Source organism: Streptomyces sp. SudanB25_2051 (genome assembly GCF_964272635.1).
Lineage (GTDB): Bacteria > Actinomycetota > Actinomycetes > Streptomycetales > Streptomycetaceae > Streptomyces.
In genome coordinates this window covers 4363357-4421027 of record NZ_OZ186787.1, presented here as the reverse complement: position 1 = coordinate 4421027, position 57671 = coordinate 4363357, and the positions used below count along the sequence as shown (strand labels likewise).

General features: G+C 74.8%; 48 protein-coding genes (2 of these 48 only partly in view). 21 read left to right on the top strand and 27 right to left on the bottom strand.

Annotation, left to right across the window (positions count from 1 at the left end; all coding sequences use genetic code 11):
- A protein-coding gene (locus ACSUPT_RS20005) for an ATP-dependent DNA helicase UvrD2 (RefSeq protein ID WP_436945155.1) crosses the window boundary here: on the bottom strand, positions 1-657 show its 5' end (the start). Its footprint begins 1524 nt before the window's first position; the window shows 657 of its 2181 coding nt (coding positions 1-657); it begins with the start codon at positions 655-657; the stop codon falls past the left edge of the window.
- Between the two features lie 164 nt (positions 658-821).
- Here ACSUPT_RS20005 and ACSUPT_RS20000 point away from each other — a divergent pair, with 164 nt between their 5' ends.
- Positions 822-1079 (top strand): mycoredoxin, encoded by a 258-nt coding sequence (locus tag ACSUPT_RS20000; protein WP_351965727.1) that lies wholly within the window; start codon positions 822-824, stop codon positions 1077-1079.
- A gap of 194 nt (positions 1080-1273) precedes the next feature.
- On the opposite strand, the gene nudC is transcribed toward ACSUPT_RS20000, so the two are convergent.
- From nudC to ACSUPT_RS19975, 5 genes are all read right to left on the bottom strand, one after another.
- On the bottom strand, positions 1274-2221 hold the full coding sequence (gene nudC, locus ACSUPT_RS19995; protein WP_436945153.1) for an NAD(+) diphosphatase: 948 nt from the start codon (positions 2219-2221) through the stop codon (positions 1274-1276).
- 49 nt (positions 2222-2270) lie between these two features.
- Positions 2271-3677: a dipeptidase gene (locus ACSUPT_RS19990; RefSeq protein WP_361656699.1), complete on the bottom strand. Its 1407-nt coding sequence runs from the start codon at positions 3675-3677 to the stop codon at positions 2271-2273.
- Positions 3678-3687: 10 nt separating this feature from the next.
- Positions 3688-7374: a UvrD-helicase domain-containing protein gene (locus ACSUPT_RS19985; protein WP_436945152.1), complete on the bottom strand. Its 3687-nt coding sequence runs from the start codon at positions 7372-7374 to the stop codon at positions 3688-3690.
- Positions 7375-7530: 156 nt separating this feature from the next.
- Complete coding sequence (locus ACSUPT_RS19980; protein ID WP_436945150.1) at positions 7531-11058, bottom strand: ATP-dependent helicase; 3528 nt, start codon at positions 11056-11058, stop codon at positions 7531-7533.
- Positions 11059-11140: 82 nt separating this feature from the next.
- Positions 11141-11542, bottom strand: coding sequence for an MGMT family protein (locus ACSUPT_RS19975; RefSeq protein WP_351965722.1), 402 nt, complete (start codon positions 11540-11542; stop codon positions 11141-11143).
- 143 nt (positions 11543-11685) lie between these two features.
- Between ACSUPT_RS19975 and ACSUPT_RS19970 the strand changes: the two genes are divergently transcribed.
- Complete coding sequence (locus ACSUPT_RS19970) at positions 11686-14523, top strand: lysylphosphatidylglycerol synthase domain-containing protein (RefSeq protein WP_436945148.1); 2838 nt, start codon at positions 11686-11688, stop codon at positions 14521-14523.
- 51 nt (positions 14524-14574) lie between these two features.
- Here ACSUPT_RS19970 and ACSUPT_RS19965 read toward each other — a convergent pair whose 3' ends face one another.
- The 3 genes from ACSUPT_RS19965 to ACSUPT_RS19955 all read right to left on the bottom strand — a co-directional run bounded on the left by ACSUPT_RS19965 (position 14575) and on the right by ACSUPT_RS19955 (position 17126).
- Positions 14575-14871, bottom strand: coding sequence for a hypothetical protein (locus ACSUPT_RS19965; RefSeq protein ID WP_436945147.1), 297 nt, complete (start codon positions 14869-14871; stop codon positions 14575-14577).
- A gap of 474 nt (positions 14872-15345) precedes the next feature.
- Positions 15346-16041: an ABC transporter ATP-binding protein gene (locus tag ACSUPT_RS19960; protein ID WP_436945146.1), complete on the bottom strand. Its 696-nt coding sequence runs from the start codon at positions 16039-16041 to the stop codon at positions 15346-15348.
- On the bottom strand, positions 16038-17126 hold the full coding sequence (locus tag ACSUPT_RS19955) for an ABC transporter permease (RefSeq protein ID WP_436946242.1): 1089 nt from the start codon (positions 17124-17126) through the stop codon (positions 16038-16040). The genes ACSUPT_RS19960 and ACSUPT_RS19955 overlap by 4 nt, the downstream gene beginning before the upstream one ends.
- 282 nt (positions 17127-17408) lie before the next feature.
- Between ACSUPT_RS19955 and ACSUPT_RS19950 the strand changes: the two genes are divergently transcribed.
- From ACSUPT_RS19950 to ACSUPT_RS19920, 7 genes are all read left to right on the top strand, one after another.
- Positions 17409-18575 (top strand): sensor histidine kinase, encoded by a 1167-nt coding sequence (locus ACSUPT_RS19950; RefSeq protein WP_436946241.1) that lies wholly within the window; start codon positions 17409-17411, stop codon positions 18573-18575.
- Positions 18572-19207: a response regulator transcription factor gene (locus tag ACSUPT_RS19945; RefSeq protein ID WP_351965718.1), complete on the top strand. Its 636-nt coding sequence runs from the start codon at positions 18572-18574 to the stop codon at positions 19205-19207. The genes ACSUPT_RS19950 and ACSUPT_RS19945 overlap by 4 nt, the downstream gene beginning before the upstream one ends.
- Positions 19208-19346: 139 nt before the next feature.
- Positions 19347-19742, top strand: a complete 396-nt coding sequence (locus ACSUPT_RS19940) for a TOBE domain-containing protein (RefSeq protein ID WP_351965717.1) — start codon at positions 19347-19349, stop codon at positions 19740-19742.
- 145 nt (positions 19743-19887) lie between these two features.
- The gene (gene modA / locus ACSUPT_RS19935; protein WP_436945144.1) at positions 19888-20694 is read left to right on the top strand and encodes a molybdate ABC transporter substrate-binding protein; all 807 of its coding nucleotides are present in this window, start codon (positions 19888-19890) and stop codon (positions 20692-20694) included.
- Complete coding sequence (locus tag ACSUPT_RS19930; protein WP_436945143.1) at positions 20691-22679, top strand: ABC transporter permease; 1989 nt, start codon at positions 20691-20693, stop codon at positions 22677-22679. Before modA ends, ACSUPT_RS19930 begins: the two co-directional genes overlap by 4 nt.
- Positions 22680-22838: 159 nt before the next feature.
- Positions 22839-24440 carry an alpha/beta hydrolase gene (locus ACSUPT_RS19925; protein WP_361656722.1) on the top strand — a complete coding sequence of 534 codons (1602 nt, stop codon included), beginning with the start codon at positions 22839-22841 and terminating at the stop codon, positions 24438-24440.
- A gap of 151 nt (positions 24441-24591) precedes the next feature.
- The gene (locus ACSUPT_RS19920) at positions 24592-26157 is read left to right on the top strand and encodes an alpha/beta hydrolase (RefSeq protein WP_436945142.1); all 1566 of its coding nucleotides are present in this window, start codon (positions 24592-24594) and stop codon (positions 26155-26157) included.
- 181 nt (positions 26158-26338) lie between these two features.
- Here ACSUPT_RS19920 and moeZ read toward each other — a convergent pair whose 3' ends face one another.
- The 7 genes from moeZ to ACSUPT_RS19885 all read right to left on the bottom strand — a co-directional run bounded on the left by moeZ (position 26339) and on the right by ACSUPT_RS19885 (position 35801).
- Entirely contained in the window at positions 26339-27517 is a 1179-nt protein-coding gene (gene moeZ / locus ACSUPT_RS19915; protein WP_365728731.1) for an adenylyltransferase/sulfurtransferase MoeZ, read from the bottom strand.
- A gap of 85 nt (positions 27518-27602) precedes the next feature.
- Positions 27603-28355, bottom strand: coding sequence for a spherulation-specific family 4 protein (locus ACSUPT_RS19910; protein WP_399216876.1), 753 nt, complete (start codon positions 28353-28355; stop codon positions 27603-27605).
- Entirely contained in the window at positions 28343-29305 is a 963-nt protein-coding gene (locus ACSUPT_RS19905) for an NAD-dependent epimerase/dehydratase family protein (protein ID WP_365728733.1), read from the bottom strand. The genes ACSUPT_RS19910 and ACSUPT_RS19905 overlap by 13 nt, the downstream gene beginning before the upstream one ends.
- Before the next feature lie 318 nt (positions 29306-29623).
- The gene (locus tag ACSUPT_RS19900) at positions 29624-30790 is read right to left on the bottom strand and encodes a hypothetical protein (protein ID WP_399216878.1); all 1167 of its coding nucleotides are present in this window, start codon (positions 30788-30790) and stop codon (positions 29624-29626) included.
- Positions 30783-32762: a DUF3492 domain-containing protein gene (locus ACSUPT_RS19895; protein ID WP_436945140.1), complete on the bottom strand. Its 1980-nt coding sequence runs from the start codon at positions 32760-32762 to the stop codon at positions 30783-30785. Before ACSUPT_RS19895 ends, ACSUPT_RS19900 begins: the two co-directional genes overlap by 8 nt.
- A 253-nt stretch (positions 32763-33015) precedes the next feature.
- The gene (locus ACSUPT_RS19890) at positions 33016-34335 is read right to left on the bottom strand and encodes a DUF3152 domain-containing protein (RefSeq protein ID WP_436946240.1); all 1320 of its coding nucleotides are present in this window, start codon (positions 34333-34335) and stop codon (positions 33016-33018) included.
- 479 nt (positions 34336-34814) lie between these two features.
- Positions 34815-35801, bottom strand: coding sequence for an alpha/beta fold hydrolase (locus ACSUPT_RS19885; RefSeq protein ID WP_351965705.1), 987 nt, complete (start codon positions 35799-35801; stop codon positions 34815-34817).
- Positions 35802-35927: 126 nt separating this feature from the next.
- Between ACSUPT_RS19885 and ACSUPT_RS19880 the strand changes: the two genes are divergently transcribed.
- From ACSUPT_RS19880 to ACSUPT_RS19865, 4 genes are all read left to right on the top strand, one after another.
- Positions 35928-36170, top strand: a complete 243-nt coding sequence (locus ACSUPT_RS19880) for a hypothetical protein (protein ID WP_351965704.1) — start codon at positions 35928-35930, stop codon at positions 36168-36170.
- A 397-nt stretch (positions 36171-36567) separates the two neighbouring features.
- Complete coding sequence (locus ACSUPT_RS19875; RefSeq protein ID WP_351965703.1) at positions 36568-37209, top strand: TetR/AcrR family transcriptional regulator; 642 nt, start codon at positions 36568-36570, stop codon at positions 37207-37209.
- A gap of 199 nt (positions 37210-37408) precedes the next feature.
- Entirely contained in the window at positions 37409-37636 is a 228-nt protein-coding gene (locus tag ACSUPT_RS19870; RefSeq protein WP_351965702.1) for a DUF3107 domain-containing protein, read from the top strand.
- Between the two features lie 208 nt (positions 37637-37844).
- Positions 37845-38114, top strand: coding sequence for a hypothetical protein (locus ACSUPT_RS19865; RefSeq protein WP_351965701.1), 270 nt, complete (start codon positions 37845-37847; stop codon positions 38112-38114).
- A 195-nt stretch (positions 38115-38309) separates the two neighbouring features.
- On the opposite strand, the gene ACSUPT_RS19860 is transcribed toward ACSUPT_RS19865, so the two are convergent.
- A complete protein-coding gene (locus tag ACSUPT_RS19860; RefSeq protein WP_351965700.1) occupies positions 38310-39044 on the bottom strand; it encodes a ferritin-like fold-containing protein in 735 nt (244 codons plus the stop codon).
- Between the two features lie 487 nt (positions 39045-39531).
- Between ACSUPT_RS19860 and ACSUPT_RS19855 the strand changes: the two genes are divergently transcribed.
- Both ACSUPT_RS19855 and ACSUPT_RS19850 read left to right on the top strand, forming a co-directional pair.
- Positions 39532-41568: a DEAD/DEAH box helicase gene (locus tag ACSUPT_RS19855; protein WP_436945138.1), complete on the top strand. Its 2037-nt coding sequence runs from the start codon at positions 39532-39534 to the stop codon at positions 41566-41568.
- A 117-nt stretch (positions 41569-41685) separates the two neighbouring features.
- Positions 41686-42576 (top strand): alpha/beta fold hydrolase, encoded by an 891-nt coding sequence (locus tag ACSUPT_RS19850; RefSeq protein ID WP_351965698.1) that lies wholly within the window; start codon positions 41686-41688, stop codon positions 42574-42576.
- A 5-nt stretch (positions 42577-42581) separates the two neighbouring features.
- Here the strand turns inward: ACSUPT_RS19850 and ACSUPT_RS19845 are convergent, their stop codons facing one another.
- Positions 42582-43472: an NYN domain-containing protein gene (locus tag ACSUPT_RS19845; RefSeq protein ID WP_351965697.1), complete on the bottom strand. Its 891-nt coding sequence runs from the start codon at positions 43470-43472 to the stop codon at positions 42582-42584.
- A 179-nt stretch (positions 43473-43651) separates the two neighbouring features.
- On the opposite strand from ACSUPT_RS19845, the gene ACSUPT_RS19840 reads away from it, so the two are divergent.
- Positions 43652-43789, top strand: a complete 138-nt coding sequence (locus ACSUPT_RS19840; RefSeq protein WP_351965757.1) for a hypothetical protein — start codon at positions 43652-43654, stop codon at positions 43787-43789.
- Between the two features lie 69 nt (positions 43790-43858).
- Here ACSUPT_RS19840 and ACSUPT_RS19835 read toward each other — a convergent pair whose 3' ends face one another.
- The 4 genes from ACSUPT_RS19835 to ACSUPT_RS19820 all read right to left on the bottom strand — a co-directional run bounded on the left by ACSUPT_RS19835 (position 43859) and on the right by ACSUPT_RS19820 (position 47080).
- Positions 43859-44464: a MarC family protein gene (locus tag ACSUPT_RS19835; RefSeq protein ID WP_351965696.1), complete on the bottom strand. Its 606-nt coding sequence runs from the start codon at positions 44462-44464 to the stop codon at positions 43859-43861.
- A gap of 141 nt (positions 44465-44605) precedes the next feature.
- Positions 44606-45466 carry a PHP domain-containing protein gene (locus ACSUPT_RS19830; protein WP_436946239.1) on the bottom strand — a complete coding sequence of 287 codons (861 nt, stop codon included), beginning with the start codon at positions 45464-45466 and terminating at the stop codon, positions 44606-44608.
- A 123-nt stretch (positions 45467-45589) separates the two neighbouring features.
- On the bottom strand, positions 45590-46228 hold the full coding sequence (locus ACSUPT_RS19825) for a DUF6758 family protein (protein WP_351965695.1): 639 nt from the start codon (positions 46226-46228) through the stop codon (positions 45590-45592).
- 249 nt (positions 46229-46477) lie between these two features.
- Complete coding sequence (locus ACSUPT_RS19820; RefSeq protein ID WP_351965694.1) at positions 46478-47080, bottom strand: suppressor of fused domain protein; 603 nt, start codon at positions 47078-47080, stop codon at positions 46478-46480.
- Between the two features lie 504 nt (positions 47081-47584).
- Here ACSUPT_RS19820 and ACSUPT_RS19815 point away from each other — a divergent pair.
- Positions 47585-48709 (top strand): magnesium and cobalt transport protein CorA, encoded by a 1125-nt coding sequence (locus ACSUPT_RS19815; protein WP_351965693.1) that lies wholly within the window; start codon positions 47585-47587, stop codon positions 48707-48709.
- A gap of 33 nt (positions 48710-48742) precedes the next feature.
- The gene (locus tag ACSUPT_RS19810) at positions 48743-49258 is read left to right on the top strand and encodes a hypothetical protein (RefSeq protein ID WP_404144487.1); all 516 of its coding nucleotides are present in this window, start codon (positions 48743-48745) and stop codon (positions 49256-49258) included.
- 1 nt (position 49259) lies between these two features.
- On the opposite strand, the gene ACSUPT_RS19805 is transcribed toward ACSUPT_RS19810, so the two are convergent.
- Positions 49260-50111, bottom strand: a complete 852-nt coding sequence (locus tag ACSUPT_RS19805) for a hypothetical protein (protein WP_436945134.1) — start codon at positions 50109-50111, stop codon at positions 49260-49262.
- A gap of 192 nt (positions 50112-50303) precedes the next feature.
- Here ACSUPT_RS19805 and ACSUPT_RS19800 point away from each other — a divergent pair, with 192 nt between their 5' ends.
- The 3 genes from ACSUPT_RS19800 to ACSUPT_RS19790 are packed head-to-tail and all read left to right on the top strand — an operon-like array spanning position 50304 to position 53377.
- Positions 50304-51584, top strand: coding sequence for a magnesium transporter MgtE N-terminal domain-containing protein (locus ACSUPT_RS19800; RefSeq protein WP_351965690.1), 1281 nt, complete (start codon positions 50304-50306; stop codon positions 51582-51584).
- Positions 51574-52200: a DUF1003 domain-containing protein gene (locus tag ACSUPT_RS19795; protein ID WP_351965689.1), complete on the top strand. Its 627-nt coding sequence runs from the start codon at positions 51574-51576 to the stop codon at positions 52198-52200. Before ACSUPT_RS19800 ends, ACSUPT_RS19795 begins: the two co-directional genes overlap by 11 nt.
- Before the next feature lie 43 nt (positions 52201-52243).
- Entirely contained in the window at positions 52244-53377 is a 1134-nt protein-coding gene (locus tag ACSUPT_RS19790; protein WP_351965688.1) for an Mrp/NBP35 family ATP-binding protein, read from the top strand.
- A gap of 83 nt (positions 53378-53460) precedes the next feature.
- Here the strand turns inward: ACSUPT_RS19790 and ACSUPT_RS19785 are convergent, their stop codons facing one another.
- From ACSUPT_RS19785 to ACSUPT_RS19770, 4 genes are all read right to left on the bottom strand, one after another.
- Entirely contained in the window at positions 53461-54129 is a 669-nt protein-coding gene (locus ACSUPT_RS19785; RefSeq protein WP_351965687.1) for a hypothetical protein, read from the bottom strand.
- A 137-nt stretch (positions 54130-54266) separates the two neighbouring features.
- The gene (locus ACSUPT_RS19780; protein ID WP_351965686.1) at positions 54267-54719 is read right to left on the bottom strand and encodes a sec-independent translocase; all 453 of its coding nucleotides are present in this window, start codon (positions 54717-54719) and stop codon (positions 54267-54269) included.
- Positions 54720-54833: 114 nt separating this feature from the next.
- Entirely contained in the window at positions 54834-56732 is a 1899-nt protein-coding gene (locus tag ACSUPT_RS19775) for a S1C family serine protease (RefSeq protein ID WP_436946238.1), read from the bottom strand.
- Positions 56733-56810: 78 nt separating this feature from the next.
- On the bottom strand, positions 56811-57671 hold the 3' portion of the coding sequence (locus tag ACSUPT_RS19770) for a zf-HC2 domain-containing protein (RefSeq protein WP_399216889.1). It continues 18 nt past the right edge of the window; 861 of the gene's 879 nt are visible here — the last part of the coding sequence; the start codon falls outside the window, past its right edge; it ends in the stop codon at positions 56811-56813.

The following is a 57671-nucleotide window of genomic DNA, read 5'->3' as shown; positions in this document are numbered from 1 at the left end:
GCGGTCCTGGAGGATGCCGACGGTGAGCAGCAGGACGTCCTCGAAGTCGAGGACGTCGCGCTCGCGCTTGAGCTGCTCGTACATGGCGTAGATCTGGCTGGTTTCCGCCGGGTCGCGGGGGGCGTCGCGCTGGGCCTTGGCGACGGCGGCGGGATAGTCGGCGGGGACGGTCTGGGTGACCTTGGCCCACTCGATCTCGGCCGTGACGTCGCGCAGCTCGGCGCGGTCGAGGCGGATGCGGCAGCGGGTGGCCGCGTCGGCGACGAGCTGGGCCTTGCGGTCGATCAGGCGGGGCAGGTCGCCACCGACGGCTTTCGGCCAGAAGTACTGGAGCTGCCGGAGGGCCGCCGAGTGGAAGGTGCGGGCCTGGACGCCGCCCGCGCCGAGCTGGCGGAGGCGGCCGCGCATCTCGCCGGCGGCGCGGTTGGTGAACGTCACGGCGAGGACGCTGGCGGGCTGGAGGATGCCGGCGCGGACCCCGTAGGCGATGCGGTGGGTGATGGCCCTGGTCTTGCCGGTGCCGGCACCGGCGAGGACGCACACGGGGCCGTGCAGGGACGTCGCCACCTCGCGCTGCTCCGGGTCGAGCCCGTCGAGCACCGCGTCCGCCGAGTCGGGGACCTGCGGGAAGAGGGTGGAGTGCGTCGCTGGTGTCACCCTGCCATGCTGCCAGGTCGGCGGCGGGGCCCGCGTCGGTTGTCCACAGGGGTGCGGCGCCGGTCATACCGGGGTGGGGAATGCCGGCGGGGTCGGCGTACGTTCTCACGGGTGCGATCAGGCACTCCAGCCACACTCCAGTCATCCGAGGAGCGGAAGAGACGATGCAGGGAACTGTGACGATGTACAGCACGACCTGGTGCGGATACTGCCGGCGGCTGAAGAGCATGCTGGACCGCGAGGGCATCGCGTACACCGAGATCAACATCGAGCAGGACCCGGAGTCCGCCGCTTTCGTCGAGAAGGTCAACAACGGCAACCAGACCGTTCCGACCGTCCTCGTCACGCCGCACGGCGGCGGCGAGAACGTCGTGATGACCAACCCGAGCCTGAAGCAGGTGCAGCAGGCGCTCGCTAGCTGAACCGCTGAGCGCGAGGATGCCGCCGCCCGGCGCACGGGCGGCGGCATCGGTGTGAGCACGCCCCCGCCGGTCACCGGCGGGGGCGTTCTCCTGCGTGCGGGCGGCCGCGTGCGGGGCAGCCGGCCCTGTTTGGGCCTGCGCCACCGGGGCGGTCGGCGGCGGGCGGCCCTCGGTCTCGCGCGGTGCCGGGGTGGTCAGCCGATGCCGCCGGGCTTGGGCAGCGGCCTGCCGTACCACATCTCGATCAGGTGGGTGGCGATCGAGATGCCGTACGGCGGGAGGACCTCGCCGGAGTCGAACGCCGCGGCCAGCTCGTCGCGGGAGAACCAGCGGGCCTCCTCGATCTCGTCCCCGTCGACCTCGATGTCGGAGCAGGTCGCGCGCGCCATGAAGCCCAGCATCAGGCTCGACGGGAACGGCCACGGCTGGCTGGCGATGTACCGCACCTCACCGACCGTGACGCCGGCCTCCTCGTACACCTCGCGGACCACGGCCTGCTCGATGGACTCGCCCGGCTCGACGAACCCGGCGAGGGTCGAGAAGCGGCCCTCGGGCCAGTGCACCTGCCGGCCGAGCAGGGCGCGGTCCTGCTCGTCGGTGACCAGCATGATCACCGCCGGGTCGGTGCGCGGGTAGTGCTCGGCGCCGCAGGCGGGGCAGCGGCGGATGTGGCCGGCGGCGGCGATGACGGTGCGCTCGCCGCAGCGCGAGCAGAAGCGGTGGAGGCGCTGCCAGTTCTCCAGGGCGACGGCGTGGACCATCAGGGCGGCGTCGCGGTGGCCGAGCAGCAGCCCCGCCTCGCGGAGCCCGGCGGGGCGCGCGGACTGGTCCATGCGGCCGGGCAGCGAGTCCTTCTGGAGGGCGAAGTAGCTGACGCCTTCGCCGTCGGTGCCGAGGAAGTAGCGGTGGGTCTCGGTCGGCGGCGCCTCGAAGGCGGGCGTCATGACCAGTTCGGTGCGCCCGTCGGGGGTGTCGTCGACGAGCACCTGGCCCCCGGACACGACGAAGACGCGCGTGGTCGGGTGGCTCCACGCCGCCGCGAGCCACGCCTCGTCGAGGCGGTGGTGGGCGGCGCGGTCGATACCGCTCGGGGCGGTGAAGCCGATCGGGCGGGGACCGGCTTCGTTGCTGATGGTGCTCACTGGTGCTTCCAACTCCCCCGGAGGTCTGGGTGTCTGTTCGGCGTCGTGTTCAGCGGAGCGCTGCGGCAAGCTCGCCCCACAGGTGGGCGGTGGCCTCCACGCCCTTGAGCAGCAGGTCCAGCTCGACCTTCTCGTTCGGCGCGTGCCAGCCGTCGGAGGGCACGGAGATGCCGAGGAACAGCACCGGCGCGGCCAGCACGTCCTGGAGGTCGGCGGCGGGTCCCGAGCCGCCCTCGCGGGTGTAGCGGATCTTCGCGCCGTCGAACGCGAGGCTCATCGAGCGGGCGACGGCCCGGAGGGCGGGGTGGTCGAGCGGGGTCAGGCAGGGGCGGGTGGCCGCACCGAACGTGATCTTGTGGCGGATGCCGTCGGGGACGCGGGCGGCGACCCAGTCCCGTACGGACTGCTCGATCCGGTCCGGGTCCTGCCCGGCGACGAGCCGGAAGGAGAGCTTCAGCTGCGCGGCCGACGGGATGATCGTCTTGCCGCCGGGGCCCTGGTAGCCGCCGCCGATGCCGTTGACCTCGGCGGTCGGGCGGGCCCAGACGCGCTCCAGGGTGGAGTAGCCGGCCTCGCCGAGGGTGCCGTGGGAGCGGGCGGTGGCGAGCCAGGCGGCCTCGTCGAACGGCAGCTCGGCGATGAGCTCCCGCTCGGCCTCGGTGAGCTCGGCGACGCCGTCGTAGAAGCCGGGGACGGTGACGCGCTCGTCCTCGTCGTGGAGGGCGGCTACCAGGCGCGCGGCGACGGTGGCCGGGTTGGGCACGGCGCCGCCGAACGAGCCGGAGTGGATGTCCTGGTCGGGGCCGTACAGCTCGATCTCGCAGTCCGCGAGGCCGCGCATGCCGGTGCAGACCGTCGGCGTCGTCTCGGACCACATGCCGGTGTCGGAGACGATCACCACATCGGCGGCGAGGCGGTCGCGGCGCTCCTCGACGAGGGCGCGGAAGTGGGCGGAACCCGACTCCTCCTCGCCCTCCACCAGCAGCTTCAGGGTGACGGCCGGGGTGGTGCGGCCGGTCAGGTCGAGGTGGGCGCGGACGCCGAGGGTGTGGAAGAACACCTGGCCCTTGTCGTCGGCCGCCCCGCGCGCGTAGAGCCGGTTGTCGCGGACGACGGGCTCGAACGGGTCGGTGTGCCAGCCGTCCTCGCGGGCGGCCGGCTGCACGTCGTGGTGGCCGTAGACGAGGACGGTGGGGGCGCCGGGGTCGGCGGAGGGCCACTCCGCGTACACGGCGGGGGCGCCGTCGGTCTCCCAGACCTCCGCGACGGGGAAGCCGGTCCGGGCCAGCTGCGCGGCGAGCCACTCGGCGCTGCGCCGGACGTCCGGGGCGTGTTCGGGCTGGGCCGAGACGGAGGGGATGCGCAGCCATGCGGCGAGGTCGTCGAGGAAGGCGGCGCGGTGCTGCTCTATGTACTTCCGTACGGTCTGGACGGCGCTGTCCGGGGTGTCGCTCATGCTTCCGAGCCTATCCGGCGGACGCGGCCGCGCTGTCGGCCGTCTCACCGAGGAGGACCCGCTCGATGTCCGCGCGGCCCGGCAGCGGGTCGGGGCGCACGACCTCGCCGGTGCGGACGTAGACGAACGCGGCGGTCACGGCGTCCAGGGGCAGGCCGTGCAGCTCCGCCCAGGCGAGCCGGTACACCGCGAGCTGCAGCGGGTCGCCGGTGCGGTGGCGGTTGGTCTTCCAGTCGACGATCTCGTACGTGCCGGACTCCGGGTCGTGGTAGACCGCGTCGATCCTGCCGCGGACGACCCGGCCGGCGAGCGTGATCTGGAAAGGCGCCTCCACGCGGTACGGGGTGCGGTGGGCGTACGGGGTGTTCTCGAACGCCTCCTTGAGGGCGGCCAGGTCCCGCTCGTCGGCGATCTCCGGCTCGTCGGCGTACTCGTCGCCGCCGGGCAGCTCGTCGGGGCCGAGCATGGGCAGCGGCAGCGCCTCGAAGCGGGACTCCACCCAGGCGTGGAAGCGGGTGCCGCGGCGGGCGGCGGGCTGCGGCGGACGCGGCATGGGGCGGGCCAGCTCCGCGGCGAAGCCGTCCGGGTCGGCGGCGAGACGCAGCAGCTGGGACGCCGAGAGGGAGGCCGGCAGGGGCACGTCGCGCGTGGTGGCGCGGGCGCGCAGCAGTTCGCCGGTGAGCGCGTCGAGGTCGCGGTCCCAGGAGGCGACGGTACGGGCCTCCTCGGGGGTGAGCCGGCCGGTCGTCCCCGGCTCCGGGCCGGCGGGCGCGGGGCGCTGGTGCGGCACCGCGTGCGGGGGCAGGGCGGGTCCCGCCGGGTCGGCGGGGCGGCCGGGGACGGTGTCGTGCGGCGCCTGCGGCGGGGCGTCGGCCCCGGTGTGCGGGGGCTCGTCGTGCGGCGCGGAGGCCGGGTCGTGCGGGGGCTCGACGTGCGGGAGGTCGGAGGCCGGGTCGTGCGGGGGGTCGTCGTGCGGGAGGTCGGAGGCCGGGTCGTGCGCGGGGTCGTCGTGCGGGGGCTCGGCGTGCGCGGGGTCGTCGTACGGCGCGGGGTCGGGAGCCTCGTCCGGCACGGGGGCGTCGTGGTCGTCGAAGGCGTGCTCGGGCGGGGCCTCGTCCGGCCAGGGGGCGTCCAGGTCGTCCGGCCACAGCGGGTCCTCGGGGGCCTGCGGCTCCTCGTCGCGGAGGTCGTCCGCCGCGGGGCCGGCGGGCGGCTGCTCCAGGTACGCCATGACGGTCTTCGCGGCGGCGCGGCGGCGCTCCAGCGACTCGGGGTCGAGGGGCAGCGGCCACGCCTGGTCCCGGGCGGCGGCCTGGAGCGCCGGGTTCTCCGCGTCCTCGTCGGGCTCGTCGGCCCATGCCTCGATCTCCCCGTGCCCGGCGGCGCAGTGGTCGTACAGGGCGTGCAGGAAGCCGGAGGGGCCGCGGCGGCGCTTCTGGGTGGGTCCCCACCAGTGGCCTGAGCCGAGCAGCACCGAGCGGGGGCGGGTGAACGTCACATAGCCGAGGCGCAGCTCCTCGGTGTGCTGGTGGTCGCGCATCGCGTCCTTGAACGCCTTGAGCGACGCGGCGTCCCAGGTGCCGATCGCGGGCAGCGTGTCGGCGTCGCCGCGCAGCGCGTGCGGCAGCACCTGCGGCTGCGCCGTCCACGCCTCGCGCGCCCTGCTGCTGGGGAACTGGCCGGTGACCAGGCCGGGGACGGCGACGACGTCCCACTCCAGGCCCTTCGACTTGTGCGCGGTGAGGACCTTCACGGTGTTCTCGCCGCCGGGCAGGGCGTTGTCGAGGCCCTTCTCGTACTGGGCGGCCGTGCGCAGGAAGCCGAGGAACGCCAGGAGGGTGGCCTCGCCGTCGAGGGACGCGAAGCGGGCGGCGATGTCCAGGAAGTTCGACAGGGTCTCGCGGCGGCGGGCGGCCAGGGCGTGCGGGGACGCGGAGAGCTCCACCTCCAGGCCGGTGGTGGCCAGTATCCGGTGCAGGACGTCCATCAGCGGGTCGGCCAGCGAACGCCGCAGGTCGCGCAGTTCCGCGGCGAGACGGGCGAACCGGACGCGGGCCTCCGCCGAGAACGGCAGTCCGTCGTCGTGGCCCCCGCTGTCCAGGAACGTGTCCAGCGCGTCCGCGAGGGAGATCACCTCGGCGGGGTCGACGCCCTCCACGGCGGCCGCCAGGCGCTCGTCGGCGTCGGCGGGCCCGTCCCCGGGGCGGTGCACCAGCAGGCGGGCGCGGCGGCCCAGCAGCGCCAGGTCGCGGGCGCCGATCCGCCAGCGCGGGCCGGTGAGAAGCCGTACCAGCGAGGCGTTGGCGCCGGGGTCCTGGAGGACCTCGCACACGGCGACCAGGTCGGCGACCTCCGGGAGGTGCAGCAGCCCGGACAGCCCGACGACCTCCACGGGCACGTCGCGCGCGACGAGGGCGGCCTGGATCTCCGGGAAGTCCGTCGCCGTACGGCACAGGACGGCTATCTCACCGGGCTCCTTGCCCGTGCGGACCAGGTGGGCGATGGAGTCGGCGAGCCAGGCGATCTCCTCGGCCTGGGTCGGCAGCAGCGCGATCCGGACGACGCCGTCCCGCTCGGCGCCGGGGGCGGGGCGCAGCGCCTCCACGCCCTCGTGCATGGCCCGCAGCGGCTCCGCGAGGCCGTTGGCGAGCTGGAGGAGCCGCCCGCCGCTGCGCCGGTTCTCGCTGAGCGCGTACCGGGAGGCGGGGCGCCCGTCGGCGTACGGGAAGTGCTCGGGGAAGTCGTCCAGATTGGCGACGGAGGCGCCGCGCCAGCCGTAGATGGCCTGGCAGGGGTCGCCGACGGCGGTGACGGGGTGGCCCGTGCCGCCGCCGAACAGCCCGGACAGCAGGCGGCGCTGGGCGACGGAGGTGTCCTGGTACTCGTCGAGGAGGACGACGCGGAACTCGTCGCGCAGCTGCTCCCCGACCTCGGGACGGGTGAGGGCCAGCTCGGCGGAGAGGGCGATCTGGTCACCGAAGTCCAGCAGGTCGCGCTCCCGCTTGGCTGCGCGGTAGCGGACGACCAGGTCGAGCAGCTCGCGGCGTGCGGCGGAGGCTTCGGGGACCTTGCGGAGGTCGGCGTTGCTGAGGCGGGCCGAGGCGAGGGCGGTGAGCAGCGCGGAGTCGTACGCAAGGAGGTCCTCGGGGCGGACGAGGTGCTCCGACAGCTCGGCGTCGAGGGCGAGGAGGTCGCCGACGAGCGTGGGGAACGAGCGGGTGAGCGCCGGATACGGGCCGGGCGCCTCGCGCAGGACGCGGGCGGCGAGCTGGTAGCGCGTGGCGTCGGCGAGGAGGCGGGCCGTCGGCTCCAGGCCGATGCGCAGGCCGTGGTCGGTGAGCAGCTGGCCGGCGAACGCGTGGTACGTCGAGATGCGCGGCTCGCCCGGCGGGTCGTCCGGGTCGATGACGTCGGGGTCGGTGACGCCGGCGCGGACCAGGGCCGTGCGGACCCGCTCGGCGAGCTCGCCCGCCGCCTTGTTGGTGAAGGTCAGCCCGAGGACCTGCTCGGGGGCGACCTGCCCCGTGCCGACCAGCCACACCACGCGGGCCGCCATCACCGTCGTCTTCCCGGAGCCGGCTCCGGCCACGATGACCTGCGGGGCGGGCGGCGCGGTGATGCAGGCCGTCTGCTCCGGGGTGAACGGGATGCCGAGCAGCTCCTTGAGCTGCTCGGGGTCGCTGATGCGTGCGGTCACCCGGAGAAGGCTAGCCGGACGGGCTGACACTCCGGGCAGGCTGTGGAAAACCCCTCATTTCCCCCGGTGCGGGCTCCGGCGGCCCCCGGGGGTCCTGGTCTTCCCCCGGTACGGGCTCAGGACCGGACACCACGACGTGGCGGACTCGGGTCGTGGTCACTCCACGACGTGGCGGCCTTCGGGGAGGGCGCTGCAGGAGGCGCGGAAGGCGCAGGTGGTGCAGTGCTGGCCGGTGCTGGGCGTGAAGCGCTCGTCGAGGACCCGGCCGGCGGCGGTGGCCAGCAGCCCGGTCACCCAGTCCTCGGACGGCGGCTCCTGGGCCTGGACGCGTGGCAGGGCATCGCCGCCCTCCTTCTTGGGGGCGCCCTGGCGCAGGTGGACGAGTTCGGCGCCGCCCGGTTCGGGGCGGCGTCCGTCGAAGACCTCGTCCACGGCGCCCTCGCGGACGGCGATCTGGTAGACGGCGAGCTGCGCGTGGCGGGCGACCTCGTCCTTCGTGGGGGTCTGCTTGCCGGTCTTGAAGTCCACGACGTAGGCGCGTCCCCGCTCGTCCCGTTCGACGCGGTCCATGGAGCCCCGGATGCGCACCTGGTACTCGCCCGCCTCCAGCGTCACGTCGAAGCCGTGCTCGGCGGCGACCGGCGTGCGGCCGCCCCGGTCCATGACGTGCCAGCTCAGGAAGCGCTCCAGCGCCAGGCGCGCCTGCTCCTTCTCCTGCGACGACTTCCAGGGCGCGTCGAACGCCAGGGCGTCCCACACCGAGTCCAGGCGCTCCATGAGGACCGCCAGGTCGGCGGGGGTGCGCCCGGAGGCGACCTCGTCGGCGAGGACGTGCACGACGTTGCCGAAGCCCTGCGCCGCCGTCGCGGGGGCGTCCGCCTTGACCTCGCGGCCCAGGAACCACTGCAGCGAGCAGGTGTTGACCAGCTGGTCCAGGGCGCTGCCGGAGAGCGCCACCGGACGGTCGCGCTCCCGCAGCGGGGCGGGCGCGTGCGTGGGGTCGTCCAGGCCCCACCAGCGGTACGGGTGGGCGGCGTGGACGAGGGGCTGGCCGTCGTCGTCCGTGAGCGCGGCGAGCCGGGCCAGCCGCCGGGCCGCCGCGTCGCGCAGGGCCGGGGACGCGTCCGGGTCGACGGTGGTGGCCCGCAGCTCCGCGACGAGCGCGGCCACGGCGAGGGGGCGGCGCGGGCGGGCGGTGACGTCCCTGGGTTCGACGCCGAGCTCGGTGAGGAACCTGGACGGCTGGTCGCCGTCCTCGGCGGGCGTCTTCACGGCCGTGACGACGAGCCGGTCCCGCGCGCGCGTCGCGGCGACGTAGAAGAGGCGCCGCTCCTCCACGAGGAGGGCACCGGGGGTGAGCGGCTCGGCGAGGCCGTCCCTGCCAATCCGGTCGGCCTCCAGCAGCGAACCGCGCCGCCGCAGGTCGGGCCAGAGGCCCTCCTGGACGCCGGCGACGACGACGAGGCTCCATTCGAGGCCCTTGGAGCGGTGCGCCGTCATCAGCCGTACGGCGTCGTGGCGCGCCTGCCGCTTGGAGAGCGTGTCCGCCGCGATGTCCTGCGCCTCGAGTTCGGCGAGAAAGTTGAGCGCGCCGCGCCCGCCGGTGCGCTCCTCGGCGCGGGCGGCCGTGTCGAACAGCGCGCACACCGCGTCCAGGTCCCGGTCGGCGTTGCGGCCCGCGGGGCCGCCGCGCAGGGCGGCGCGGTGCAGGCGGTTCGGCCAGTTGGTGCCGTTCCACAGGTGCCAGAGAGCCTCTTCGGCGGTGCCGCCCGCGGTGAGCAGGTCACGGGTGTCGCGCAGCAGCTTGCCCAGGTGCTGCGCTCCGCGCGCGTAGGCGGAGTCGTGGACGGTGAGCCGTTCCGGTTCGGCGAGGGCGCGGGCGAGCAGCGTGTCGGAGGGCGGCGGGACCTTGTTGCCCGCCGCCCGCTCCTCGTCGCGCAGGGCACGCCCGAGGCGCCGGAGGTCGGCCGCGTCCATGCCGCCGAGCGGTGAGGTGAGCAGGGTGAGCGCCGTCTCGGTGTCCAGCCAGGGGGCGGAACCCTCGTCGTCCGCTGCGCTGCCGCTCGCGGTGGCGTCGTCGTCCGCTGCGGGGCCGCCTGCGGTGCCGTCGTCGTCCGCTGCCGGCGCTCCGGCGGGCTCGGCCGCTGTAGGGGTGCTTGCCGGGGAGGTCTCTGCTGCGGGGGTTTTGGCGGGTTCGGCCGCTGCGGGGGCAGCCGCTGCCGGGCTGCCGGCGGGTTCGGCCGCCGCGGGGCCGTGCCCTGGCGCCGCCTCCTCGGCGGCCGCCGCCTGTGCCGTCGTTCGCAGGGCCGCCGTCGCCGTCGCGCGGAGCGCCGTCAGCAATGGCGCCACCGCCGGTTCGTGGCGCAGCGCCACGTCGGCGCCGTCCATCTCCAGCGGTACGCCCGCCGAGGTCAGGGCGCGGCGCAGCGAGGGCAGCGAGCGGGCACCGGCGCGCACCAGGACGGCCATGTCGCTCCACGGCACCCCGTCCTCCAGGTGCGCGCGGCGCAGGATGTCCGCGATGTTGTCCAGCTCCGTGGAGGCGGTCGGGAAGGTGTACGTCTCCACACGCCCGCCTTCGCGGACCGGCGTCAGGTCGCGGTGGGCCCGCACCGTGTCGGCGGGCAGCCGCGGCAGCGGCATCCGCGCCGTCAGGAGCCGGCTCGCCGCCAGGACCGCCGCGGCGGAGCGGCGCGCCGTCCGCAGCACGGCGACCGGCGCGGGGCGACCGTCGGGGCGGCGGAACGTGTGCGGGAAGTCCAGGATGCCGTTGACGTCCGCGCCCCGGAACGCGTAGATCGACTGGTCGGGGTCGCCGAACGCGTACAGCGTCCTCCCCCGCCCCGCGAGCGCCTGGAGCAGCCGCACCTGGGCCGGGTCGGTGTCCTGGTACTCGTCGACGAAGACGGCGTCGTACGCGGGCAGCGCGACGCGCTCGGCGAGCAGCACCGCCCGGTGCACCAGCTCGGCGTAGTCGAGGACGCCCTGCATGTCGAGGACGTCCAGGTACTCCGCGAGGAACTGCGCCGCCGCCGACCAGTCGCGGCGTCCCGTGCGCGCGGCGAACGCGTCCAGCGCCCGCGGGCCGAGGCCCAGCTCGCGGGAGCGGGCCAGCACGGCGCGCACCTCGTCGGCGAAGCCGCGCGTGGTGAGGCAGGCCCGCAGTTCGTCGGGCCAGTGGATGCGGGCCAGCCCGTCCCGCTCCAGGTCCAGCTGCCCGGCGAGCAGCTCGCGGACGGCGACGTCCTGCTCGGGGCCGGACAGCAGGCGCAGCGGCTCGGCGAACAGGTCGGCGTCCTGGTGGGCGCGTACGAGGGCGTAGCAGTACGAGTGGAAGGTCGTCGCCTGCGGGGCGCGGGCCCCGGGCAGGCGGGCGGCCATGCGGTCGCGCAGTTCGACGGCGGCCTTGCGGCTGAAGGTGAGGACGAGCAGCCGCTCGGGGTCGGCGCCCCGTTCGATCCGCGCGGCGACCGCCTCGACGAGCGTCGTGGTCTTGCCGGTGCCGGGACCGGCGAGGACGAGGAGCGGCCCGTCGGTGTGATCAACCACCGCCCGCTGCGCTGCGTCCAGGGAAGGAGGGGCCACCCGGGCCGGCGGGGTACGCACCAGCCGGTACGCGCCGGGGGTCCCGGGCCGTGCCGGGTCCTGGTGCGGCACGCGCCGGGTGGTGGAGGAGGAACTCACGTGGATCGCCGGTCCTGGGGGGTGTGCTGAGGGTGAGAGTGCGGTGGAGAAGGGGCGCGGCCCCGCCGGATGGCGGAAGCTGTCAATTGTGAGCCATCGCACGCCCGGTGTCGTCCGCGTCACCGCTGCCGGCGCCGCCGTTCCCGTCCCAGCGGGCCCGCCTCATGTCGAGGCGCGGCACAGGGGCCGCGGCGTCGTGCGCCGGCGCGGTCTCCCGCAGCGGCGTGGCCTCCTCACGGTAATGGGCCAGCGCCCGCCGCTCGTGCCCGGGCAGCAGCCGGCCGTCGGCCCGTACGACACGCCACCACGGCGCGGCGCCGCCGTACAGCGCCATGACCCGTCCCACCTGGCGGGGGCCGCCCTCGCCGAGCCATTCGGCGACGTCCCCGTACGTCATCACCCGGCCGGGCGGGATGAGCTCGGCGACCTCCAGCACGCGCTCCGCGTACTCCGGAAGCCGGTCGGGGTGCTCCTCAGCAGTCATCCGCTCCATCCTGCACCACGGGTACGACAACGCGGGCATTACACCCTGATGCCCTGCCCCGCCTCCCCGCCGTGCCACCATCTTCCGGGCGGTGACTGGTGATACGAGATCAAGAAGAGACAGATAAGGCGAAGGGACAGGACGTGCGGCCTCCCGACGTGGCGAGCGGTCCTGGCGGTGAGCCGCGCCCGAACACCACCCCCCGGAGCGGCGGCCGGCCGCGCGGCGGACCGGCCCGCGGCGACACCGCCGACACCGCCGACGCCGGAGGAGGACGGGCGGCCGCCGACACCGCCGGCAAAGGCCCGGCGGCCGGGCCCGACCGCCCGCCCGGCGCGGACACGGACGCCGGCCTGACGGACGGCTCCGCCGCGTCCGACGGCGCCGGGGAGCAGCACAGCGACGTCTCCGGTGACGAACCGCTGCTCGCCGCGCGGGTGCACCGCCCGTCGGATCTGCTGCGCCTGCTCGTCGGTCTGCTGGCGATCGTCGTCGTCATCGGTATCGCCGCCTTCGCCAGCGGCACCACCTCGGGTCTCGAACAGGACATCAACAAGGGCACCGGCCAGGCGCCCGACGTGTTCGTCAAGGTCGCCGGGCTCGTCTCCAGCATCGCCGTACTGCTGGTGCCGGTGGCGTTCGCGATCGAGCGGCTGATCAAACGGGACGGCCTGCGGATCGCGGACGGCGTGCTCGCCGCCGTGCTGGCCCACGGGGTGACCCTCGCGACGGACCTGTGGGTCGCGCGGGCGGCACCCGCGGCGATCCAGGACGCGCTCACGCAGCCGCAGAGCGGCGGCGGGCTGACGGACCCGGTGCACGGCTATCTGGCACCGGTCATCGCCTACATGTCGGCCGTCGGCATGGCGCGGCGGCCCCGCTGGCGGGTCGTGCTGTGGGTGGTGCTGCTGCTCGACGCGTTCACGATGCTGGTGGCCGGCTACACGACCCCGCTGTCGATCATGCTGACGATCCTGATCGGCTGGACGGTCGCATACGGCACGCTCTACACGGTCGGGTCGCCGAACGTGCGGCCCACGGGCCAGACGCTGCTGGCGGGGCTGCGGCACGTCGGGTTCCGCCCCGTGTCCGCCATGCGCGCGGAGGGCCTGCCGGAGACCGCCGAGCAAGGCGACCGCGGCCGCCGCTACCTGGTCACCCTGGAGGAGGGCTCGCCGCTCGACGTGACCGTGGTGGACCGGGAGCAGCAGGCGCAGGGTTTCTTCTACCGGGTGTGGCGCCGGCTGACGCTGCGCGGCATCACCACCCGCCGCTCCATCCAGTCGCTGCGGCAGGCCCTGGAGCAGGAGGCGCTCCTCGCGTACGCGGCGATCGCCGCCGGGGCGAACGCGCCGAAGCTGATCGCCACCTCCGAGCTGGGGCCGGACGCCGTGATGCTCGTCTACGAGCACCGGGGCGGGCGCTCCCTGGACGCGCTGGCCGACGAGGAGATCACCGACGAGGTGGTGCGCGGCTGCTGGGAGCAGGTACGGGCCCTGCAGTCGCGGCGCATCGCGCACCGCAGGCTGACGGGCGACGCCCTGCTGGTGGATCGTTCCGGCAATGTGGTGATCACCGATCTGCGGGGCGGCGAGATCGCCGCGGGCGACCTGGTGCTGCGGATGGACATCGCCCAGCTGCTGACCACGCTCGGCCTGCGGGTCGGCGCGGAGCGCGCCGTCGCCGCCGCTGTCGCCGTACTCGGCCCGGACAAGGTGGCCGACTGCCTGCCGCTGCTGCAGCCGATCGCGCTGAGCCGGTCCACGCGCGCCACGCTGCGGCGGCTGGCGCGGGAGCGGTCGCAGCGGGAGCGCGAGGCGGTGCTGCAGGCGTCGGAGGCGGCGAAGCAGGCGCGTCTGGAGGCGGCCAGCGAGGCGGGGGAAGCCGGTTCGAAGGCGGAGCGCAAGGCGGTCCGGGCGGAGAAGCAGGCCGAGAAGCGGGCCCTGGAGGACGCGCTGCACGAAGCGCGCGAGGAGGACCTGCTGGCGCAGATCCGCCGCCAGGTGCTGCGGATCAGGCCGCAGGCGCCGGTGGAGCCCGTACGGCTGGAGCGGATCAGGCCGCGCACGCTGATCAGCCTCATCGCGGGTGCCATCGCCGCGTACTTCCTGCTGTCGCAGATCGCCAGCATCCCGCTGTCGACGATCAGCGACGCCGACTGGAGCTGGGTCACCGCGGCCGTCGTGTGCTCGGCGCTCAGCTATGTGGCGGCGGCGATGAGCCTGCTGGGCTTCGTGCCGGAGCGGGTGTCGTTCCTGCGGACGGTGGTCGCGCAGGTCGCCGGTTCCTTCGTGAAGATCGTCGCGCCGGCGGCGGTCGGCGGTGTCGCGCTGAACACGCGGTTCCTGCAGCGGTCCGGTGTGCGGCCCGGCCTGGCGGTGGCGAGCGTCGGCGCCTCGCAGCTGTTCGGGCTCGGGGCGCACATCCTGCTGCTGCTGGCGTTCGGCTATCTGACCGGGACGGAGCGTTCGCAGGACGACTTCACCCCTTCGCGGACGGTCATCGCCGGTCTGCTGACGATCGCGGTGCTGCTGCTGGTCGTCACGGCGGTCCCCGCGCTGCGGAAGTTCGTCTCGACCCGTCTGCGGTCGCTGTTCGCCGGTGTGGTGCCGCGCATGCTGGACGTGCTGCAGCGGCCGGGCAAGCTGCTGACGGGCATCGGCGGCATGCTGCTGCTGACGGCGACGTTCGTGCTGTGCCTGGACGCGTCGATCCGGGCGTTCAACGGCGGCCACCAGCCGCTGTCGTACGCGAGCCTCGCCGTGGTGTTCCTGGCGGGCAACGCGCTCGGTTCGGCGGCGCCCACGCCGGGCGGCGTCGGCGCCGTCGAGGGCGCGCTGCTGGCCGGTCTGGTGCTGGCCGGGGTGCCCAAGGAGGTCGCGGCGCCCGCCGTGCTGCTGTACCGGCTGCTGACGCTGTGGCTGCCGGTGCTGCCGGGCTGGGTGTCGTTCAACCACCTGACGCGCAATGGCGCGCTGTAGGAGGCCGTACGCGCCCCGTACCGGCGCCGGTCCACGTGGCGTCGTACGCGCTCACGGGCGGGCCGGGGCCGCGGCGTTCCGGCGGACCGCGGCCGACTCCGGCGCCTCGCCGCCGCCGACAGGGGCGGGAACGTCCAGCGACACGTCGATGACGTCGACGAGCCGGCGCAGCTTGTGCTGCGCGCGCGGGGCGTCGGACCGCGGCACGCCTACGACGGCGGTGGCCGAGCCCGCCGACGCCGCGGTGTACGCGAGGGCCAGCACGTGGTGGTTGTTCAGCGTGGCGGAGAGGCGCGCGAGCGTGCCGTGGCCGGGCCGGAGCGTGACGGTGAGCCGGGCGAGTTCCATGAGTGGTGGTCCTGTCTGTGCGGGCCGTGGTGGGGCCGGTCTGCGGTGGCCTTGTGGGGCCGGTCCGTGCGGCGGTGGCCGTGGCGGTCCGTGGGGGTTGTCGCCGTGAGGGGGCCGGGAACGAAAAAGACCCCTCGCGAGGCGCGAGAGGTCTGCGTGCGGGCGGTGAGCCGGGAGGGTCACCCCCGCGGGCTCGGTGCCGGCACGCTGCCGCCGATAATCAGCTGCTGCTGCATGGGGGCATGCTGGCAGAACGCGGCGGCCTCCCGGTGAGCCATCTCAAACTGCGGACGAGGGGTCGGGCGGCGTGCCGCCCCGGTGGGCCGGGGCGGCACGCTCCTGCGCCTGCGGGGGCGCCCGGCCGGCGGGCTTCCCGGACCTGCGGGGGCCCGGACGTGTGGGCCCGGACGTGTGGGCCCGGACCTGTGCGCTCCTCTGGGCTCCCGCCTGCGGCCCTCCCCGGGCGTCGCACGGTCAGCGCGCGGCCGCGGCCGCGGCCGCGGGCAGGTGGAGGCGGCCGTCGCGTACCTCGGCGATCCGGTCGACGGCGGTCAGGTGGGTGCGGTCGTGGGTGACCAGGACCGTGGCGGTGGCCTGCCGGCGGGTGAGGCGCTCGATCAGGTCGATGACGGCGGCGCCGCGCTCGTGGTCGAGGGCGCTGGTGGGCTCGTCGACCAGGAGGACGGTCGGGTCGTTCATCAGGGCGCGCGCGATGTTGACGCGCTGGCGCTGGCCGCCGGACAGCTGGTGGGGCCGTCTGTGGGCCTGGTCGGCCAGGCCGACGGCGTCGAGCAGGCCCATGGCCCGGTCGCGGGCGGTGCGGGGCTTGCGGCCGTCGATCCGCGCCATGACCTGGAGCTGTTCGACGGCGGTGAGGGAGGGCAGCAGGTTGGGCTGCTGGAAGACGATGCCGATCTTGCGGCGGCGCAGGTCGGCGAGTTCCGCGCGGGTCATGCCGGTGGTGGACCGGCCGTCGACGGTGACGGTGCCGCTGTCGGGGGTGATGAGGGTGGCCGCGACCGCGAGGAGGCTGGACTTGCCGGATCCGGAGGGGCCGACGACCGCGGTCAGGTTGCCCGCGGGGACGTCGAGGGTGACGTCCCGCAGGGCTGTGAGGCGGTTCTCGCCGTCGGGGTAGGTGAGGGTGATGCCGGTCAGTTCGAGGCTCATCGGGCGCTCCCCAGGGCGGTCAGCGGGTCGACGGAGGTGATGCGGCGGATGGCCAGGGCGGCGCCGAGCGCGCCGAGCGCGATCATCACGGCGGCCGGGACCAGGACGGTCGCGGGAGTGAGGAGGAACGGCACGGCCGATCCGGCCACGAGCGCGCCCAGGGCGGCGGCGATGCCGGTGCCGACGAGGGTGCCGCCGGTCAGCAGGATCACGGCTTGCCCGAGCGCGTCCTTGAGCAGGCTCGCGGTGGAGGCGCCCAGCGCCTTGAGCACGGCGACGTCGCCGCTGCGCTGGATGGTCCACACGGTGAAGAAGGCCCCGATGACCAGCGCGGAGATCGCGAACAGGAAGCCCCGCATGAGCTGCAGGGAGCCGTTCTCGGAGGCGTAGGAGCCGATGGCGGACAGCGAGTCGGCCTTGGTGACCGTCGCGGTGCCCGCCGCCTCGTCGGCGGCGCGGATATCGGTGCCGGCGGCGGCGTCCAGGGCGATGACGGTGGCGGTCGGCCCGTCCGGCCTGCCCGTGGGGGGTGCGGTCCTCCGCCATGTGTCGAGGCTGGTCCAGACGACCGGGGTGTGGCTGAAAGAGGCGTCGCCGCTCACCGCTGCGACGGTCATCCGCTGCCCGGCCAGGGTGAACGTGTCGCCCGCCGTCACGCCGAGGTCGTCGGCGGCGGTGGCCGACAGGACCGCCGACCGGTCGTCGAGCTCCACGCTGCCGGGGGCCAGCGGGGAGCCCGGCCGCACGCCGAAGGCCGACACCCCGGCGCTCCTGGTGCCGGCGCTCGCCTTGGTGGTGGTGATGCCCAGCGGTTCGGCGCTGCCGACCCCGGGCGTCTTCGCCCACTGCCGCCACTGCCGCTCGGTGACGGTGGAGTGGGAGTACGACAGCTCCTCGCCCTCGCCGGGAGCGGCGAAGGCGATCCTGTCCGCGGGCAGGCCGGTGATCGCGGAGATGTTCTGCTGCCCCAGACCGGCGGTCAGCCCGGACAGCAGCCCGACCAGCAGGGTGATCAGCACGATGACGGTTCCCATCAGGGCGAAGCGCCCCTTGGCGAACTTCAGGTCTCTCCAGGCGACGAACACGGCGTGGGCCTGCCCTTTCACGGATGCCGGGTGGTGGAAGCGCTCTGACTCCACCGTCGCCGCCCGGCCCCCGTCCGGGCATCTGGCCCAGGACAGCACGTGGCGCGCCTGAAGATGGCACCCGGCTTGTAACTTTCGGCGGAGGCCGCCCGGGGCGCTTCTCCCTAGGCTGGAGGGACTGTGAACGCCGCCGCCCCCGACCCGAGCACGCCCTCAGCGGAGCCGAGCTCCGCCGCCCCCGCGCTGGGTTCCACCACCCGCGCGCTGGCCTGGTGCCTGCACATGCTGGTCGTCGGCCTGCTCGCGCTGGCCGCCGCCCGTGCCCTGACCGGCCAACGGCCGCAAGCCGGGCTGGTCACCGCCGCCGCCGCGGCGTGCGCCGGGCTCTACGCGGCAGGTCCTCTGCTGGTGCGCCGCTCGCGGCGGGCGGCCGCACTGTGGCTGGCCGCCGTGGGCGCCTGCTGGCTGGTGCTGCTGGCCCTGTCCGCCGACGGGGTGTGGGTGGCGTTCCCGCTGTACTTCCTCCAGCTGCACCTGCTGTCCCGCCGGGCGGGACTGGCGGCGGTGGCGGCGACGGCGCTGGCGGCCACCGCCGGCTTCGCCGCGCACCGGGGTTCGTTCGGCGCGGCCATGGTGATCGGGCCGGCCCTGGGCGCCGCCGTGGCGGTCGCGGTGGTGTGGGGCTACGAGGCGCTGTACCGGGAGAGCGAGCAGCGCAGGCGCCTGATCGAGGAGCTCACCGCCACCCGCGCCGATCTGGCCGCCGCGCAGCACGCCGCCGGGGTACTGGCCGAACGCGAGCGCCTGGCCCGCGAGATCCACGACACGCTCGCGCAGGGCCTGTCCAGCATCCAGCTGCTGCTGCGCGCGGCCGAACGCGCCCTGCCGCGCTCACCGGACAACGCCGCCCGCTACGTCGACCAGGCGCGCCAGGCAGCCGTGGACAACCTCGCGGAGGCCCGCCGCTTCGTCGCCGCCCTCGCACCGCCCGCCCTGGAGGGCACCACCCTCGCCGGCGCCCTGGAGCGCCTGTGCGCCACCACCAGCACCCGCCACCGGATCACCGCGCGCTTCCACCTGACCGGCGAACCCGTGCCGCTGTCGACCGCGCAGGAGGTCGCGCTGCTGCGCGTCGCCCAGTCGGCGCTGGCCAACACGGTCCGCCACGCCGGAGCCGCCACCGCCGACGTCACCCTGAGCTACCTCGGGGACCACGTCGCCGTGGACATCGCCGACGACGGACGCGGTTTCGACCCGGACGCGCTTCCCTCCCCGGACCCGGAGGGCGGCGGGTTCGGACTGGCCGCCATGCGCGCGCGGGTGGACGCCCTCGGCGGCGTCCTCACCGTCGCATCCGGCCCGGGCCGCGGCACCACCTTGGCCGCCCGGCTCCCCCTGGTCCCGTCTCCCGAGAACGCTCCCCGGAACAACCGCGAGGCCCGCCCATGACCGACACCCCCATCCGCCTGCTCCTGGCCGACGACCACCCCGTCGTACGGGCGGGGCTGCGCGCCGTGCTGGAGACCGAGGACGGCATCACCGTGGTCGCCGAGGCCGCGACCGCTGAGGAGGCCGTCACCCGCGCCGCCCGGGGCGACATCGACGTCGTCCTCATGGACCTGCAGTTCGGCAAGGGCATGAACGGCGCGGAGGCCACAGCCGCCATCACCGCGCGCCCGCGGGCACCGCGCGTTCTGATCGTCACCACGTACGACACCGACGCCGACACGCTGCCCGCCATCGAGGCCGGCGCCACCGGCTACCTCCTCAAGGACGCCCCGCCGGAGGATCTGGCCGCCGCGGTCCGCACCGCCGCGGCGGGCCGGACCACGCTCGCGCCCACGGTCGCGGACCGGCTGATGAACCGGCTGCGCATGCCGGGCACCGCCCTCACCCGGCGCGAGACCGAGGTCCTCGCGCTGGTCGCCGACGGGCTGTCCAACCAAGCCGTCGGCGAGCGCCTCCACCTGACCGAGGGCACCGTGAAATCCCACCTGGCCCGCGTCTACGCCAAGCTCGGCGTCGACTCGCGCACCGCCGCCGTCGCCACCGCCACCGACCTCGGCCTCATCCGCCGCTGATCCGTACGCCATACGGCGGGCCACGCGCGCGTAGAGGCGCGCAGGGCGTCGTGGGTTCGCATAGGCGGTATCGCATCTGCCAGGACGATCAGCCGATCTTCCTTGCGCCTGCGCGTTTCCCGTGCCTACATTGCCGCACATGCGGTCCTATACCTCACAGCAGGCGGCGCGTCTTCTCGGCGTGAGCGCCGACACCGTCCGCCGCTGGGCGGATGCCGGGCGGTTGCCCACCCGCCGGGACGAGACCGGGCGGCGGCTGATCGACGGGCCCGACCTGGCGGCGTTCGCCGTGCGGCTGGCCGCGCAGTCCGACGAGGGTGCCGACGTGCCGTACACGAGCGCGCGCAACGCCTTCCCCGGCATCGTCACCGCCGTGAAGCTCGGTGACGTGGCCGCCCAGGTGGAGATCCAGGCGGGCCCGCACCGGCTGGTGTCGCTGCTGACCCGCGAGGCCGTGGAGGAGCTGGGCTTGGAGGTCGGCGTCGAGGCGGTGGCGCGGGTGAAGTCGACCAACGTCCACATCGACCGCGTCTGACCACCCCTACGCCCTCCCCGACGCCCCTCCGCAGCTCAACGGTCGCCGCCCCACGGCCGCCCCTTCACGACCTGCCCCACGGCCCGCACGCCTCACCGCGTGTACGCCTCGTCCGCCGCTCCGCCCGACCCGCCCGGAGGTCCTCGTGCGCCGCCGCCCCGCCCGTCGCCATCTGATCGCGTCCGCGCTCGCCACGGCCCTGCTGCTGCCGCTGGCGGCCTGCGGTTCCGGCCCCGGCTCCGGCGGCTCCGCGTCGCCCGCCGGCGGGTCGGCGGGACCGGGCGGCGGCAAGAGGCTGACCGTGCTGGCCGCCGCGTCCCTGACGGACGTGTTCGAGGACATCGGTGCCGCGTACGAGCAGCAGCACACCGGCACGGACGTGGTGTTCTCCTTCGCCGGTTCGCAGGAGCTGGCCGCGCAGGTGCGCCAGGGCGTCCCCGCCGATGTGCTGGTCACCGCCGACACGCCCACCATGGACCGCCTGGCGGGCGAGACCGGCGAACCCGTCGTCATCGCCCGCAACCGGCTCGCCATCGCCACCGCGAAGGGCAACCCTCAGCGGATCACCGGCCTGAAGGACCTCGCCCGGAAGGACCTGAAGGTTGTGCTCGCGGCCCCGGAGGTGCCCGCCGGCCGCTACAGCCGGCAGATCCTCGACAAGGCCGGTGTGGACGTGCGGCCCGTCTCCGAGGAGCCGAACGTCCGCTCGGTGCTGAGCAAGGTCCAGCTCGGCGAGGCGGACGCCGGGCTCGTGTACGTCACCGACGCGGCCTCCGCCCGCGGCGCCGTGGACACGGTCGCCGTGCCGGACGCCCAGAACGCCGTCGCCTCCTACCCGGCCGCGCCCCTCGACTCCGCACGGGACGGCGAGGCCGCGCGGGGCTTCGTCGACTGGTTGCGGTCGCCGCGCGCGCGTGCGCTGCTGACGGCGGCCGGGTTCGAGGCACCGTGATCCGCGTCCGGCGGGCACCTGTCCCGCTCGCCCTGCCCGCGCTGCTGGCGGTGCTGTTCCTGCTGCTGCCGCTCGCCGGGGTGCTGGCGCACGCCCCGTGGGGCTCGCTCGCGGAGCGGCTGACCACGCCCGCCGTGCGGGAGGCGCTCGGCCTCTCGCTCACCGTGTCCGTGTGGGCCCTCGCCCTCTCGCTGCTGCTCGGCGTGCCGCTGGCGTGGGTGCTGGCCCGCGTCGACTTCCGCGGCAAGGCGCTGGTGCGGGTGGTGGTGATGCTGCCGATGGTGCTGCCGCCCACGGTGGCTGGTGTGGCGCTGCTGCAAGGGTTCGGCCGGCGCGGGCTGCTCGGCGGCGTCCTCGCCGACTGGTTCGGCGTGTCGCTGCCGTTCTCGACCGCCGGAGCGGTGGTGGCGGCGGCGTTCGTGGCGATGCCGTTCCTGGTGATCAGCCTGGAGGGCGCGCTGGCGGGGCTGGACCCGCGCTACGAGGAGACCGCCGCGTCGCTGGGGGCCGGCCCGCTGCGGGCGTTCCTCACGGTGACCGTCCCGATGGTGGGACCCGGGCTGGTCGCCGGGGCGGCGCTGTGCTGGGCGCGGGCGCTGGGCGAGTTCGGCGCGACGATCACCTTCGCGGGGAACCTGCCGGGGACGACGCAGACACTGCCGCTCCAGGTGTACCTGCTGCTCCAGAACGACCCGGACGGCGCCGTGGCCGTGTCGCTGCTGCTGCTCGTCACGGCGGCCGCGGTCCTGGTCGCCCTGCGGGGCCGCTGGCTGGGGCACGCGGCGGTACGGGAGGCCCGCCCGGCCGCCGGCCCCGTCACCGGCGAGGAGCGGGACGGCGCCGCGCGGGACGCCGGTGCGGCGGAGGAGCCGGACGGGGGCGCGGCGAAGCCCGGTACGGCGGACGGGCCGGACGGCGCGTACGCGGCGGAGGCGGCGTGGCCGCTGTCGGCCGAGGTGCGCGGGGCGACCGCCCTCGCCCTGGACGTGCCCGCCGGGACGACGGTCGCCGTCGTCGGGCCGAACGGGGCGGGCAAGAGCACCCTGCTGCGCGCCCTGCTGGGCCTCACGCCGCGCGCCACGGCGACGACCCTGCGGCTGGACGGGCGCGAGCTGGCCGGGCTGCCGCCGCACCGGCGCGGCATCGCGTGGGTGCCGCAGGACGGGGCGCTGTTCCCGCACCTGTCGGCGCTCGCCAACACCGCGTACGGGCTGCGCGCGCAGGGCGTACCGCGGGCCCGCGCGCGCGTGGAGGCCCGCCGGCGGCTGGAGCGGCTCGGCGTGGGCCACCTGGCGCACCGCAAGCCGGGGCAGCTGTCCGGCGGCCAGGCGCAGCGGGTGGCGCTCGCCCGGGCACTCGCCGCGCGGCCCAGGCTGCTGCTGCTCGACGAGCCGCTGGCGGCCCTGGACCAGACGACCCGCGCGCGCGTGCGGCACGCGCTGCGGCAGCACCTGGCCGGGTTCCCCGGCGTGTGCCTGATCGTCACGCACGACCCCGTCGAGGCCGTGTCGCTCGCCGACCGCGTCCTCGTACTGGAAGAGGGGCGCCTCGTGCAGTACGCGGAGCCCGCGGAGGTGGCCCGGCATCCGCGTTCGCCGTGGGTCGCCCGGATGCTGGGCCGCAACGCCTGGCCGGGCACCGTACGGGACGGGGGCCTGGACACGCCGGACGGCGCCCGCCTGGTGACGGCCGCCGAACCGGCGCCCGCCGACGGCACGGCCGCTTTGGCGGTGGTCGCGCCCGAGGCCGTGTCGCTGCACGCCGCCCGGCCGTCGGGCAGCCCGCGGAACGTGTGGCGGGGCACCGTACGGGAGCTCACCGCGCACGGGGCGCGGCTGCGGGTCCTCGTGACGGGCGGCCCGGGCGCGCCTTCTGACGTGGTCGCCGAGGTCACCCCGGCGGCAGCGGCGGAGCTGCGCCTCGCGGAGGGCGCCGGGGTGTGGGTGAGCGTGAAGGCGACCGAGATCACCGTCGTACCGCTGTAGCGGACGCCCGGCCGCCGTGTGAGGCGTCGTACCGCTGTAGCGGGCCGCAAGGCCGCCGTGCGAGGTGTCGTACCGCGGCGGCGGGACGCCCGGCGGGCGGGCCACCCGCATGGGGGACTGTCGCGGGCGCGGAGGCGGGGGCGCGCCGACGATGGACGCATGCCGATCACTCGCCCCTCCCGGTCTGCCCCCCGGCGGAGAACCGCCCGCCGGCGCACCGCCGTGCTCGCCGCCGCCGCCCTCCTCGCCGGCACCGCCGCCGGGTGCGGGGACGACGGGGACAAGGGCGCGCAGTCCGGCCAGGACGCGATGCGGAAGCTGGCGGCGCAGAAGCTGTCGTGGAAGGCGTGCGCGCCGGCGGCAGCGGCGGAGGGCGAGCCGACCCCGCCGAGCCCGCTGCCGGACGGGACCCGCTGGGAGTGCGCGTTCATGGACGCGCCGCTGGACTACGACGAACCCGGCGGCGACACGATCGAACTGGCCCTGATCCGCGCCAAGGCCCGCGACCGGTCGAAGCGGATCGGCTCCCTGGTCTTCAACTTCGGCGGTCCCGGCGGCTCCGGGATCACCGCGCTGCCGTCGTTCGCGCCGGACTACGAGAAGCTGCGCGCCCGCTACGACCTGGTCAGCTTCGACCCGCGCGGAGTCGGCCAGAGCGACGGCGTGGAGTGCCTGGACCGGCGCGGCCTGGACGCGTTCTTCGCGCAGGACGCGACGCCCGACGACGCCGCCGAGGAGAAGAAGTACCAGGAGGAGCTGAAGAAGTACGCGGAGGCGTGCGAGGAGAACTCGGGCAAGGTGCTGCCGCACGTCGGCACCCGGAACGCGGCCCGCGACATGGACCTCATGCGGCAGGTCCTCGGCGACGACAAGCTGCACTACTTCGGCATCTCGTACGGCACGGAGCTCGGCGGTGTGTACGCGCACCTCTTCCCCCGGCGGGTGGGGCGGGCCGTCTTCGACGCGGTGGTCGACCCGAACGGCACCCCCGAGCAGGGCTCGATCGGCCAGGCGAAGGGCTTCCAGCTGGCACTGCGGAACTTCGCCGCCGACTGCGTGCGGCGCGGCGACAAGTGCGCGCTGCCCGGCAGCACCCCCGCGGACATCGAAAGGTTCGTCACCGGCCTGCTGGAGCGGCTCGACAAGCGGCCCATCCGCGGCATCGGCGACCGCGAACTGACGCAGACGCAGGCCGCCAACGGCATCGCGCAGGCGCTGTACTCGAAGGAGTACTGGAAGTACCTGGAGCAGGGCCTCGACGAGGCCGACGGCGGCAACGGGGGATTGCTGCTGGCGCTGTCCGACTCGATGAACGGCCGTGACGAAAACGGCAACTACAGCAACCTGCAGGCGGCCAACGCGGCGATCAACTGCGTCGACGACAAGCAGCGCTTCACCCTGGAGCAGGTGAAGAAGAAGCTGCCGGAGTTCCGCGAGGCGTCGCCGGTCTTCGGTGACTTCCTCGGCTGGGGCATGCTCTGGTGCAGCCACTGGCCGGTCGCGGGCACGACGGACCACCCGGACGTGAGCGCCCCTGGCGCGCCGCCGATCCTGGTGATCGGTACGACGGGTGACCCGGCCACACCGTTCGCGGGCGCCAAGGCCATGGCGTCGGCGCTGGGCAAGGGCGTCGGGGTCGAGGTGACCTACCGGGGCGAGGGGCACGGCGCGTACAACAGCGGTGACGCCTGCGTGCAGCGCGTGGTCAACGCGTACCTGCTCGACGGGCGGGTCCCCAGGTCGGGCACGGTCTGCCCGTGAGCCGGCCGCGGGCGGGCCGGGACCGAACGGTTTCTCCACAGGTCGGGCCGTGAGGTTGTCCACAGGCGTCGGAGGGTCGTGGGCGCCGACGCCTACGATGGCTGTCCAACGGCGGAATGCCGGGTACGTCCGGGGGAGTTCTGGGGGACACATGTCCAAGCGGGTACGGATGCGGGCCGTGGCGGCCACGGCCGCGGCGGCCCTGGTGGCCGGGCTGGCCACGGGTTGCCAAAGTGACGACACGGCCGCCGCGCCGCCGGCCGGGAGCGCCTCGGCGCAGCCGGGCAAGCCGGGGAGCACGGCGGGCATGCCGGCGCTTCCGGCGGCGCTGACCGGCCAGAAGCCGCGGTGGGAGTCGTGCGAGGCGCCGGAAGGCGGTGAGCAGCCCGGCGCGGAGTGGCGGTGCGCGACGGTGAAGGTGCCGCTGGACTACCGGAAGCCGGACGGCGAGACGCTGTCGGTGGCGCTGATCCGCAAGGAGGCCCGCGAGAAGAAGGGCCGTCTCGGCTCCCTGCTGTTCAACTTCGGCGGGCCGGGCGCGTCCGGCGTGGAGATGCTGCCGGGCTTCGCACCGGAGTACGAGGGCCTGAACGCCCGCTACGACCTGGTCTCCTTCGACCCGCGCGGGGTGGGCGGCAGCTCGGCGGTCGTGTGCCGGTCGGACGCGGAGACGGCGAGCACGGAGGCGCGGATCGACCTGACGCCGGACACCCCGGCCGAGGAGGCCGCGTATCTGAAGGACGGCTCCGACTTCGGCGCCGGCTGCGCCCGCCGCTCCGGCAAGCTGATCCCGCATGTCACCACCAGCAACACGGCCCGCGACATGGACGTCATCCGCCATGTCCTGGGCGACGCGAAGCTGAACTACTTCGGCATCTCGTACGGCACGCAGCTCGGCGCGGCGTACGCGCACCTGTTCCCGAAGCACACGGGCCGCACGGTGCTGGACGCGGTGGTCGACCCGACCGCCGACAGCAAGGGGCACGCGCGTCACCAGACGACGGGCTTCCAGCGGGCGCTGAACAACTACTTCGAGTCCACCGGCGAGGGCGCCGAGGCGGGCACGGCGCGGGTCGCGCGGCTGCTGGAGCGGCTCGACGCGCAGCCGCTCCCGACGAGCGGCGGCCGGAAGCTGACGGAGGGCCTGGCGCTCACGGGCATCGTCCTCCCGCTGTACTCGGAGAGCAGCTGGCCGATGCTGACGGAGGCGCTGGAGGACGCGGAGGACGGCCGGGGAGACGCGCTGCTGGAGCTCGCCGACATGTACAACGACCGCGACCCGAGCGGGCACTACGGCACGGACAGCCACTCGCAGCGGGCGATCTCCTGCGCCGACACCGACCAGCGGCCCACGGCGGCCGAGGCGAAGGCGCTGCTGCCGGAGTTCCGGCGGATATCGCCGGTGTTCGGGGAGTTCCTCGCGTGGGACACGGCGGGCTGGTGCGCGAACTGGCCGGTGAAGGGCGAGGCGGCGACGCAGGACGTGTCGGCGCCGGGCGCGAAGCCGATCCTGGTGGTGGGCACGACGGGCGACCCGGCCACGCCGTACGAGGGCGCCGAGAAGATGGCGGACGGCCTGGGCGAGGGCGTCGGCGTGCTGATCACCAACAAGGGCGAGGGCCACGGCGCGTACGGCACCTCGCAGTGCGTCACACGCCTGGTGAACGACTACCTGCTGCGCGGCAAGGTCCCGTCGGACGGCACGACCTGCTCGTGATCCGGAACGCGCGAGCGGCGCCCGTGGGCCGGGGCTGATGACCCGGGACTCGTGATGCGGCGCCCGTGACGTGGAGAAGGGGCCGGCCGCGCACGGCCGGCCCCTTCCGGGGGAAGGCCCACGGCGGGCGCGCCGGGCGCTGCCGTGGGCCTTCGGGTCCCGCCGACAGGCGGGAGGGCGGTCAGTAGACCGGCTTGTGGGGCTCGATCTGGTTGACCCAGCCGATGACGCCGCCGCCGACGTGGACCGCGTCGGCGAAGCCGGCGGACTTCAGGACCGCCAGGACTTCCGCACTGCGGACACCAGTCTTGCAATGCAGGACGATCTTCTTGTCCTGCGGCAGGTCCTGGAGGGCGGTGCCCATCAGGAACTCGTTCTTCGGGATCAGGCGGGCGCCGGGGATCGAGACGATCTCGTACTCGTTGACCTCGCGGACGTCGATGATGTCGATGTTCTCGCCGTCGTCGATCCACTCCTTGAGCTGCTTCGGAGTGATCGTGGAGCCGGCCGCCGCCTCCTGGGCCTCCTCGGACACGACGCCGCAGAAGGCCTCGTAGTCGATGAGCTCGGTGACGGTCGGGGTCTCGCCGCAGACCGCGCAGTTGGGGTCCTTGCGGACCTTGACCTGGCGGTACTGCATCTCCAGGGCGTCGTAGATCATGAGCCGGCCGACCAGCGGGTCGCCCACGCCGGCCAGGAGCTTGATCGCCTCGGTGACCTGGATCGAGCCGACGGACGCGCACAGCACGCCCAGCACGCCGCCCTCGGCGCAGGAGGGGACCATGCCCGGCGGCGGGGGCTCCGGGTAGAGGCAGCGGTAGCAGGGGCCGTGCTCGGACCAGAAGACCGACGCCTGGCCGTCGAAGCGGTAGATGGAACCCCACACGTACGGCTTGCCGAGCAGTACACACGCGTCGTTGACCAGGTACCGCGTGGCGAAGTTGTCCGTGCCGTCGACGATGAGGTCGTACTGGCTGAAGATGTCCATCACGTTGTCGGCCTCGAGCCGCTCCTGGTGAAGGACCACGTTCACATACGGGTTGATGCCCTTGACGGAGTCGCGGGCGGACTCCGCCTTGGAACGGCCGATGTCGGACTGGCTGTGGATGATCTGGCGCTGCAGGTTCGACTCGTCGACCTCGTCGAACTCCACGATGCCGAGCGTGCCCACGCCCGCCGCGGCCAGGTACATCAGGGCCGGCGAGCCGAGCCCGCCGGCGCCCACGCACAGCACCTTGGCGTTCTTCAGCCGCTTCTGTCCGTCCATCCCGACGTCCGGGATGATCAGGTGGCGGGAGTACCTGCGGACCTCGTCTACGGTGAGCTCGGCGGCCGGCTCGACCAGGGGTGGCAGCGACACGGGGACTCCGTTGGTCGTATGTCAGTACGGGACTACCCCCGCGCGGGCGGGGACTACATGTCCCGTAACACTGCCACGGCCCTTCTCATTCCGAGACACCTGGTCCGATCTGCGAGACGATTTCGTCCCAGTAGCCGGGCAGGGCCGCGAATGGGTTGGTTTGTCCCGTGCGGTCGGTGAAGAAGATCGTGCCCGCTCCCTGCCACCGCGCGATCCTCATGGCCTCCTCCAGATGGGTGCGCGGCACACCGTGGACGAAGTGCGCGAACCGTTCCGGCGGGTGGTCGGCGGTCCATTCGGCCGCCTGGGACCAGCGGTACTCCGCCCACGGCCCGCTGAACGTGACCAACTGGTCGGCGATGTCCGCGTAACCCGGGTGCGGATGGGCGCCGTGGCCGAGGACCAGGTACCCGCCGTCGGGCCCGTCGAGCACGGCCTCCAGCGTGGCGGTGAGCCGGCGCGTCTCGGACAGGTCTTCCCACTCCGTGGGACAGCTGTCCAGAAAGTAGCCGTCCACCCGGTACCAGTCGACGTACCGGTGCGCCTCGGACACGAGGTCGCCGTAGGGGTGGGCGCCCCGGCGCAGGGCGAGGTGGCCGAGGATCCGCACTCCGGCGTTCCGCAGCCGGCCCGCCGCCTCCAGGCAGTGCGGGTCGGGCCGCACGCCCGGGCCGTCCGCGACGTTGAGGACGGCCCAGTGGACGGGCGCGCCGGGCCGGGCCAGCTCGGCCCACTCGGCGGGGGCGAGCAGCGGATGGGCGTAGCCGGGGACGCCGAAGCCGATCCGTTCGGCGCCGGTCGCCGACAGTCCGGTACCGGTACTGGTCAGATGCGGCATGCCGCCTCCATCCAGATGTCGGCGAGGGATTCCTCCAGGTTGATGCGGGGCCGCCAGCCGAGCCGGTCGCGGGCCGTGCGCACGTCCGCCTGCTGCCAGGCACCGCACCCGTCGGGGTACGGCTGCGCGGTGACGGGGGGCACGTGGTCGCCGGGCGAATCGGACCGCTGGGCTCCGATGACGGGGCGCGGGGGCGGGCCGTCCAGTTCGTGGAGGGCGCCGGTGTACCCGGCCACGCGCGCGAGGAGCGACGCGGCGTCGCGGAGCCGCACGGCGCGGCCGGTTCCGATGTTGACGACGCCCTGCGCCGCCGACAGCGAGGCGGCGTGCACGGCACGGGCCACGTCCCGTACGTCCACGAAGTCCCGTTGCACGCCGAGCCCGCCGAGCTTCAGCTCGGGGTCGCCGGACTGCATGGCGCGGCGCATCGCCTCCGCGAGCCGGCCGAGCGGCGAGCCGGCCGGGGTGCCGGGGCCGACCGGAGAGAACACCCGCAGGACGATGGCGTCCAGGCCGGAGCCCAGGACCAGTTCGGTGGCGGCGAGCTTCGACACCCCGTACGGGCCGCCCGGCCGGGGCAGCGCGTCCTCGGCGGTGGAGGAGCCGGGCTGCGAGGGCCCGTACTCGGAGGCGCAGCCGACCTGGACCATGCGGGCCCCGCAGCGGCTGCGGCGCAGCGCCTCGCAGACGGTGGCGACCGCGACGGTGTTGTGCCGGGTCAGTTCGCGCGCGCCGCCGCGGGTGGCGCCGGCGCAGTTGATGACGACGCCCGGGTGGACGGCGTCCAGGAAGCGGGTGAGCGCGCCCGGACTGCCGTTGGCGAGGTCGAAGCGGACGTCGGAGTCGTCGCGGCGGCCCAGTGCGGTCAGGTGCACCGCGGGGTCGGCGAGGAGCCGGTCGGCGACGAAGCGGCCGATGAATCCCGTGGCGCCGAGCAGCAGCACCCTCATCGCGCGCCCCCTTCGCGCCGTGCGGCCGTGGTCGGGGTTTGGGGGGTCATGTCGTGTGTCTCCTCGGTCGTGTCACGTGGTTCTGCGGCGCCGGCTGGCGCCTGCGGGGTTCGCGGGACGGATGTGGTCCGCGGGGGCTGTCGGGTCTCGAGGTCCGTTCCGGCGGGGGTTTCCCGCGGTGTGGTCCGGGTGCGGGGTCTGGGCGGGTGTGGGGGTGCCGCTGTGGTCTGTGGGGCTGTGGGTGGGTCGAGCGGATCGGGTGGGGGCCGCGCCGGCTGCGGGGCGGCGGGTGGCGGGGCGGCCGGGGAGCGCGGGCGGTCAGGTGCGGGCGTGCGCGGAGGCCCGCGCGAGTACGACGGCCGAGTGGGCCAGCAGCGCCAGCGCGGCGGCCCCGCAGACGGCGCCCGGTACGGCCCCGGCGCCCCAGGTCTCGACGGTCCGCCGCACCGGCAGGGCCACGAGGTCGCAGCCGGGGAGCCGGCCGATGAGGAGCGTGAGGCAGGCCAGCACCTCGGCCGCGGCGGCCCCGGCGAGCGCGGCGGCGCCCGCGTACGGGAAGCCGTGCACGGCGAGCAGCCGCGCGAGGAACAGCAGGGCGCCGAGGGCGGCGGCCGGTACGAGCGGGCCGGGTCGCGTACCGGGCAGCAGCGGGGCCGCCGCGAGGAGCCCGGTGAGGGCCAGCAGGTACAGGGCGACGACCACGAGCAGCAGGGGCCGGGCCCGCGCGGTGAAGTCGTCCAGGCCGCGGCTGCCCGCCAGCAGGCCCCCGGCCCGCACGGTGAAGAGGCGGGCGCAGCAGGCGGCCGGGAACACCGCGGCGGCGAGGCCCAGCAGCGGGGCGGTCGCGGGCGGCCAGGTCTCTTCGGGGCCGCCGCGCAGCAGCTGGTCGACGAGCCCGTCGCCGTACGCGGCGTACAGGACGAGCAGGAGCGTCGCGGCGTACGTGGCGAACGGGGCCCGTGCCGGAGCGCGCAGCGGGCCGCGCCGTACGGCGAGGACGAGGGCGGCGCCCAGTGCGGTGGCGCCGACGGCGGTCACCGCGAGGAGCAGCGGCCCGGAGGCGCGGGTGTGCGCGGCCGGCAGGAGGGCGCACACGGCGCCGGGCAGCAGCGCGGTCAGCGGCCAGGCGGTCCGCCGCCGTCCCGGGCGGACGCCCGCCCCGTCCGCCGACGCGTGCGGGGCCGGGGTGTCCGGGGCCGGAGCACGGTCGTGGGCACGGCCCTCGTCACGGGGCACGCGCGCGTAGAGCTCGTCGGCGAGGGAGAACACGTCGCGGTGCCGGAACCGGGCGGCGGTGCGGTCGGTGACCCCGTGCGCCTCCAGGCCGGCGGCGATCTCCAGGGGGTCGACGGCACGCTCGCACAGCTCCCGGTGGCGGTGCAGCAGCACCTTGACGGGATCGCCGGTCCCCCGCCGTACGGGGGCGGCGGGGGCGGTCCCGGAGGCTCTGGTGCGGGGGGCTCGGGACTCGGGGTGCTCAGGCACGGCCGCCCCCGCTCGCCACCGACGCGGTCGCCGTCTCCGTGGCCGCGGCGGGCCCGGTCGCCGTACGGGCCGGCGCGGCTGGCCTCGTCGCCGCGGGCACCGTCGTCAGGACCGGCGCCGGGTCCGGAATGTCCGACTGGGCCGGGGCGGCCGGGGAGACCGGGGCGGCCGAGGGGAGCGTGGCCTGCGGGGACGGGTCCTGAACCGGCGCGGACACCCGCGCCCCGGCCGCCGCCCACGCCGGTGCGCGCCGGGCCGCCCCGTGCGGGGCCGGCGACGGGCGGGCAGCCGTGGTCCAGTGCCCCGGCATGTACGCCTCCGCCGGGTGGGCGAAGGGCAGCGGGTCGCCGTACGGGTCGAGGGTCTCCGCCTCCCGGCGCACCGGGGCCAGCGACAGCGCTTCCAGGTACAGCGCGCGGAACGCGGCGACGTTCTGCTCCACCGTGAACAGCTCCAGCGCGCGGGCGCGCGCGGCGGCGCCCAGCCGGGCCCTGCGCTCCGGGTCGCGCAGCAGCGCGACGCACGCCTCCGCGAGCGCCCTCGGGTTGCGCGGGGGTACGACGAGGCCCGTGCCGCCGATGACCTCGACGACCGCGCCGACGTCCGTGGAGACGGTGGCCCGGCCGCACAGCATCGCCTCGACCAGGCCGACCGGGAAGCCCTCGACCACGCTGGACAGGACGATCACGCAGCCCGCGGCGTACGCGTCCGCGAGCCGGGGCGCCTCGGGGCCGCCGACCTCCTCGAAGGAGACCGGGTTGTCCCCGACGGCGTGGGCGGTGGCGGCCTCGTCGGGGAACAGCTGCTCGGCGAGGGCCCGGCAGTGTGCCAGGTACGCGGCGGCCTGCGCGTCCCGTACGGGGGCGGCGACGATCCGCAGGCGGGTGCCGGGCTCCGCCCTGCGCACCTCGGCGAAGGCGTGCAGCAGGCCCACGAGGTCCTTGGCGGGCTCGGCCCTGCCGACCCACACGAGCGTGCGCGGGTCGCCGGGGTCGGCCCCCTCCCCCACGGCGGCGAACCGTTCCGCTTCCATGCCCGGGTACACCGTCCGCAGCTTCGCGCGGTCGGCGCCGCACCGCTCCTGCCAGCGGCGGGTGTGGGCGTTGCCGGGCGTGACGAGCGCGGCCTGCCGGTACACCTCGGTGGCGAGCCGCCCGTGGAACGCGGCGAGCAGCGACCGCACGGGGGCGCCGAGCGGGCTGCCAGCGGCCGCCAGGTAGTGGGCGCGCAGCTGGACGCCGTACTCGGTGACCAGCAGCGGAGTGCCGAAGAAGCGTTTGGCCAACAGGCCGGGCAGCGCCGCCTCGCCGGCCGAAGCGGCATGGCAGAGGTCGGCGGAGCCGAGGGCGTCGGGGCCGTACCAGTCGAGTGACAGCGGGAGCAGGGCACGCTCCAGCCGTTCCGCCACGGCCAGGTGGTCGGCGACCGTGGCCCCGTGGGCGCTCCGGCGTGCGCCGGGGGCGCGGCAGGCGGCCTCCAGGACGCGCACGGCGCACTCGGAGCGGAGGGCGCCGCCGAGGCCTCCGCGCCGGACGGCGAGGTCCGCGAGGCCGTACAGGCCGTCGGCGAAGGCGCTGTCGCCGTCCGGAGCGGTGCGGCAGAGGGCGGTGGCGAGCTGTTCGAGGTGCTCGGCGAAGCGTCGGCGGTCCCGTCGCCCGTACAAGCGGGGCCCCGGCGTGCGGACGGACGTCCGGGCGGATGCGCGGACGGGCCTGCGGGCGGGTGCGCGGTCCGGTTCCCGCCCGGTGCCGGTGCCGTCCGGGGCGGTGTCCCCGCCGGGGGCGGTGCGCACCCGCCGCACGTGGGACGGCAGCCGGGCCGGGCGGCCCGTGTCCCGCGGGTGGGCGCCGCCGCCCAGCGCGTAGATGTCGAACTCGTGCTGGGGAAGCCCGCGCACGAGCCGGTCGCACCAGAGCCTGGACTCACCCGACGCGTACGGGTACCCACCCTGGGTGAGCAGTCCGATCCGCACGAGTACACCCCCGATCTCCCTTGTGTGCGGCCGCCGTTGGTCCGGCGACTCGCGGCGGGACGACCGTAAGCGGACGAGCGGGCCGCGCGACGGACGGTTGTCCATCGCGCCACCGGAAGGGGTGAATGCGCGTGACTTTCACCCACCGGTGGCGTTCCGTTGCGCTAGGCTATATTCTGGTTACGCTCCGTAAGGCTTCGGCCCATGCGGCGAGGCCCGCGCGCCCGGGGACGGCCACCGGGGCGGGCGGGGCTCAGTCGCCGGGGAAGACCCAGGGGTTCGGGCGGCACTTGATGCCGTCGATCTCCAGGGACTTGGTCTGCTGCTGCATCACGGGCGCCAGCGCGCCGGGCGTCTGACAGGTGCGGTGGTTGTGCCCGAGGCGGTGGCCGACCTCATGGTTGATCAGCATCTGCCGGTAGGCGAGCATCGCCTTGGGGCCGAAGGTCTCGGCGCCCTGCGCCCACCGGTAGGCGTTGATCATCACGCGGTCGGTGGACGCGGAGTCGCAGGAGACGTTGTCGATCGTCGTGTCCAGGCCGGACTTGGCGCACCAGACGCCGGTCGTCCCCGGGCTGGCGAGCGTGATGACGAAGTCCGCCTTGCCCGACGAGACGCGTTCGAACGTCATGGCGCCGCCGTGCGCCCAGCTGCGGTCGTCGTTGAGGGTCTCGTGCACGGCGCGGGCGAAGAGCCCGCCGTCGAGCCCGAGCCCCTTCTCCACGTCGACGCGGTACCGGATCTTCTGGCCCTTGCCGGGCGCCGGGTCCGCCCCCGGCACGGCCGCGAACTCGCCGGACCCCTTCAGGGCGGGGTCCAGCGGGAACTGCCGGGCCATCAGCTGCTCGTACGTCGGCGGCTTGGCGGGTGCGGCGGGCGGTGACGGCGCGGTCTGCGGCGGGGTGGCCCGCTGGTCGGAGCGTGAGGCGGCGTCATCGGCCACGCCCCGGTCGGTCGCGTCGACGGCCCGGTCGGCCCGGCCGGCCCGGTGCGCGTCGCCGACCTGGCCGGCGACGACGACCGCCAGAACGGTGACCACGGCGGCCGCCGCGATCCCGGTGTAGGTACGGCCCTTGCCGCCCCGCCCGGTGCCGTCGCGCCCGGCCCGTACGTCTCCGTCGCGGGCCTCCTCGCCGTCGCCCGGGCGGTCCTGGCCGCTCGGCGGGCCGTTCCGGGTGTCCCGCTCGTCCCGCGCGCCCTCGGAGGCGTCGCCCTCCTGCCGGGCGTCGTCCGGGCCGGTCGAGGCTGCCTGTGCCCCCGGCGCGTCGAACGCCTCGACGAACTCCCGGCGCGGTCCCGGTATGCGCGGCGCCCCCGCGGCGACGCGCGGCTGCGGGGCGGTCTGCTGCGGCGGGCCGGCGGCGGCGTACGGGGCGGTGCCCCAGGCGCCGCCCGGCTCCCGCTGCTCGGGGTGGCCGCCGCGTACGTCGCCGGTCTGCTCGTACACCGGGGCGCCCTGCGCGGGCGCGCCCTGCGCCGGGGTGCCGTGGGCGGGGGCGCCTTGTGCCGGCGCGCCCTGCGCCGGGGTGCCGTGGGCGGGGGCGCCTTGTGCCGGGGTGCCGTGGGCGGGCATGCCCTGCGGGGTTCCGTGTGCGGGGGTGTCCTGCGCCGGGGTGCCGAAGCCGTAGCCGTAGCCGTAGCCGTACTGCTGCGGGGCCGGGCCGTGCGGTGCGTTCGGGTCCCAGGGCGCCCGGCCGGACTGCTGGGCCGGACCGGCCTGGGGAGACTGGTGGCCCTGCGGGGCCTGGGCGCCGGGGTAGCCCTGCGGTGCCTGGGGAGCCTGGTGCCTGCGGGGGCCTTGAGGCGCCTGGGGCATCTGAGCGGGCTGATGGCTCTGAGGCGCCTGAGGACCCTGATACCCCTGAGGCACTTCCGTGTGCAGCGGCCCGCGCCCCGCTTCGGGCGCCCCCGGCCCGGCGTCCGGTGCCGCCCTGCGTCGGCGGCCCGCACCGGACGGGTTCGCGGCGGGCGCCCCGGTGGCCGCCGTCCTGCTGTCCGCCCCCCGGCCGGTGGGCGCGGGGCCTTTGCGGCTATGTCGTCCCACGCCCCGTATCAGCTCCTCGCGCCGTCGCCGCGATCGTCGCCGCGCTGCTCGGCGACGAGTTCGCGTACCGCCCGGGCGACCGCCTCGGGGTACTCCATCATCGCCACGTGCCCGGCGTCGGGAAGCGTCAGCAGCCGCGCGTCCCGGAACGACAGGGCGGCCTTGCGGGCCATGCGGTACGACACGAGCCGGTCGCGCCCGCCGTACACCAGGAGCGTCGGCGCGAGCACCCGCTCGGCCTGCCGCCACAGGTTGTGCTGGCCGCCCAGCGTGTACGCGTCCACGATGCCGCGTGCCGAGCGGGCCATGGCGTCCCAGAAGTACGGAAGCTTCAGCCGCCGCTCCATCTCCTCGACGGCGGCCCGCAGCCCCTCGTCGGTGACCCGGCCGGGGTCGCCGTAGCAGAGGGCGAGCACGCCCCGTACGCGCTGCTCGGGCGTCCAGTCCTTGGTCAGGCGGGCGAACATCCGCGCCACGCCCGGCACGGCCAGCAGACCCGTGGGCCACGCGGTGCGCTGGGCGCGCAGCTCGGGCAGCGCGGGCGAGACCAGCGTCAGGGTGCGCACCAGGTCGGGGCGGACGGCGGCGACGCGGGTGGCGACGGCACCGCCCAGCGAGTTGCCGATGAGGTGGACCGGGCCGCGGGAGCCGGCGTCCAGGAGGCGGATGACGGCGCGGGCGTGGCCGGTCACCGAGTAGTTGCCGTCGTCGGGCGGCGGCGAGTCGCCGAAGCCGGGCAGGTCGACGGCCTCGCCGTCGAGGACGTCCTCGAGGAGCGGCATGAGCGCCGACCAGTTCTGCGACGAGCCGCCGAGTCCGTGCACGTACAGCGCGGGTGCTCTGCCGGTCGCGTCCGACGGGCGGAAACGCACGTTCAGGGTCAGGCCGGGCAGCTCGACGGAGCGCAGGCGCTCGCCCTCCGCGACCCGTACGGCATGCACGCGGGGCGCCGCCGAGGCGGCGGTGGGGGACGCGGGCAGCTCGGTCGAAGACATGCGCCAATGTTACGAGGTGATCACGTCCGGAACGGTGTGTTCGCCGTCACAGGATCGCATAGCGCCGATCTGGGGGACCTTCTAGGCTCATAGCGAGGGCAGAAGCCCGATGAGAAAGGGGAGCTCATGACCGTCGACCCCACGGACCCGGAGACGCTGGCGGAGCTGGCACGGGAGAACGGCGCGGTGGGTACCGCCGTGCCGGACGAGGAGACCCCGGAGGCGGACGCCGCCGAGCAGCACGCCGAGCTCCGGCAGCAGTCCGACGATCCGCTCCCGCGCATCGACCCGGCCGCGGCGAACGAGGCGGACGCGGTGGAGCAGGCGCGCGTGGTCGCGCTCGACGAGGACGACTACCGCGACGGCTAGCAGAGGGCCGCGGGCCCGGACCGGCGGCGGAAGCGGCCCCGCAGGGCTCCGCGGCGGCGGAAACGACCGCGCAGCGGATCCCGGCACCGGACAGCGGATCGTCGGCCCCGGTGCCGGACAGCGGATCGCGGCCCCGGCGCCGGACAGCGGGAGCCCGTACGAGCGCCCGCAGCGGGCCCGCTTCCGGCGCCGGGCGGTTCGTCCCGTACAGCGGATTCGACGGGTTTCCGGGGTCTGGTGGTTTTTGCGGTGGCCGGATCGTTCACGTTTGAAGCTCCGGCTACCGCCGCCGTCCGGTACGTGAAATTCTGCGCTCGCACCCCGCACGCCCGGGTTACCCGAAAGTACGATGGCGGGCGCGGTGCACAGCGCACTTGGATCGATTTTGGGAGGCGGCGTGACAGCCATCGAGCAGACAGAGGCGGCGCGCCCGAGGGGCACACGCCTGCCGCGCCGAGCCCGACGCAACCAGCTGCTGGGCGCGGCCCAGCAGGTCTTCGTCGCCCAGGGGTACCACGCGGCGGCGATGGACGACATCGCCGAGCGGGCCGGCGTCAGCAAGCCGGTCCTGTACCAGCACTTCCCCGGCAAGCTGGAGCTGTACCTCGCGCTGCTCGACCAGCACTGCGAGTCGCTGCTCCACTCCGTCCGCACGGCCCTGGCCTCGACGACGGACAACAAGCAGCGCGTCGCCGCCACCATGGACGCCTACTTCGCGTACGTGGAGGACGAGGGCGGTGCCTTCCGGCTCGTCTTCGAGTCCGACCTGACCAACGAGCCCGCGGTGCGCGAGCGCGTCGAGCGGGTCTCGATGCAGTGCGCCGAGGCGATCTCCGACGTGATCGCCGAGGACACCGGCCTGTCGCGGGACGAGTCGATGCTGCTCGCCGTCGGCCTGGGCGGTGTCTCGCAGGTCGTGGCGCGGTACTGGCTGGCGAGCGACTCGCCGGTCCCGCGCGACAAGGCCGTACAGCTGCTGACGTCGCTGGCATGGCGCGGCATCGCCGGATTCCCGCTGCACGGCGCCGAGGGGCACTGACCGCCGGACGGCGGACCCCGGCGGGCGCAGTCGGCTCATGGCTCCGCGCTCCCGGCATGCGGCGCTGTTCGCTCCGGCGTGCGGCGCTGTTCGCTCCTGGCGTGCGGCGCCGGGCCGTGGCGGGTCGCCTCTCCGGGCTAATGTGTGCAGCGTACGGCGCGGTGATCGCGCAACGCTGACCGTTCGGAGGGACATAGCCGTGGAGGTCAAGATCGGCGTGCAGCACGCGCCCCGGGAGATCGTTCTGGAGAGCGGGCAGTCCGCCGAGGACGTCGAGCGCGCGGTGGCCGAGGCGCTGTCCGGCAAGGCGCAGCTGCTCAGCCTGGAGGACGACAAGGGCCGCAAGGTGCTCGTCCCCGCAGACCGGCTCGCCTACGTGGAGATCGGCGAGCCGACGGTGCGCCGGGTCGGCTTCGGCGCGCTGTGACGACGTAGCGCAGCAGTGCAGGAGGCCCGGCGGGGGTGGTTCCCCCGCCGGGCCTCCTGTCGTATGTCCGGTGCCTCTCGCCCGTCGCGTACGTCCCGTCCCGTTCCGAGCGGGCCGCGGGGCCGTCGTGGAGGGTTGCCCTCCGGACGGGTCGGGTAGGACGGGGTACGACCGCCCTGCCCGCCCCGCCGACCCGCGAGGTGATGCCGTGTTCTGGGAAGCTCTCGGCTCCGTCCTGCTCGGACTCGCCCTGTCCTGGGCCGCCCTCCACCGGCTGGCCGACCGGCTTCCGCCGCGTCGCACGGTGCTGGTGACCGGGGTGCTCGGCGCCCTGTTCGGCGCGCTCATCACCCACGCCGCGCTCGGCCCGGGCCTGGCGGTGGGCACGCTCATCGGAGCGGCGGCCGTCAGCGCCGTACTGCTGTCCCTGCTGATCAGGCCCGCGGCGCGCCGCTTGCGCCGATCAGCGGCGGCGTGACACACGCCGCCGCAGACCCCCGACCGAAGACCCGCGGACCCGCGAAGCCGGACAACCGGCAGCGGCGCGGCCACCGCCCGCAGGCCGACGAACGCCAGTAGCCGAGGGACCGGCCGCGGACGGACAACCCGCAGACGGCGACACGCCCGGAGCCGAGCGGGGGCCACGCGGCGGCAGGCCGCCCGGCGGCCGCTGCTAGGCCGCGAGACCCAGCGCCGCCATGCGCTTCGTGTGCGCCTTCGTGATCCGCGAAAACATCTCGCCGACCGCCGCCAGGTCGAAGCCGTCCGCGACCCCGCCCACCAGCATCGTCGACAGCGCGTCGCGCTCGGCGACCACCCGCTGCGCCTGCGACAGGGCCTCGCCCATCAGCCGCCGCGCCCACAGGGCGAGCCGCCCGCCGACGCGCGGGTCGGCCTCGATGGCGGCGCGCACCTTCTCCACGGCGAAGTTCCCGTGGCCCGTGTCGTCCAGCACCGCGAGCACCAGCGCGCGTGTGTCGGAGTCCAGGCGCACGGCGACCTCCCGGTAGAAGTCGCTGGCGATCGAGTCGCCGACGTACGCCTTGACCAGGCCCTCCAGCCAGTCCGACGGGGCCGTCTGGCGGTGGAAGTCGTCCAGCGCCTTCGCGAACGGCTCCATCGCAGCGGTCGGCTCCACGTCGATCGCGGTCAGCCGGTCGCGCAGCCGCTCGAAGTGGTGGAACTCGGCGGACGCCATCTTCGCCAGCTCGGCCTTGTCGGCGAGCGTCGGCGCGAGCTTCGCGTCCTCCGCGAGCCGCTCGAAGGCCGCCAGCTCCCCGTAGGCCAGCGCGCCGAGCAGGTCCACGACGGCCGCGCGGTACTGCGGGTCGGCGGAGGCCCCGGCCCAGTCGAGGGCGGCGATCCCGGTCGGTTCTTCGGCGGCAGTGGCGTTGTCAGGCGTCTCCATGGAGCGCACAATAGCCCGCCGCCCGCACCCGGTAAGGGCCCGGCCGAGGAGTGTGACCTCCCCCTCCTTGTGAATCCACCCGACACACCTGCGCGATTCCGGGGTACAGTGATAAAGCGCCTGTCGAGTATGCGGACACATCTCGTACGTACTCGGGGGGCCGTTTCATGAATGAGGATGCCCGGTCGGTGGCCCGATCGGCTCCGACCCGACAGCCCTCGGTGCGCCATCGCACATGAGGGGCCCTCAGCGGTATGACGCTCGAGCGACGGCAGTGGTCCCGCGCCACCCGGCTGTGATCTCGCGGTCTGCGGCCGGACAGTTTCCGGCGCGGTAAGACCCCCAGCGTTCGCCTCATGCCGCGTCTCACAGAAGAGGCAACACCCTGACTACGCAGCCTACGACTTTCCGAGAGCTCGGGATCCTGCCCGAGACCGCCGAGGCCCTGGAGGCCGTCGGCATCGTCACGCCGTTCCCGATCCAGGAGATGACCCTCCCGGTCGCCATGTCCGGCACGGACGTCATCGGCCAGGCCAAGACCGGCACGGGCAAGACCCTCGGTTTCGGCCTCCCGCTCATCGACCGCGTGACCGTCCCCGCCGACGTCGAGGCCGGCCGGGCCCGCCCCGACCAGCTGACGGACGCCCCGCAGGCCCTCGTCGTCGTCCCGACGCGCGAGCTGTGCACCCAGGTCACCAACGACCTGCTGACCGCCGGCAAGGTGCGCAACGTCCGCGTCCTCGCCATCTACGGCGGCCGCGCCTACGAGCCCCAGGTGGACGCCCTGCAGAAGGGCGTCGACGTGGTCGTCGGCACCCCCGGCCGGCTGCTCGACCTGGCCGGGCAGAAGAAGCTCGACCTGTCCCACATCCGCACGCTGGTGCTGGACGAGGCCGACGAGATGCTCGACCTGGGCTTCCTGCCCGACGTCGAGAAGATCATCAACATGCTTCCGGCGAAGCGCCAGACGATGCTGTTCTCGGCGACCATGCCGGGCGCCGTCATCGGTCTCGCCCGCCGCTACATGACGCAGCCCACGCACATCCGCGCCACCGCGCCGGACGACGAGGGCGCGACCGTCGCCAACATCAAGCAGCACGTGTACCGCGCGCACTCGATGGACAAGCCGGAGATGGTCGCCCGCATCCTGCAGGCCCGCGGCCGCGGACTGGCGATGATCTTCTGCCGTACGAAGCGCACGGCGGCCGACATCGCCGAGCAGCTGGAGCGGCGCGGCTTCGCGTCCGGCGCCGTCCACGGCGACCTGGGCCAGGGCGCCCGCGAGCAGGCGCTGCGCGCGTTCCGCAACGGCAAGGTGGACGTGCTCGTCTGCACCGACGTCGCCGCGCGCGGCATCGACGTCGAGGGCGTCACGCACGTGATCAACTACCAGTCGCCGGAGGACGAGAAGACGTACCTCCACCGGGTGGGCCGCACCGGCCGCGCCGGGGCGCACGGTACGGCGATCACGCTGGTCGACTGGGACGACATCCCGCGCTGGCAGCTGATCAACAAGGCGCTGGAGCTGGACTTCCACGACCCGGTCGAGACGTACTCCACGTCCCCGCACCTCTTCGCCGACCTGGACATCCCCGAGGGCACCAAGGGCGTTCTGCCGCGTGCCGAGCGGACCCGTGCCGGGCTCGACGCGGAGGAGCTGGAGGACCTGGGCGAGCCGGGCGGGCGCAAGCCGCGCGGCCGCCGCCGCGAGGACGAGCGGCAGCCGGAGCGCGCCGAGCGCACCCGTACGCCGCGCCAGCGCCGCCGTACGCGCGGTGGCACGCCGCTGGACGAGGCGGCCGGCACCGGCGCCCCGCAGGCGCCCGCCGCCCCGCAGGCGCCCGCCGCCGAGGTCGCGGACGGCGCGGAGGCCCCGGCCGAGCGCCGCACCCCCCGCCGCCGTCGCCGCACCCGCGCGGGCGCGGCTTCCACGGTGGAGGCCGTCGGCTTCCAGACCCCGGAGTCGGCTGCCGAGCAGCAGGCCCGGGCCGTCGAGGCCGTGACCACCGCCGAGGGCACGGCGCCCGAGGCGGAGGCCAAGCCCCGTCGCCGTACGCGCAAGGCCGCGGAAGCCGTGGAGACCGTCGAGGCCGCGGCGACCACCGAGGCCCCGACCGCCGAGGCGGAGGCCAAGCCGCGCCGCCGCACGCGCAAGGCCGCCGAGGCCGTCGAGGTCGTCGAGACGTCCGCGACCACCGAGGCGCCGGCCGCGGACGCCGAGGCGGAGGCCAAGCCGCGCCGCCGCACGCGCAAGACGGCCGCGGCCGCCGAGGCCGTCGAGGCCGTGGCGACCGCCGAGGGCACGGCGCCCGAGGCGGAGGCCAAGCCGCGCCGCCGGACCCGCAAGGCCGTGGCCGCCGACGCTCCGGTGGAGGCCGCGGAGGCCGTCGAGGCCCCCGCTCCGCGCCGCCGGACCCGCAAGACCGCGGCGTCCGCCGACGCCGTGGCGGTCCCCGAGCAGGCCACCGAGGCCAAGCCGAGGCGCCGCCGCACCACCAAGGCCACCGCGTCCGCCGACGCGTGAGCCCAAGGCCGGGGCGTACGTCCCCGGCTCGCGAGGCACGGTGAAGGCCCCGCCACCCCCCGGTGGCGGGGCCTTCCGCATGCCGGGCGGCGCGCCGCGCCCGCTAGCCTCAGGAGCATGAGTCGCCCGCCCACCTTCGTGCCGCCCTCCTGCGCCCGCGCCTGTCCGCTGCGCACCGCGCGGGGGCCGTTCGCCGTGCTCGACGCCGCTCCCAGCGGGCCGGTCAAGGGCACCGCGCTGCTGCTGCCCGGCTACACCGGCAGCAAAGAGGACTTCATCGCCATGCTGGAGCCGCTGGCGGCGGCCGGGTACCGGGTGGTCGCCGTCGACGGGCGCGGGCAGTACGAGACGTCCGGGCCGCCCGACCAGGAGTCGTACGCGCGGCGCGAGCTCGCCCTCGACGTGCTGGCGCAGGCGGAGGCCGTCGCGGGCGGGCGGCCCGTGCACCTGCTGGGCCACTCGCTGGGCGGGCAGATCGCGCGGGCGGCCGTACTGGAGGACCGGGCGCCGTTCCGTACGCTCACCCTGATGTCGTCCGGCCCCGCGGAGGTCACCGCCGAGCAGCGGCAGAAGATCAAGCTGCTCGGGGACGCGCTGGGCGTGATGGACATGGAGCAGGTGTGGCAGGCGATGCGCGCCCTGGACCCGCCGGAGGACGCCGGGGACCCCCGGCGCGGCGACCGCGAGGACCTGCGGCGCCGCTGGCTGCGCCACAACCCCGCGCAGCTCCTCGCGACGGGCCGGCAGCTCAGCACCGAACCGGACCGGGTCGCCGAGCTGGCCGCGCTGGAGCCGCCGCTTCCGGTGCACGTGCTGTCCGGGGAGCGGGACGACACCTGGCCGGTGCCTCTGCTGGACGCGATGGCCGAGCGGCTGGGCGCCCACCGCACCCGGATCGACGGCGCCGAGCACTCCCCCAACACCGACCGGCCGGAGGAGACGGCGGCGGCGGTCGCGGCCTTCTGGGACGCCCACCCCGTGGACACGGACCCGGCGGGCGCCCGGTAAGGGCCTCAGAACCGCGACTGCAGGTGCTGCCAGAAGCCGTCCCGCAGGGCCCGGCGCAGCACGGCGTGGCCGCGCAGGGAGCGGCTCAGCAACCGTTCGGCGTCCACCAGGAGGTCCTGGTCGACGGGGCCCGGCAGGTACGGGCGTCCGGGCAGCAGCTCGGCGAGCGCGTCGGCGCCCCGCTCGGCCATCCACGTCGCGGCGATCTGCGCGCCCACGAACCGCACCTCGTCGCGCGACGGCGGCGGCTCGCCCTCGTTCTCGTACGTCGTCACGGGGCGCCGCGTGATGTACGGGCGGCAGAACTCCAGGTCGAAGACGCGGGCGCTGTCCACCTCCCACAGCAGGGCCTCCGCCTGGTTGCGGCCCTCGGCGGACTCGATGCCCCAGAGGTGGACCCGGGCGCCGTACCCCTGGGCGGCCTCCACGGCCGACACCAGGTCCTCGTCGCCGCCGACGAGCGCGGCGTCGCTGATGGCGCGGTGCCGGGCCAGTGACTCCAGGTCGGAGCGGATGAGGGAGTCGACGCCCTTCTGCTGGTTGTTGGCGTTGAGGTTGCCGAGGCGGACCTTCACGTCGGGGAGTTCGGCGATGGCCTGCTGCTCGGCGGTGTGGATGCGGCGGCGGGCGCCGTCGTACCAGTAGACGCGCAGCAGGCGGCTGTCGGCGAAGATCGTGCGGGCGGTGTCGATGAAGGCGTCGATCAGGCCCTCGGCGTCGAGGTCGAAGGAGCGGCGGTCCTCGGTGCCCGCCACCAGCAACCCGGCGGAAGCATAGACGTAACCGGCGTCGACGAAGATGGCGTGTGTCGAGGGCGTCTTCGCCACCTCGGCCAGCATGCGTCGCAGGAGCTCATTGGTGCGCTCCAGGCGCTGGGCGATGTCCTCGTCGTTCATAGGGGCCTCATTGTCCGCCCCGGACGACCGGACCGCCAGCCGCGTCCGCACACCCCGCCCCACCAGGTTCTTTAGGCAGTAAAAAATTTCCTTAGCGTAGGGAATGTTTTAACGGCTGTACATCGTTGCAGATGTAACAACACCACTCGACGAAGGGAGAAGCCTTGCGCTTCGAGATCATGCGACTCGACGATGTCGACGGCATCGCCGTGGACAGCACCGTCGTGGACGCCGCCTCCGTCAACCGCATCGTGCAGCAGGCCGCGGCCATGGGCCAGCGCCTCTACATCCGGCCGGCGGAAGCCGCCGCGTCGTAACGTTCGCGAACCACCGCGCCCCCGTACGGAAGATCCGTACGGGGGCGCGGTGCTGTGCGGGCCGGCGCGTCAGGCGGCCTGGATGGTCTGCGTCACGCCGTTGATGATCTGCTGGACGGCGATGGCGGAGAGCATCATGCCGGCGAGCCGCGTCACCAGGACGACACCGCCGTCCTTGATCACACGGATGATCACCAGCGAGTAGCGCAGGGTCAGCCACAGCACCACGTGCATCGCGACGATCGCCGCCCACACGGACACCTGGCCGCTCACGCCCTCGGCGTGCTGCACGGCGAGGATCACCGACACGATCGCGCCGGGCCCGGCGAGCAGCGGCATGCCCAGCGGGACCAGGGCGACGTTCACGTCCTTGGTCTGCTTGGGCTCGTCGGTCTTGCCGGTGAGCAGGTCCAGCGCGATGAGCAGCAGGAGCAGACCGCCCGCGATCATCAGCGCGGGCACGGAGACATGGAGGTACGCCAGGATCTGCTGGCCCAGGAGGCCGAAGACGGTGATCACGCCGAACGCGACGGCGACGGCCTGCCAGGCCATCCGGCGCTGCGCCTTGGTGGCCCGCCCGGAGGTCAGGGCGAGGAAGATCGGGGTGATCCCCGGCGGGTCCATGATCACGAAGAGGGTCAGGAAGAGGGAGCCGAAGACGGCGACGTCGAACACGGTGTGGCCTTGCGGGGAGTGGGGTGTGAAGGAAGGTCGCGCGGCGGCGAGGGGGCGCGGCCGGGCGTGGCGTCGTCGGCGGCGCCGCATGGGGGCGCGGGCCGCGGGACGGTGTCGAGGGGGGTGGAGGCGGTGCCGCGGTTACGGGCGTCCGCCCGTGCCCGGCACGGGGAACGCGCCGGTCGCGCGGCGGGTGATCTCGCCGTAGATCTCCGGGTCGGTGGTGAAGTCGCCGAGCCGGCAGGTCTTGCGGCTGCCGTGGTAGTCGCTGGAGCCGGTGGTGAGCAGCCCGAGCTCGCCGGCGAGGCCGCGCAGCCGGGCGCGGGTGGCCTCGTCGTGGTCCATGTGGTCCACCTCGATGCCGTCGAGCCCGTACGCGGCGAGGTCGGCGATCACGGACTCGGGCACCGTGCGGCCGCGCTTGGCGGCGCCGGGGTGCGCGAAGACGGTCACCCCGCCGGCCTCCTTGACGAGGCGGATGGCCTTGAAGGGGTCGAGCTCGTGCTTCTCGACGTACGCGCGCCCCCCGTCGGCCAGCCACTCGGGCGTGAACGCCGACGACACGTCGGGGACGACGCCGAGCTCGACGAGGGCTTCCGCGATGTGCGGGCGTCCCACGGAGCCGTCGCCCGCGATGGCGGCGACCCGCTCCCAGGTGACCGGCACGCCCAGCTCCTGGAGCTTGCCGACCATGGCGCGGGCGCGCGGCACCCGGTCGTCGCGCACCAGCTCGCGCTCGCGCGCCAGCTCGGGCTCCTCCGGGTCGAAGAGGTACGCCAGCATGTGGACGCCGGTCCCGTCGATACGGCACGACAGCTCGGCGCCCGTGACCAGCGTGAGCCCCTCGGGCAGCGCGGCGAGCGCCTCGGCGTGGCCCCGCGTCGTGTCGTGGTCGGTCAGCGCGACCACGTCGAGCCCGGCCGCGGCGGCGCCGCGCACCAGGTCGGCGGGGGTGTCCGTACCGTCCGACGCCGTGGAGTGGGTGTGCAGGTCGATGCGCACGTCACGTACTCCAGGGCTCACTGCGGACAGGGGACACCCAAGGATAACCGCCCCCCAAACCAGCCAGTCCCGGACGAACACCCCCCACCTCCGGCCCCCGCGGCGCGCGGGCGTCCCGGCGGTCTACGCGAGGAGGCGGGGGGACAGCGCTCCGCAGGGGACCATGTCGACCTCCGGGCCGGCCTCGCGGAGGTCGGTGAGGACCAGCTCGTCGTAGAGCAGCAGGCCCGAGTGCTCCGGCCAGGCGATGGCCCACAGCCACAGGCCGCGCGCCTCGCCCGCGAAGACGGCCCGGCCCTCCGGGACGCCCGCCACATGCCACAGCGGGGTCAGCCGGCCTCCGGCCAGGACCTTGGCGTGCGGCGCCTTGTCCACGCACAGGTGCGGGCCCGGGTCGGGGCCGTCGAGGCCGGCGTACCGGGCGCCGAGGCCGACGCCCAGCTCCTCGGCGACCAGCAGCAGCTCGCCGACGCCGCCGAGCGGACCGGGCCCCGAGCAGGCGACGGCGGTGGCGCGGCCTCCGCTGCGGTCGTCACCGGCGTAGGCGACGCCCGTGTACAGCCAGCCGACGGGCAGCGGCCACGGCATCCACACGGGGACCTTCGCCCGGTTCACCGCGACGTGCAGGGCCTCCAGGCTGGGAGGCACCACGGGCTGCAGCGGGAACACCGGGCCATGCGCCCCGCACTGCCAGCGGTCGGAGAAGAGACCGGGCGCCCGGACCCGGCCTCCGCACTTCGGGCAACTGGGTTCGCCCCTCATAGCGTTCAACGGTCCTCCGACACCGCCGCCGCGTCAAGGACGATCACCCGTCCGGTGTGCCGCCCGCACGCGGCGTGCCCGCACCGCTCCTCCGGAGCCCCCCACCCGTACGGGACGCCACGCCGAGCCCCCGCGCCGTCCCGGCCACGCGGCACGCCAGGCCGGTGACCGCGGCACGCCCGGCCACGCGGCACGCCAGAGTCACGCGGCACGCCCGGCCGGTGGCCGCGGCACGCGCCCGGTCCGGGCTCAGTCCAGGCGGACCGAGGGCCGCAGCGGGTCCCGCAGGTCGGTCTCGGCGGCCAGCCAGCGCTCCTCCAGCGCCCGCGCCCCGTGCACCCGCTTCCACGCGGCCTCGTTCGGCGTCATCGGCAGCAGCGGCAGGAACCGCACCGGGTCCATTCCGCCGTCCAGCTCCAGATCCGCCACCAGACCGCCGGGCTCCCCGACCAGTACGGAGGTGAACGGCGCGCCCGGCCACAGCGGCTCGCCCGTGTCCAGCGACGCGCCCGGCGCCACGACGACGCCCTCCACCTGCGGCGACGCGGCCAGCACGGCGAGCGGGCGCAGCACCTTGTCGGTGTCCGCGAGCCCGGCCCGCACGGTGAGGAACAGCTCCGCGCGCGGGCCCCGCACCGGGTCCGCGACCAGGTCCGTCGGGTCGCTCATGGGCCGCGCCGACATGCCGAGCGTGGCGTAGCGGACGACGGGGCGGTCACCGCCGTTCTCCGTGTCGGTGAAACGCAGCACCTCGATCCGGTCCGTACCGAGGAACGTGACGGAAGCCCGCGCGTCCGGTTCGCCGAGCGCCGAGCGGAGCCGCGCCTCGACGAGCGCGAGAACTTTTTCCATGCGGCGAGCATAAAGCGCGTATCGAACGGGCAAAGACAGGGATTGACCCTCAGTCGGCTGATAGGCTTGGCCGCTGGTCGGGACAGTACGCGGTGGAGGGTTCTCCGCCCGCCGGTGAGAGCAGGCGATGTGCTCTCCGGTCCCGACGTCACGTCATCCCCCACGGGGGACCGGCCGGAGGAGGTGGGGCTGCGGTGGATCGAAGTCGATCGTGCAGTACCAGCCGCTCTTCCGCGCCGCGCGGGCAGCTCCCGCCGCGCACCCCTCGCGTACGCCCCGCTTCCCGTCCGGGCGTCTGAGGCGTTCGTAGCCCGTATTCCGCACGCCGGGCACCGCGCACGACGGAAGAGCACGTCGTCCTTGCCTGTCTGTAGCGAACCGCGAACCGCGAACACCGTCCCGCGATCCGCGGTGCCGCCCGCTTTGCGGACGTACGCAACGCCACGTCCCCATTCCGGGCTGTGCCACGCCTCGCCGACGGCTTCTTGCGTGAAGGAGCCCGCCATGTCGATGATCCGTGACCTGCGCGCCGTCGTACGCCCGTCGCTGCGCAAGCGCAGCGCGCCGTACCAGCCGTACAACGCCTACGACCCGACCCGCGACCCGTCCGCGTCCACTGCGGTGGTGGACTGCGCGGTGTACCGGGACGGGGTGCGGATGGAGGGCGCCGGCTGCCTGACCCCGCGTGAGGCGATGCGGCGGGTCCGGGAGGGCGGCGGCTTCGCGTGGATCGGCCTGCACGAGCCGACGGAGGCCGAATTCGCCGGTATCGCAGCGGAGTTCGGGCTGCACCCGCTGGCCGTGGAGGACGCGGTCCACGCCCATCAGCGGCCGAAGCTGGAGCGGTACGACGACACGCTGTTCACGGTCTTCAAGACGATCCACTACGTGGAGCACGCGGAGCTGACCGCGACCAGCGAGGTCGTGGAGACCGGTGAGCTGATGTGCTTCACCGGCCGGGACTTCGTGATCACCGTCCGGCACGGCGGACAGGGCTCCCTGCGCAATCTGCGGCACCGCCTGGAGGCGGACCCGGAGCTGCTCGCCAAGGGCCCGTCGGCGGTGCTGCACGCCATCGCGGACCACGTCGTGGACGGGTACATCGCGGTCGCGGACGCCGTCGAGATCGACATCGACCAGATCGAGATCGACGTCTTCTCGCCCCCGGCGAAGGGCGGCACGCGCGGCACCGACACCGGCCGCATCTACCAGCTGAAGCGCGAGGTGCTGGAGTTCAAGCGGGCGGTGACCCCGCTGGCGCGGCCGCTGCAGCTGCTCAGCGAGCGGCCGATGCGGCTGGTCGACCCGGACATCCAGAAGTACTTCCGGGACGTCGCCGACCACCTCGCCCGGGTGCAGGAGCAGGTCGTGGGCTTCGACGAGCTGCTGAACTCGATCCTCCAGGCCAATCTGGCGCAGGCGACCGTCACCCAGAACGAGGACATGCGCAAGATCACCTCCTGGGCGGCGATCATCGCCGTGCCGACGGCGGTGTGCGGGGTGTACGGCATGAACTTCGAGCACATGCCCGAGCTGCAGTGGAAGTACGGCTACCCGATGGTGCTGACCGCGATCATCGGCACCTGCTTCGCCATCCACCGCACCCTGAAGCGCAACGGCTGGCTGTAGGGCCTCCGTCCCGCGCTGGCTAAGCTGCGGGGCATGACTGACGACGCGCTGCTCGCCCTCGCCCTGGTCGAGGAGGCCACCAAGAAGTCCGGCCTGATCTGGGTACGGGGCGACGGTCCGGCGCGGGCCCTGTGGCACGTGTGGCACGAGGGCGCCGCGTACGTCGTCGGCGACGGCCCCATGGAGCAGCCGCTGCCTTCCGGTCTCGTCGACGGGGCGGCGGCCGAGGTGACCGTGCGCAGCAAGGACAAGGGCGGCCGGGTCGTCGCCTGGACCGCCGCGGTCACCGAGCCGGCGCCGGGCACGGACGAATGGCGGGCGGCGGCCGACGAGTTGAAGGGCAAGCGGCTCAACGCGCCCGACGCGGAGACGATGACGGAGCGGTGGGCCCGCGAGTGCCGCCTGCTGCGGCTGACGCCCCGCGAGCCGGTCACCGACCTGCCGCAGGGCTCCCTGGCGGCGGTGCCGCTGCCCACTCCGGCGACCACCCGGCAGCCGGTCCCGGCGGCCCTCCCGAGGCTGCTGCTGAAGCGGAGGAAGCGCCGCTGACTCAGTCGCTCGTACGGGGAAGCTGGCGGCCGTAGTCGAGGATGTCCTCCTTCTCCGGCTCCACCAGCGGGAAGTCCTTGTTCCAGTCGGACAGGACCACCACTCCCCCGCCGCCTCCCCGGGCGAACTGGAGCGGGAACGGCGTGCCCTCCAGGGCCACGTCGAGGGTGCCGCCCTCGCCGTGCTGCCCGCCCGCGACCTCGATGGTGCGCACCCCGCCGACCTTGTCGCGGTCGCCCTTGCGGACCTCGCCGTGCAGCTGGAGCAACCCCTTCAGCAGGACGTTCATCTCGGTGAAGCCCCGCAGCTGCTTGTACGACGGGTCGTCCTGGGGGACCTTCACGTACTTGCCGTCCAGCTTGTCCGCGACATCGATGTCCGACTCGGACGACCCGGACGACCCGGACGACCCGGACGACCCGGAGGACCCTGAGGAGTCCGGCGAGTCGGAGGAGTCCGGCGACTCGCCCGGCTTCGCGGAGCCGCCGGCGCCCTCCGCGTGCCGCCAGAACGCCGCGCCCGCCTTCAGGAAGAGGGCGTCGCCCACGCGCAGCAGCTCGAACGTGGACTTGCGGGTGGTGACCGAGCCGGTCGCGCCGTGCGCCTTGAGCCGCATGTTCAGCCGGTACGTGCCCGACTTGGTGACCAGGTTGCCCGCGAGGCGCACGGACACGGCGCCGTCGGCGGCCGCGCGGGCCTTCTTCTCGATCTCGTTCGCGGGGAGTCTGCCGACTCCGTTGGTGCCCTCGTCCGGGTCCTCCGCGCAGGCGGACAGTGCCGCGGCCAGACCGACGCACAGGGCGACGGGGAGCGCGACGCGTCGGATACGCCGAACCGGGGGGAGAGCGGTCACCAGCGCTGCCTCTCGTGTTTCACGTGGGGGACGGCACCGCAGCGTACCGGGGCCGTGTCGCGCGTTCCGAACGGAGCCGGACGGACGCCCTGCCCGGGCGACCCGAAGCAGATCAAGCTAGCCTGAATCACCGGACTGTGGGCATAAGCGGCATGTCGGTTGACGGTCACGCGGATGGGAGGAGGCGCGGGGATGGCAGGAGGCGCCGCCCGGATCTTCGTCTCGCACCTCGCCGGGGCGCCGGTCTTCGACCCCAGCGGCGACCAGGTGGGCCGGGTGCGGGACCTCGTCGCCATGCTGCGCGTGGGACGCAGGCCGCCGCGCGTGCTGGGCCTCGTCGTGGAGGTGATCGGCCGCCGCCGGATCTTCCTGCCGATGACCCGGGTGACCGGCATCGAGTCGGGCCAGGTCATCACGACGGGGGTGCTCAACGTACGCCGCTTCGAACAGCGCCCCACCGAGCGCCTGGTCCTCGGCGAACTGCTCGACCGGCGCGTCACCCTCGTCGACAGCGGTGACGAGGTGACCGTCCTCGACGTGGCGATGCGCCAGCTGCCGGCCCGGCGCGACTGGGAGATCGACCGGGTCTTCGTACGCCGCGGCGGGGGCGGGGCGCTGCGCCGCAAGGGCGAGACGCTGACCGTGGAGTGGTCGGCGGTGACCGGCTTCTCGCTGGAGGAGGTCGGGCAGGGCGCGGAGAACCTGGTCGCCACCTTCGAGCAGATGCGCCCCGCCGACCTGGCGAACGCGCTGCACCACCTGACGCCCAAGCGGCGCGCCGAGGTCGCCGCGGCCCTCCACGACGACCGGCTGGCGGACGTGCTGGAGGAGCTGCCCGAGGACGACCAGATCGAGATCCTCGGCAAGCTGAAGGCGGAGCGGGCCGCCGACGTGCTGGAGGCGATGGACCCGGACGACGCCGCCGACCTGCTCTCGGAACTGCCGGAGGACGAGAAGGAGCGCCTCCTGCGGCTGATGCGCCCGGACGACGCGGCGGACGTGCGGCGGCTGATGTCGTACGAGGAGCGCACCGCGGGCGGTCTGATGACGACGGAGCCGATCGTGCTGCGCCCGGACGCCACGGTCGCCGACGCCCTCGCGCGCGTACGGCAGCAGGACCTCTCCCCCGCCCTGGCGGCGCAGGTGTACGTGTGCCGGCCGCCCGACGAGACGCCCACGGGGAAGTTCCTGGGCACGGTCCACTTCCAGCGGCTGCTGCGGGACCCGCCCTTCACGCTGGTGTCCGCGATCGTCGACACGGACCTGGAGCCGCTGTCCCCCGACACCCCGCTGCCGGCCGTGACCAGCCATCTCGCCGCGTACAACCTGGTCGCGGCGCCCGTGGTGGACGACAGCGGGTCGCTGCTCGGCGCGGTCACCGTGGACGACGTGCTGGACCACCTGCTGCCGGACGACTGGCGGGAGACCGAGTTCGGGCCGGAAGCGGAGCGGGAGGTCGCGCATGGTGCCTGACCGCGCCCCCGAGCGGGGCCCCGGACGCGACCGGGCGGGCGGGCGGGAACGCGCCGCCCGCGACCGTGCGGGCGGGCGGGACCGGTCGGCGCCGCGCACCCGGCTCGACCAGCCGCTGGACCAGCCGCGGGTGCGGCGGCCCAGGCTGCTGCCGGAGTACGACCCGGAGGCGTTCGGGCGGCTGTCGGAGCGGATCGCCCGGTTCCTGGGCACGGGCCGGTTCATCGTCTGGATGACGGTGGTGATCATCACATGGCTGATCTGGAACGTCACCATGCCGGACCCGCTGCGCTTCGACCCGTACCCGTTCATCTTCCTCACGCTGATGCTGTCGCTGCAGGCGTCGTACGCGGCCCCGCTGATCCTCCTCGCGCAGAACCGGCAGGACGACCGGGACCGGGTCAACCTGGAGCAGGACCGGGCGCAGAACGAGCGGTCCATCGCGGACACCGAGTACCTGACGCGGGAGGTCGCCGCGCTGCGGATGGGCCTCGGCGAGGTCGCCACCCGCGACTGGATCCGCTCCGAGCTGGAGGACCTGGTGCGCGAGCTGGAGGAGCGCGGCTCGGTACTGCCGCCCTCCGGGGCGCCCGGACGTGACGAAGGCGACCGCTGACGGGCTTTCCGGGGCCCGTGGTCGGCGCCGTACCATCGTCCGTATGACGACGGAAGACGCGGTGCGCGAGGCACTGGCGACGGTGAACGACCCCGAGATCAACCGACCGATCACCGATCTCGGCATGGTCAAGTCAGTCGAGATCGGGGCGGACGGCGCGGTGGCCGTGTCCGTGTACCTGACGGTCTCCGGCTGCCCGATGCGCGAGACCATCACGAAGAACGTGCACGACGCGGTCGCCCGCGTCGAGGGCGTCACCCGCGTCGACGTGTCGCTGGACGTGATGAGCGACGAGCAGCGCAAGGAGCTCGCCGCCGCGCTGCGCGGCACGACCGCCGAGCGCGAGGTGCCCTTCGCGAAGCCCGGCTCGCTGACCCGTGTGTACGCGGTCGCGTCCGGCAAGGGCGGCGTCGGCAAGTCGTCGGTGACGGTGAACCTGGCCGCCGCGATGGCCGCCGACGGGCTGAAGGTCGGTGTCGTCGACGCCGACATCTACGGCCACAGCGTGCCCCGCATGCTGGGCGCCGACGGGCAGCCCACCCAGGTCGAGAACATGATCATGCCGCCGTCGGCGCACGGCGTGAAGGTCATCTCGATCGGCATGTTCACCCCGGGCAACACCCCCGTCGTGTGGCGCGGCCCGATGCTGCACCGCGCGCTCCAGCAGTTCCTCGCGGACGTGTACTGGGGCGACCTGGACGTGCTGCTGCTCGACCTCCCGCCGGGCACCGGCGACATCGCGATCTCCGTGGCGCAGCTGGTGCCGAACGCCGAGATCCTGGTCGTCACGACGCCGCAGCAGGCGGCCGCCGAGGTGGCGGAGCGGGCCGGTTCGATCGCCGTGCAGACCCACCAGAAGATCGTCGGCGTCGTGGAGAACATGTCGGGCCTGCCCTGCCCGCACTGCGACGAGATGGTCGACGTGTTCGGCACGGGCGGCGGCCAGAAGGTCGCCGACGGGCTGACCCGCACGACCGGCGCGACGGTGCCGGTGCTCGGCTCCATCCCGATCGACATGCGGCTGCGGGAGGGCGGCGACGAGGGCAAGCCCGTCGTCCTGTCCGACCCGGACTCGCCGGCCGGTGCGGCGCTGCGCGCCATCGCGGGCAAGCTCGGCGGCCGTCAGCGCGGCCTGTCCGGCATGTCCCTGGGCATCACGCCCCGCAACAAGTTCTGACGCCGATACGGCCTCATGGCGAAGGGGCGCCGCTCACGTCGAGCGGCGCCCCTTCGCCGTACGCCCACGGGCGTGCCCGGGGGTCAGGCGTAGGCCGTGATGTCCGGGACGACGGCGAAACCGAGGCCGTACGCGCTCATCCCGCGCCCGTACGCGCCGAGGTGGACGCGGCCGGTGGTGCCGGCCAGGACCCAGCCGAACTCGGACTCGCGGTAGTGGAACGGCCGCGGCACCCCGTCCACGGGGAGCGACAGCGTCGTCCAGGCCGCGCCGTCCAGGTCGTCGGCCAGCGCGAACGCGGTCTCCGTCTGCTGGTCCAGCCACTCGCCGCGCAGCGCGTGGTCCAGCTGGGCGGGCCAGGTGTACGCGAGCAGCCCCGACCCGGCGAGCCAGGCCGCGGAGGACACGCCGGTGGCGTCCAGGACGCCCGTGCCGTCGCCCGAGCCGCGCGTCGGCTGCGCGGCGACGGTGACGACCACGGCGAACGCGCCGCGGTCCTGGCCGGCCGCCTCCGGCCGTATCGACGGCTCCTCGCCGTGGCCGGTCGAGCCGTGCTGGACGCTGCCGTCCGCCGCGGTGCCGACCTGCATCAGCCAGCGCGGGCCGGCGAACGCCTCGTCCAGCCCGTACCAGGGGAAGGGGGCCCGCAGATACCCGTCGACGGTGCGACGGGCCGGAGGCACCCCCTCGGACGTGGGTGTGGTGCTGGGCGTCGGCTGTGCCTGTGCCCCCACCCGACTCGTGGTCTCCATCTGCCCGGCCGCCTCCTCGATCCGTTCGGACAGAGGGAGAGGATAGCCACCGGGGAGGGACTCGTCCGGGAAGTCCCGCTCCCGAGGGCCCGCCGGATGCTCCGGGTGGCCTAGGACTCCGCGGTCGCCCGGTCCGGTCAGGTGGCGTCGGCGTCGAAGGGCGGCCGGTCGTACGAGCCGGACGTGTCGCGCTTCTTCAGCAGCTCGGGCGCGGCGGCGGAGCCCGCGGCCGCGGCCGTGCCGGTGACCGCCGTGCCGGAGACGTTGTCCTTCACGGCGCCGGCGAGGTCGTCGATCTCCTTGCGGAGGTCGAAGCTGCTGCGCAGCTCGTGGAGGTCCTTGAGGTCCGGGTTCTCAGCGAGCTGCTTGCGGATGAAGGTCTTCGGGTTGAGGTCCTCGAACTCGAAGTCCTTGAACTCGGGGCCGAGCTCGCTGCGGATGTCCTGCTTGGCGCTCTCGGAGAAGTTCCGGATCTTGCGGATGAATCCGCTGACGTCCTGGATGAGCTGCGGCAGCTTGTCGGGACCCCAGATGAGCACGGCGAGGATCACCAGCGCCACCACCTCGAGTGCGCCTATGTCACTGAACACCTTGTTGCTCCTCCTCAGGTCTCCGCTGCACCAAGGTACCCGCTTCCCCGCCGCGGCGGGACTGCCACCGGGGCGGTCCCGCCGGGCCCGGCGGGGCCCTCAGCCGTTCGGCCGTCAGCCCTCCGCCGACGAGCCGAGCGTCAGCGTGTGGGACGCCTCACGGGTGCCGCGCCGCACGGTGAGGACGAGCGCGTCGCCGGGCCGGTGGGCGCGGATCTTGACGATCAGCTCCTCGCCGCTGTGGACGCGCTCGCCGTCGACCTTGGTGATCACGTCGCCGGGGCGGATGCCCGCCTTGGCGGCCGGGCCGCCGGGGGTGACGGACGCGCCGCCGTCCTGCGCCTTGTCCGCGACGCGGGCGCCGTCGCCGGCGAACTTCATGTCGAGGCTGACGCCGATGACCGGGTGGGTGGCCCTGCCGGTGTTGATCAGCTCCTCGGCGACGCGCTTGCCCTGGTTGATGGGGATCGCGAAGCCGAGGCCGATGGAGCCGGACTGGCCGTCGTCGATGCCGGAGCCGCTGTCGGCGGCGCGGATGGCGCTGTTGATGCCGATGACGCGGGCCTGCGCGTCGAGGAGGGGGCCGCCGGAGTTGCCCGGGTTTATCGGGGCGTCGGTCTGCAGGGCGTCGACATAGCTGATGTCGCTGCCGTCCCCCTTGTCGCCGCCCGCCGTGATGGGGCGGCCCTTGGCGCTGATGATGCCGGAGGTGACGGTGTTCTGGAGGTCGAAGGGGGCGCCGATGGCGACGACGGGGTCGCCGACGCGGACGCCGTCGGAGTTGCCGAGCGGCAGCGGCGCGAGGTTCTTCACACCGGTGACGCGGACGACGGCGAGGTCGTAGCCGCTGTCGCCGCCGACGAGCGTGGCACGGGCGGTCTCCCCGCCGCTGAAGGTGACGGTGATCTCGCCGCCGTCCTCCCCGGAGTCGACGACGTGGTGGTTGGTGAGGATGTGGCCGCGCTTGTCGAGGACGAAGCCGGTGCCGGTGCCCTGCGCGCCGCCGCCGCTCACATGGAGGGTGACCACACTGGGCAGGGCGCGGGCGGCGATCCCGGCGACGCTGTCCGGCGCGCGGTCCTGGCCGCCCGCCCCGGCCTGGGGCAGCTCGACGGTGGTGAGGCCGCCGTTGCGTTCCACGTACGCGCCGACGGCGCCGCCGATGACCCCGGTGAGCAGCGCGAACACCAGCGCGCCGACGAGCGCCAGGCCCCTGCGCGGCCTGCGCGGCGCACCGCCGGTGCCGTGGCCGCCGCCGGGGCCGTGGCCGCTGCCGCCGGTGAGCGGCTGGGCGGCGGGCCGGTTCCACGGGTCGTACTGGCCCCACTGCGCGGGCACCCGGGGAGCCGGGGCGGCGGGGGCGGGCGCGGGGCCGTGCGGTGCGGGGGGCCGGACGTGGGGCGGCGGGGCCGCGGCGGGGGCGGGGGCCGGGGTGCCGTAGGCGGGGGTGTGGCCGAGGACGGGGCGCTGGACGGGTGGCGCGGGCGCCCAGGGTCCGGGCTCGCCGTAGGGCGGGGTGCGGTACTCGTCGGGCGCGTGCAGCGGAGTGCCGCCGGGGCGGTGCGCGCCGGGAGCGGCTTCGGGCGCGGCCGGCGGGACCTGCGCGGGTGCCGCCGCCGGGGCCTGCGCGGGTGCCGCTCCGGTCTGGGCGGGGGCCGGCTCGGGGGCGGTGGCCGGCTGCGGGGCGGTGGATGCCGGCGCCTCGGGCCGGCGGGGGGCGGCCACGGCTGGGGCCTCGGCAACGGCAGGGACCTCCGCGGCGGCAGGGGCAGCGGCATCCGGGGTGCCCGCCGCGTCCGCCGTGCCGGGTGTCGCCTGGGCCGGGGCTGGGGCGGCGTCCAGCTGGGGCGGGACGCTCTTGGTCAGGGACGGGCCCGGAGCGGGCGCCGCGCCCTCGGCGGGGGCGGGCGGCTGGGCCGGGGGGCCCGCCGGGACCGGCGCGGCGGCCGCCCCACGCGGGGTGGGGCGGCTCCACCAGGTTCGCTTGGGCTGGGTGGGCTTCCCGTCGTCCATGTTCTCCCCGCTACTGGCCACTCAGCGCCCCTCCGGCGCCCCTGACCACGGATTCAACCAGGTGGGCCAGGGCGCCGTTCAGGGTATCGGGGGCGCCTTGGGTGACGGGTGCGCCGTCCGTACGGGAACGGGGGCGCCTATCAGCGGCAGCGTGTTCGCGCCGATCAGCGGTGTGGCCGTGTGGAGGAACGGCGGGGCGGCCGGGTGCTGGGCGCGCACCTGGACGGCGCCGGGCGCGAGGATGCCGGGCCGGTCCGCGAACCGTCCCGTGCCCGTGCCCGCGCCGACGCCCGTGGCGGAGCGGCGGCGGCTGTTCTCCGCGGTGGCCGGCTGCCCGGCGGACGGGGACCGCAGCGGCGTCACGTTGTTCCCCGAGCCCTCGCCGCGCGCGTCCACGGTCGTGACGGTCGGCACGGCACCGCTCAGCGCGATGGCGGCGAACGACACGGCGCTCGCCGCGGCGAACGCGAACCTGCGGGCACGCCACGGCGACCGGTCGCCTTCGCGGCCGACCTCGTGGATGCGGAAGCCCGCCCGCTCGGCGGGGGCGTGCTCGTCGGCCGGGACGTAGCCGAAGCCGCCGGGCCGCATCCCGAACGGACCGGGCGCGGAACCGGGACGTCCGCCGTCCCGGGCGTGCCCGGGCCCCACCTGGCCGGTGCCCAGCGCGCCGCCCGGGAGGCCGCCGCCGCCGAACGGCGGGCCGCCGTCGGATGCGGCGCCGCCGGGCAGACCCTGCAGACGCGCCAGCAGCCCCGCGGGGGGCGGGGGCGGGGCGGCTTCGGCGAAGTAGTTCTTCAGGCGGCGCTGCGCGTCCGCCTCGGCTTTGCAGCGGGCGCACGTCGCCAGATGGGCGAGGACCCGCTCGCGGGCGTCATGACCCAGCTCGCCGTCGACCAGCGCGGCGAGCCGGTCCCCCAGATGCTGTTCCGCTGGGGT

Coding starts and splice junctions, on each gene's coding strand:
- ACSUPT_RS20000 (WP_351965727.1), top strand. CDS start 822: ATGCAGGGAACTGTGACGATGTACAGCACGACCTGGTGCGGATACTGC.
- ACSUPT_RS19990 (WP_361656699.1), bottom strand. CDS start 3,677: ATGAGCGACACCCCGGACAGCGCCGTCCAGACCGTACGGAAGTACATA.
- ACSUPT_RS19975 (WP_351965722.1), bottom strand. CDS start 11,542: ATGACTGCTGAGGAGCACCCCGACCGGCTTCCGGAGTACGCGGAGCGC.
- ACSUPT_RS19965 (WP_436945147.1), bottom strand. CDS start 14,871: ATGGAACTCGCCCGGCTCACCGTCACGCTCCGGCCCGGCCACGGCACG.
- ACSUPT_RS19960 (WP_436945146.1), bottom strand. CDS start 16,041: ATGAGCCTCGAACTGACCGGCATCACCCTCACCTACCCCGACGGCGAG.
- ACSUPT_RS19950 (WP_436946241.1), top strand. CDS start 17,409: ATGCTGGTCGTCGGCCTGCTCGCGCTGGCCGCCGCCCGTGCCCTGACC.
- ACSUPT_RS19945 (WP_351965718.1), top strand. CDS start 18,572: ATGACCGACACCCCCATCCGCCTGCTCCTGGCCGACGACCACCCCGTC.
- ACSUPT_RS19940 (WP_351965717.1), top strand. CDS start 19,347: ATGCGGTCCTATACCTCACAGCAGGCGGCGCGTCTTCTCGGCGTGAGC.
- ACSUPT_RS19925 (WP_361656722.1), top strand. CDS start 22,839: ATGCCGATCACTCGCCCCTCCCGGTCTGCCCCCCGGCGGAGAACCGCC.
- ACSUPT_RS19920 (WP_436945142.1), top strand. CDS start 24,592: ATGTCCAAGCGGGTACGGATGCGGGCCGTGGCGGCCACGGCCGCGGCG.
- ACSUPT_RS19910 (WP_399216876.1), bottom strand. CDS start 28,355: ATGCCGCATCTGACCAGTACCGGTACCGGACTGTCGGCGACCGGCGCC.
- ACSUPT_RS19905 (WP_365728733.1), bottom strand. CDS start 29,305: ATGAGGGTGCTGCTGCTCGGCGCCACGGGATTCATCGGCCGCTTCGTC.
- ACSUPT_RS19890 (WP_436946240.1), bottom strand. CDS start 34,335: ATGCCCGCCCACGGCACCCCGGCACAAGGCGCCCCCGCCCACGGCACC.
- ACSUPT_RS19885 (WP_351965705.1), bottom strand. CDS start 35,801: ATGTCTTCGACCGAGCTGCCCGCGTCCCCCACCGCCGCCTCGGCGGCG.
- ACSUPT_RS19880 (WP_351965704.1), top strand. CDS start 35,928: ATGACCGTCGACCCCACGGACCCGGAGACGCTGGCGGAGCTGGCACGG.
- ACSUPT_RS19860 (WP_351965700.1), bottom strand. CDS start 39,044: ATGGAGACGCCTGACAACGCCACTGCCGCCGAAGAACCGACCGGGATC.
- ACSUPT_RS19855 (WP_436945138.1), top strand. CDS start 39,532: ATGACCCTCCCGGTCGCCATGTCCGGCACGGACGTCATCGGCCAGGCC.
- ACSUPT_RS19850 (WP_351965698.1), top strand. CDS start 41,686: ATGAGTCGCCCGCCCACCTTCGTGCCGCCCTCCTGCGCCCGCGCCTGT.
- ACSUPT_RS19845 (WP_351965697.1), bottom strand. CDS start 43,472: ATGAACGACGAGGACATCGCCCAGCGCCTGGAGCGCACCAATGAGCTC.
- ACSUPT_RS19840 (WP_351965757.1), top strand. CDS start 43,652: ATGCGACTCGACGATGTCGACGGCATCGCCGTGGACAGCACCGTCGTG.
- ACSUPT_RS19825 (WP_351965695.1), bottom strand. CDS start 46,228: ATGAGGGGCGAACCCAGTTGCCCGAAGTGCGGAGGCCGGGTCCGGGCG.
- ACSUPT_RS19820 (WP_351965694.1), bottom strand. CDS start 47,080: ATGGAAAAAGTTCTCGCGCTCGTCGAGGCGCGGCTCCGCTCGGCGCTC.
- ACSUPT_RS19815 (WP_351965693.1), top strand. CDS start 47,585: ATGTCGATGATCCGTGACCTGCGCGCCGTCGTACGCCCGTCGCTGCGC.
- ACSUPT_RS19810 (WP_404144487.1), top strand. CDS start 48,743: ATGACTGACGACGCGCTGCTCGCCCTCGCCCTGGTCGAGGAGGCCACC.
- ACSUPT_RS19800 (WP_351965690.1), top strand. CDS start 50,304: ATGGCAGGAGGCGCCGCCCGGATCTTCGTCTCGCACCTCGCCGGGGCG.
- ACSUPT_RS19795 (WP_351965689.1), top strand. CDS start 51,574: ATGGTGCCTGACCGCGCCCCCGAGCGGGGCCCCGGACGCGACCGGGCG.
- ACSUPT_RS19790 (WP_351965688.1), top strand. CDS start 52,244: ATGACGACGGAAGACGCGGTGCGCGAGGCACTGGCGACGGTGAACGAC.
- ACSUPT_RS19785 (WP_351965687.1), bottom strand. CDS start 54,129: ATGGAGACCACGAGTCGGGTGGGGGCACAGGCACAGCCGACGCCCAGC.
- ACSUPT_RS19775 (WP_436946238.1), bottom strand. CDS start 56,732: ATGGACGACGGGAAGCCCACCCAGCCCAAGCGAACCTGGTGGAGCCGC.